The 57671-nt window shown below is 37.5% G+C and carries 46 protein-coding genes and 1 tRNA gene (2 of these 47 cut by a window edge); 18 read left to right on the forward strand and 29 right to left on the reverse strand.

Going from position 1 to position 57671, the window contains the following annotated elements:
• Nucleotides 1-1005, reverse strand: the 5' portion of a protein-coding gene (gene proB / locus CRO54_RS13610) for a glutamate 5-kinase (protein ID WP_097132624.1). 72 nt of this gene lie to the left of the window's left edge; the window shows 1005 of its 1077 coding nt (coding positions 1-1005); the start codon lies at nucleotides 1003-1005; its stop codon lies beyond the left edge, outside the window.
• A 384-nt stretch (nucleotides 1006-1389) separates the two neighbouring features.
• On the opposite strand from proB, the gene CRO54_RS13615 reads away from it, so the two are divergent.
• The 6 genes from CRO54_RS13615 (at nucleotide 1390) to CRO54_RS13635 (ending at nucleotide 8786) form a co-directional block, all read left to right on the forward strand.
• Nucleotides 1390-1740: a PadR family transcriptional regulator gene (locus CRO54_RS13615; RefSeq protein ID WP_097132625.1), complete on the forward strand. Its 351-nt coding sequence runs from the start codon at nucleotides 1390-1392 to the stop codon at nucleotides 1738-1740.
• A 38-nt stretch (nucleotides 1741-1778) separates the two neighbouring features.
• A complete protein-coding gene (locus tag CRO54_RS13620) occupies nucleotides 1779-3395 on the forward strand; it encodes a PspC domain-containing protein (protein ID WP_097132626.1) in 1617 nt (538 codons plus the stop codon).
• 206 nt (nucleotides 3396-3601) lie between these two features.
• On the forward strand, nucleotides 3602-6052 hold the full coding sequence (locus CRO54_RS13625; RefSeq protein WP_097132627.1) for a TonB-dependent receptor domain-containing protein: 2451 nt from the start codon (nucleotides 3602-3604) through the stop codon (nucleotides 6050-6052).
• Nucleotides 6053-6430: 378 nt separating this feature from the next.
• A complete protein-coding gene (locus CRO54_RS13630; protein ID WP_097132628.1) occupies nucleotides 6431-8164 on the forward strand; it encodes a DOMON domain-containing protein in 1734 nt (577 codons plus the stop codon).
• 166 nt (nucleotides 8165-8330) lie between these two features.
• Nucleotides 8331-8492, forward strand: coding sequence for a hypothetical protein (locus tag CRO54_RS21230; RefSeq protein ID WP_171047914.1), 162 nt, complete (start codon nucleotides 8331-8333; stop codon nucleotides 8490-8492).
• A 223-nt stretch (nucleotides 8493-8715) separates the two neighbouring features.
• Nucleotides 8716-8786 (forward strand) — tRNA-Cys (locus CRO54_RS13635).
• 65 nt (nucleotides 8787-8851) lie between these two features.
• Here CRO54_RS13635 and CRO54_RS13640 read toward each other — a convergent pair.
• The 3 genes from CRO54_RS13640 to CRO54_RS13650 all read right to left on the reverse strand — a co-directional run bounded on the left by CRO54_RS13640 (nucleotide 8852) and on the right by CRO54_RS13650 (nucleotide 13287).
• Nucleotides 8852-11566 (reverse strand): Ig-like domain-containing protein, encoded by a 2715-nt coding sequence (locus tag CRO54_RS13640; RefSeq protein ID WP_097132629.1) that lies wholly within the window; start codon nucleotides 11564-11566, stop codon nucleotides 8852-8854.
• Between the two features lie 487 nt (nucleotides 11567-12053).
• Nucleotides 12054-12683, reverse strand: coding sequence for an NAD(P)H-dependent oxidoreductase (locus CRO54_RS13645; RefSeq protein ID WP_097132630.1), 630 nt, complete (start codon nucleotides 12681-12683; stop codon nucleotides 12054-12056).
• Nucleotides 12684-12690: 7 nt separating this feature from the next.
• Nucleotides 12691-13287, reverse strand: coding sequence for a TetR/AcrR family transcriptional regulator (locus CRO54_RS13650; protein ID WP_097132631.1), 597 nt, complete (start codon nucleotides 13285-13287; stop codon nucleotides 12691-12693).
• Nucleotides 13288-13543: 256 nt separating this feature from the next.
• Here CRO54_RS13650 and CRO54_RS13655 point away from each other — a divergent pair, with 256 nt between their 5' ends.
• Nucleotides 13544-14500 carry an outer membrane beta-barrel protein gene (locus CRO54_RS13655; protein WP_097132632.1) on the forward strand — a complete coding sequence of 319 codons (957 nt, stop codon included), beginning with the start codon at nucleotides 13544-13546 and terminating at the stop codon, nucleotides 14498-14500.
• 80 nt (nucleotides 14501-14580) lie between these two features.
• Here the strand turns inward: CRO54_RS13655 and CRO54_RS13660 are convergent, their stop codons facing one another.
• Both CRO54_RS13660 and msrA read right to left on the reverse strand, forming a co-directional pair.
• Complete coding sequence (locus tag CRO54_RS13660) at nucleotides 14581-14970, reverse strand: DUF1398 domain-containing protein (protein ID WP_097132633.1); 390 nt, start codon at nucleotides 14968-14970, stop codon at nucleotides 14581-14583.
• A 68-nt stretch (nucleotides 14971-15038) separates the two neighbouring features.
• Complete coding sequence (gene msrA / locus CRO54_RS13665) at nucleotides 15039-15635, reverse strand: peptide-methionine (S)-S-oxide reductase MsrA (RefSeq protein ID WP_097132634.1); 597 nt, start codon at nucleotides 15633-15635, stop codon at nucleotides 15039-15041.
• A 460-nt stretch (nucleotides 15636-16095) separates the two neighbouring features.
• Here msrA and CRO54_RS13670 point away from each other — a divergent pair, with 460 nt between their 5' ends.
• A complete protein-coding gene (locus CRO54_RS13670) occupies nucleotides 16096-17058 on the forward strand; it encodes an isopenicillin N synthase family dioxygenase (protein WP_097132635.1) in 963 nt (320 codons plus the stop codon).
• 58 nt (nucleotides 17059-17116) lie between these two features.
• Here CRO54_RS13670 and CRO54_RS13675 read toward each other — a convergent pair whose 3' ends face one another.
• Nucleotides 17117-19366 (reverse strand): OstA-like protein, encoded by a 2250-nt coding sequence (locus tag CRO54_RS13675; RefSeq protein ID WP_097132636.1) that lies wholly within the window; start codon nucleotides 19364-19366, stop codon nucleotides 17117-17119.
• Nucleotides 19367-19482: 116 nt separating this feature from the next.
• Between CRO54_RS13675 and tilS the strand changes: the two genes are divergently transcribed.
• The 5 genes from tilS (at nucleotide 19483) to CRO54_RS13700 (ending at nucleotide 23774) form a co-directional block, all read left to right on the forward strand.
• Entirely contained in the window at nucleotides 19483-20811 is a 1329-nt protein-coding gene (gene tilS, locus CRO54_RS13680; protein ID WP_097132637.1) for a tRNA lysidine(34) synthetase TilS, read from the forward strand.
• A complete protein-coding gene (locus CRO54_RS13685; protein ID WP_097132638.1) occupies nucleotides 20812-21294 on the forward strand; it encodes a hypothetical protein in 483 nt (160 codons plus the stop codon).
• A 127-nt stretch (nucleotides 21295-21421) separates the two neighbouring features.
• A complete protein-coding gene (locus CRO54_RS13690; RefSeq protein WP_097132639.1) occupies nucleotides 21422-21889 on the forward strand; it encodes a hypothetical protein in 468 nt (155 codons plus the stop codon).
• A 135-nt stretch (nucleotides 21890-22024) separates the two neighbouring features.
• Entirely contained in the window at nucleotides 22025-23155 is a 1131-nt protein-coding gene (bshA, locus tag CRO54_RS13695; RefSeq protein ID WP_097132640.1) for an N-acetyl-alpha-D-glucosaminyl L-malate synthase BshA, read from the forward strand.
• A 172-nt stretch (nucleotides 23156-23327) separates the two neighbouring features.
• On the forward strand, nucleotides 23328-23774 hold the full coding sequence (locus tag CRO54_RS13700) for a KTSC domain-containing protein (RefSeq protein ID WP_097132641.1): 447 nt from the start codon (nucleotides 23328-23330) through the stop codon (nucleotides 23772-23774).
• Nucleotides 23775-23846: 72 nt separating this feature from the next.
• Here CRO54_RS13700 and CRO54_RS13705 read toward each other — a convergent pair whose 3' ends face one another.
• Both CRO54_RS13705 and CRO54_RS13710 read right to left on the reverse strand, forming a co-directional pair.
• Complete coding sequence (locus CRO54_RS13705; RefSeq protein ID WP_097132642.1) at nucleotides 23847-24947, reverse strand: lactonase family protein; 1101 nt, start codon at nucleotides 24945-24947, stop codon at nucleotides 23847-23849.
• A 71-nt stretch (nucleotides 24948-25018) separates the two neighbouring features.
• A complete protein-coding gene (locus CRO54_RS13710) occupies nucleotides 25019-26464 on the reverse strand; it encodes a pseudouridine synthase (protein WP_097132643.1) in 1446 nt (481 codons plus the stop codon).
• Nucleotides 26465-26693: 229 nt separating this feature from the next.
• Here CRO54_RS13710 and CRO54_RS13715 point away from each other — a divergent pair, with 229 nt between their 5' ends.
• Nucleotides 26694-27476 carry a lytic transglycosylase domain-containing protein gene (locus CRO54_RS13715; protein WP_097132644.1) on the forward strand — a complete coding sequence of 261 codons (783 nt, stop codon included), beginning with the start codon at nucleotides 26694-26696 and terminating at the stop codon, nucleotides 27474-27476.
• Between the two features lie 392 nt (nucleotides 27477-27868).
• Nucleotides 27869-28921, forward strand: a complete 1053-nt coding sequence (locus CRO54_RS13720) for a ferredoxin--NADP reductase (RefSeq protein WP_097132645.1) — start codon at nucleotides 27869-27871, stop codon at nucleotides 28919-28921.
• 157 nt (nucleotides 28922-29078) lie between these two features.
• On the opposite strand, the gene CRO54_RS13725 is transcribed toward CRO54_RS13720, so the two are convergent.
• A complete protein-coding gene (locus CRO54_RS13725; RefSeq protein ID WP_097133099.1) occupies nucleotides 29079-29966 on the reverse strand; it encodes a pirin family protein in 888 nt (295 codons plus the stop codon).
• Nucleotides 29967-30261: 295 nt separating this feature from the next.
• Between CRO54_RS13725 and CRO54_RS13730 the strand changes: the two genes are divergently transcribed.
• Nucleotides 30262-31773 (forward strand): SulP family inorganic anion transporter, encoded by a 1512-nt coding sequence (locus CRO54_RS13730; protein WP_097132646.1) that lies wholly within the window; start codon nucleotides 30262-30264, stop codon nucleotides 31771-31773.
• A 181-nt stretch (nucleotides 31774-31954) separates the two neighbouring features.
• Here CRO54_RS13730 and fabV read toward each other — a convergent pair whose 3' ends face one another.
• Nucleotides 31955-33160, reverse strand: a complete 1206-nt coding sequence (gene fabV / locus CRO54_RS13735) for an enoyl-ACP reductase FabV (RefSeq protein WP_097132647.1) — start codon at nucleotides 33158-33160, stop codon at nucleotides 31955-31957.
• A gap of 450 nt (nucleotides 33161-33610) precedes the next feature.
• Nucleotides 33611-34045 (reverse strand): PepSY-like domain-containing protein, encoded by a 435-nt coding sequence (locus CRO54_RS13745; RefSeq protein ID WP_097132649.1) that lies wholly within the window; start codon nucleotides 34043-34045, stop codon nucleotides 33611-33613.
• A 560-nt stretch (nucleotides 34046-34605) separates the two neighbouring features.
• Here CRO54_RS13745 and uvrA point away from each other — a divergent pair.
• Nucleotides 34606-37443: an excinuclease ABC subunit UvrA gene (uvrA, locus tag CRO54_RS13750; RefSeq protein WP_097132650.1), complete on the forward strand. Its 2838-nt coding sequence runs from the start codon at nucleotides 34606-34608 to the stop codon at nucleotides 37441-37443.
• A gap of 226 nt (nucleotides 37444-37669) precedes the next feature.
• Here the strand turns inward: uvrA and yiaA are convergent, their stop codons facing one another.
• Nucleotides 37670-38077, reverse strand: a complete 408-nt coding sequence (yiaA, locus tag CRO54_RS13755; RefSeq protein ID WP_097132651.1) for an inner membrane protein YiaA — start codon at nucleotides 38075-38077, stop codon at nucleotides 37670-37672.
• 129 nt (nucleotides 38078-38206) lie between these two features.
• Here yiaA and CRO54_RS13760 point away from each other — a divergent pair, with 129 nt between their 5' ends.
• The gene (locus tag CRO54_RS13760; protein ID WP_097132652.1) at nucleotides 38207-39706 is read left to right on the forward strand and encodes an NAD(P)H-hydrate dehydratase; all 1500 of its coding nucleotides are present in this window, start codon (nucleotides 38207-38209) and stop codon (nucleotides 39704-39706) included.
• Here the strand turns inward: CRO54_RS13760 and lipA are convergent.
• The 16 genes from lipA to spt all read right to left on the reverse strand — a co-directional run.
• Nucleotides 39703-40596 (reverse strand): lipoyl synthase, encoded by an 894-nt coding sequence (gene lipA / locus CRO54_RS13765; protein ID WP_097132653.1) that lies wholly within the window; start codon nucleotides 40594-40596, stop codon nucleotides 39703-39705. The two genes, CRO54_RS13760 and lipA, sit on opposite strands and share 4 nt — an antisense overlap.
• Before the next feature lie 778 nt (nucleotides 40597-41374).
• Nucleotides 41375-42682, reverse strand: a complete 1308-nt coding sequence (locus tag CRO54_RS13770; RefSeq protein ID WP_097132654.1) for a short-chain dehydrogenase — start codon at nucleotides 42680-42682, stop codon at nucleotides 41375-41377.
• A gap of 130 nt (nucleotides 42683-42812) precedes the next feature.
• Nucleotides 42813-44909: a tetratricopeptide repeat-containing sensor histidine kinase gene (locus CRO54_RS13775; RefSeq protein ID WP_097132655.1), complete on the reverse strand. Its 2097-nt coding sequence runs from the start codon at nucleotides 44907-44909 to the stop codon at nucleotides 42813-42815.
• A 110-nt stretch (nucleotides 44910-45019) separates the two neighbouring features.
• The gene (locus CRO54_RS13780; protein ID WP_171047915.1) at nucleotides 45020-45577 is read right to left on the reverse strand and encodes a DUF4256 domain-containing protein; all 558 of its coding nucleotides are present in this window, start codon (nucleotides 45575-45577) and stop codon (nucleotides 45020-45022) included.
• A gap of 4 nt (nucleotides 45578-45581) precedes the next feature.
• A complete protein-coding gene (locus tag CRO54_RS13785; protein ID WP_097132657.1) occupies nucleotides 45582-46160 on the reverse strand; it encodes a YdeI/OmpD-associated family protein in 579 nt (192 codons plus the stop codon).
• A gap of 63 nt (nucleotides 46161-46223) precedes the next feature.
• Complete coding sequence (locus tag CRO54_RS13790; RefSeq protein WP_097132658.1) at nucleotides 46224-46658, reverse strand: GNAT family N-acetyltransferase; 435 nt, start codon at nucleotides 46656-46658, stop codon at nucleotides 46224-46226.
• Nucleotides 46658-47602, reverse strand: a complete 945-nt coding sequence (locus tag CRO54_RS13795; RefSeq protein WP_097132659.1) for a phosphatase PAP2 family protein — start codon at nucleotides 47600-47602, stop codon at nucleotides 46658-46660. Before CRO54_RS13795 ends, CRO54_RS13790 begins: the two co-directional genes overlap by 1 nt.
• A gap of 162 nt (nucleotides 47603-47764) precedes the next feature.
• The gene (locus CRO54_RS13800) at nucleotides 47765-48388 is read right to left on the reverse strand and encodes a sterol desaturase family protein (protein WP_097132660.1); all 624 of its coding nucleotides are present in this window, start codon (nucleotides 48386-48388) and stop codon (nucleotides 47765-47767) included.
• A gap of 4 nt (nucleotides 48389-48392) precedes the next feature.
• Nucleotides 48393-49673, reverse strand: a complete 1281-nt coding sequence (locus CRO54_RS13805; protein WP_097132661.1) for a DUF4833 domain-containing protein — start codon at nucleotides 49671-49673, stop codon at nucleotides 48393-48395.
• A gap of 52 nt (nucleotides 49674-49725) precedes the next feature.
• Entirely contained in the window at nucleotides 49726-52287 is a 2562-nt protein-coding gene (locus tag CRO54_RS13810) for a DUF5686 and carboxypeptidase-like regulatory domain-containing protein (RefSeq protein ID WP_097132662.1), read from the reverse strand.
• A 2-nt stretch (nucleotides 52288-52289) separates the two neighbouring features.
• Nucleotides 52290-52664 carry a GtrA family protein gene (locus tag CRO54_RS13815; RefSeq protein ID WP_097132663.1) on the reverse strand — a complete coding sequence of 125 codons (375 nt, stop codon included), beginning with the start codon at nucleotides 52662-52664 and terminating at the stop codon, nucleotides 52290-52292.
• A 4-nt stretch (nucleotides 52665-52668) separates the two neighbouring features.
• The gene (locus CRO54_RS13820; RefSeq protein WP_240775109.1) at nucleotides 52669-53124 is read right to left on the reverse strand and encodes a phosphatidylglycerophosphatase A family protein; all 456 of its coding nucleotides are present in this window, start codon (nucleotides 53122-53124) and stop codon (nucleotides 52669-52671) included.
• Between the two features lie 289 nt (nucleotides 53125-53413).
• Nucleotides 53414-54727, reverse strand: a complete 1314-nt coding sequence (locus tag CRO54_RS13825) for an inositol-3-phosphate synthase (protein ID WP_097132665.1) — start codon at nucleotides 54725-54727, stop codon at nucleotides 53414-53416.
• A gap of 121 nt (nucleotides 54728-54848) precedes the next feature.
• Nucleotides 54849-55841, reverse strand: a complete 993-nt coding sequence (locus CRO54_RS13830; RefSeq protein WP_097132666.1) for an NAD-dependent epimerase/dehydratase family protein — start codon at nucleotides 55839-55841, stop codon at nucleotides 54849-54851.
• 6 nt (nucleotides 55842-55847) lie between these two features.
• A complete protein-coding gene (locus tag CRO54_RS13835) occupies nucleotides 55848-56969 on the reverse strand; it encodes a hypothetical protein (RefSeq protein WP_097132667.1) in 1122 nt (373 codons plus the stop codon).
• Nucleotide 56970: 1 nt separating this feature from the next.
• Nucleotides 56971-57671, reverse strand: partial view of a serine palmitoyltransferase gene (gene spt / locus CRO54_RS13840; RefSeq protein ID WP_097132668.1) — the 3' portion only. 505 nt of this gene lie beyond the right edge of the window; the window shows 701 of its 1206 coding nt (coding positions 506-1206); the start codon falls outside the window, past its right edge; the stop codon is at nucleotides 56971-56973.

The raw sequence follows: 57671 nt of genomic DNA on the forward strand, positions 1-57671 counted from the left end.
GTCGGAGCCGTATTTTGCAATGCCTAAACCAACGAGTTTTTCATCTTCGTCTAAAATTTTAATAATGTCTCCTTTCAGAAAATCAGCTTTGATAGCAATAATGCCAACAGGTAAAAGGCTAGTGGCTTTGCCTGAAGTAAGTACCAGTTTTGCGCCATTGTTTAATTGAACGATACCAGTTGCTGCGGTTTCTGCATGTGCAATCCATTTCTTCTGCCCCGATTTAATTTTATCGGCAATGAAGTGCGTATGTACTACTTTATTCGCTAACAGATCAGTGAGTATACTATCGGTTTTACCATTGGTGATATGTACATTGATACCCAGTTTCGCCGTTTTTTGTGCAATGGTAGATTTTGTAATCATGCCCCCTCTGCCAAATTGAGATTTACCAGTACTCACAAAATTGCTCAAATCGGTTAATGCTCCAGTTACTTTTTCAATTACTTTGGAAGTTTCCAGTTTGGGGTCGCCATCGTAAATACCGTTTACGTTAGAGAGGATAAATAGCGCATCTGCATTCATCATCGATGCAATTAACCCAGCTAATTCATCATTATCGGTAAACATGAGTTCGGTAACCGAAACCACATCATTCTCATTTACTACTGGAATAACGTCATTCTGAAGCATAATTTGCATACAGTTTTTCATATTTAAGTAGTGCACACGGTCTCTAAAATCTTCTTTAGTGACCAATACTTGCGCACATTGAATTTGATGTTTGTCGAAATAACCTGCGTAAGTATTAATCAGTTTCACTTGACCAATAGCAGCCAATAATTGACGTGTAGCCACAGCATCTTGCTTTTCGGAAACTTTAATTAAGCTGCGTCCAGAAGCAACGGCTCCAGATGAAACTAAAATAACCTCAATGCCTTTCTGTTTGATTGCTGCCAGCTGATTAACCAAATGCTCAATCCGCTGATTGTCTGGTAAACCGTTAGCTTGTGTAATTACGTTAGAACCTATCTTAACAACTATTTTTTTATACTGTAGTGCCATTTTTTCGTTTGGAAATGCTAATCTACCAAATAAGTAGTGTTTTTCATAAAAATGGTTGGTTAGTTGTTTGGGTTTTTGGAATAGGGAATGTTAAGTTGACGCTATCCTGTGTCACGCTGAGCCTGTCGAAGCGTTCTTCCACAGAGATCCTTCGACAAGCTCAGGATGACAAATAGTACAAAAGATTGCAACAACAGCGGGACTAAATTAACACAAGAACTACTGTGTTTGCTTTTCAAAAAATCAAAATTTACGTCTTTTCTAATTTCAGTAAAATTTAACTTAAAATTAAATTAATTGATTATCAGTGGTTTAAAAAATAATTCATTATTTTTATAGTACTATGTATTGCATAGTACATTATTAAACATATATCTTTGCATTATGATAGCAGAGAATACGCAAACCCAAATGCGCAAGGGCATACTAGAATATTGTGTGCTTTTAATCATCTCCCGTGGAGAGATTTACGCGTCTGATATAATCGCTGAATTAAAGCGAGCAAAACTACTGGTAGTAGAGGGTACTTTATATCCGCTGCTTACCCGTTTAAAGAATAATGGATTGTTGAGTTACAACTGGGTAGAATCTACCTCGGGACCGCCACGTAAATATTATGTGTTGACACCGGAAGGTCGCCAGATTTTATCACAACTAGATACCACTTGGAGTGAATTGGTTTACGCCATCACTACCGCGCAACAAGGAGCAAACCAAACAACAGAAGAAAAATAAATTAACGCAGTGGCTTAGCTACTGAAAAAAATACTGACATGAATAAGACGATTATCATTAATATAGGCAATTCTATTATCCACATTGAGGAGGAGGCTTACGAAATACTAATGGCATACCTTAACGAGATTAAACAACATTTCGCTAAAAATGCCGATGATTTCGAGATTGTAAAAGATATTGAAAACCGTATTGCCGAAATGTTTGCGGAGATTTTGCAAAAAGGGCAAAAACAAGTAATTGATGTTGCCGATGTACAGGGCGTAATTGCTCAAATGGGTAGCGTTGAGGATTTTGTTGACGATGAGGAGGAAGTAAGTTCGCAAAACTTTTATGCCAATTATAACGGCATTAAGAAGTTGTATCGCGATACCGATGATGGTGTAATTGCAGGTGTGTGTGCTGGTTTGGGTCACTACCTAAATGTAGAAGCACGTTGGTTACGCTTGGCATTTTTCTTACTTACTTTATTGGCTGGAACAAGTATTTTGGTTTACCTGATTTTGTGGGTTGCGATTCCAAGAGCTGCCACACGTTCTGAACGAATGGAAATGAAAGGCGAAGCAACCAATTTGTACGGTTACAAAAAAAGCTTTGAAGATGAGCTTGCAGCATTTAAAGCTAACATGAAATCGGCTAACGACCACTTAGCGCCTGCAATGAAAAAATCTGGTAATTTTATTGCCGAAACTTTGAAAATGTTTGGTCGTTTTATTAGGTCGGTATTTAGAGTTTTTGGAAAGACTATTGCCATTGCTTTTATTGTATTTGGTTTCGGAACAATGATTTTCTTAATCGTTTTTCTTGGTATGTTAGTTGGTTTCTGGGACGAAAGCACTTACCAAACTTTCCCTTTAAATGTAATCAATACGCCGTTTAGGGATGGTTTAATCTTTCACGCATTTCTTGCCTTTTTTATACCTGTTTTGGCACTAGTACTTTATGCTCTTAAAGTAATTAACAATAGAATTGAAATTAGTAAATATGTTTGGTTCGGTTTGCTGATTGTTTGGATGGTTGGTGTTGGCACATCTGGTTATTACACCGCAAAAATTTTAGCAGAGTTTAAGGAAGAAGCACAATTAGTGCAAAAAACTGAGTTGAAAAAAATGCCTCTCTACGTTATTGATGTCGATAAAAGCATGGTTTTTAACAGACAGGATAGTATCAACTACCACCTAGAAGAAATGAATATTGGCAATAAGGTAATTGTAGATAATTATAATGATGGTCCTTTCGGTAATCCTAGAAATGTAAGTTTTGAGATAGAGAAAAGTCTAGATGATAAAGCCTCAATTACTACCACTTTTGGTTCGCAAGGTAAAGATTTTCAAACAGCTTTAAAAAATGTACAAAATATTGACTACAAGTTTGTACAAAGAGACTCCGCTTTGGTGTTTAGTCCGAGCATTAAATTTAAGCAGCATGGTGCTTGGCGAGGTCAAAGTGTGCATGTTGCTTTAAAAATACCCGTTGGCGCTCGTGTACTGATTAATGAAAACGCGAACAGATATTGGAGCTTTTATCAATATTACGATTGCCGAATAGATAGAAGGTCTGAAGATAACCCTTACCGCGAATCTATCATGACCGAGGAAGGTTTGAAATGTATGTACGATTTAGAAAATCCAGAAGAAGATAAAAGTAGTCAGTAATTAGTGGTCAGGTATCAGTCATTGTTTGATAGGCTGATACCTGATTAAGATCCAAATACATTTAATATAAATTTTAAACCTCAGCAATGAGGATGGTTATTGTATTGTCTAAAAATTAGGTGTCAGTAGAAAGGTTTCAGTAGTCAGTTACGGGTTAATTACCTAAACTGATCCCTGACGACTGATCCCTATCAACTTTAAAAAACATGAAAAAAATATTACTACTAATGACATGCCTTTTGGCGTGGGGGACTTCCTTTGCCCAGAAAAAAGGAAATATCAGCGGAAAAATACTTGCTGAAAATAATGAAGCTTTGCCTTATAGCTTGGTTAAATTGATCAATTTAACAGATACTTCAAATATCAAAGAAGTTTCTGCGAATCTGGATGGTGTCTATCGGTTTCAGAATGTGGCGGAAGGCCAATATCAAATCAGAGTGAAAATGGTTGGCTATCAAAACTATGCTTCGGCTAAAATCACATTTAATGGAAGCGATTTACAAGTTCCATCTGTAAAAATGCAGACTATTAGTAAACAATTAAGTGAAGTAAGCGTGGTTGGTCAAAAACCGTTTGTAGAGCGCAAGGCAGATAAAACAGTGTTGAATGTTGAAAGTAACGTAACTGCGGCGGGCAATAGTGTTTTGGAACTGTTGGAGAAAGCACCAGGCGTAACCATCGACAGGCAAACTGAGCAAATCAAACTGAATAATAAAGCGGGCATCACCATTATGGTGGATGGAAAAACGAACTTCCTCTCTGGCGCAGATATTACCACTTTGTTGAGTAACATGACCAGTGACCAAGTAGCAACCATCGAGTTGATTACCAATCCATCTTCAAAATATGATGCCGCCGGAAATGCAGGTATCATCAATATCAAATTAAAGAGAAACAAAAACTTTGGGACTAATGGTAGCATTGCCGCCAATACGGGTAGAGGAACCGTTAAAAATGGACCAACCGATTTGTACCGTCATAGCGCCAACCTCAATTTAAACCACAGGATTGAGGACTGGAATATTTTCGGAAACGCAACTTATAATACACGCACCAATTTTAATCAAACTTTGTTGAACAGAAATGCCATTACTACAGGTATGCAAACTACGTTCGCTCAAGATTTTAATCGTAGACAAAAGGGCTCTGGTTACTCGGGTAAAATTGGTGCAGATTACTATGCCTCTAAGAAAACGGTAATTGGTGTAATGGTTGATGTGGTGACCAACGACAATAATTTAGTAGGTTTTAGTACAGCCAACATTAATGAGTATCAGCAAAATACACAGACGTTAAGTTATATCCGCCAAAACAGCGGTAACCAAGCCAAGTTTAATAGCATTACTTCAAACTTTAATATTAAACATGATTTAGCAAAAGCCGATGCCAATATCACTTTCGATGTAGATTATGCTGGTTACGGTATGGATAGGAATGACAGTTTTGATGCACTTTATTTAGATGCATCGCAAGTGCAAACTAATAGCTCTAATTTGCGAAATATTGTGGATGCAAAAATTGATGTATTAGCTGCGAAGACAGATTTTACTTGGCCATTCTCTAAAACTTTAAAATTCGAATCTGGCTTAAAAAGTAGCATCGTAACTACGAATAACGATTTCATTTCCGAGCAATTGACTAACGGCCAGTGGTCTGATGTGTTGGGTAGGTCTAACTTATTTGTCTACAAAGAGAATATCAACGCCGCTTATGCAAATTTATCCCAAAATTGGAAAAAATGGCAAGTGCAATTGGGCTTGCGGGCAGAACACACGCATAGCAAAGGAGAATCTGTTACGGCAAATAAAGTGGTAGATAGAGATTATATCTCGTTATTTCCGTCCGTATTTATCAAGCAAGAGCTGAATAAAAACCATAGCTTAAATTATTCTTACAGCAGAAGGGTAGACAGACCGAATTATCAACAACTAAATCCGTTTGTGCAATATCTGGATCCATATACCATTGATAGCGGGAACCCGTACTTAAACGCACAATTTACCGATAATTTTGAAGTAGGCTATAGTTTCAAAGAAATCTCGTTGTCGCTTAATTACGCTAATGTAAAGGGAATGATTACGCAGGTGAGCAGACAGAATGATGCTACTCGTCAAATAGAAGTACAACGCCAAAATTTTGGTCAGGCAGATTTGTACAACGCCAATTTATATGTGCCAATTAAAGTAACCAAGGCATGGAGTATGCAGAATAATTTCTCCACCGCTTATCAGGATTATAGAGATGCTACGTTGGTTGGGGCAGCTTATCAACGGTCTAAAGTGTCTTTCAATTTCAATACTTCGCAGTCTATTGCTTTCACCAAAACCTTTAGAGCGGAAGTTAGCTTTTGGTACGACTCGCCAGGAATACGCGGGGTAGAAGAAACTACTATTGCTCAATATGCACTTAACTTAGGCTTACAAAAAACACTAATGCAAAACAAGTTGAAGCTACGTTTAAGTGTAGACGATATTTTAGCGACTAACTATTGGGAAGGACAAATGAAATATCAGAATGTAGATATGTACATCACAAACTATTACAACAGTCGCAGGGCATCGTTTAGTGTGAACTACAGTTTTGGTAACCAACAGGTGAAATCCGTAAGGAATAGAAAAACTGCGCTAGACGATATTAGAGGTAGAACTGGTGGGTAGAATCAAGAGTCGCTTGTAGTCAAGGATGATTAGAAATGAGTTTTAAAATGAAACTCCCTTTTTGCACAAGATAGTTTGTTGCTGAACACAGAGATTGGCAGGTAAAGAAGTTAAATTAGTTAATGGAGCAATCTTTTACTTGAGGTACAACACTAGAAAAATGCAGATAGAAATGTTACTAGATAAAAATAATTTAAACGGTCGTCAGTTTTTCGATGAAATGACAAATGAGTGCCTTGAATAGCGACTTTTTTAATCTGTTAAACATAAGTTTTAATCGATAATTTAATAAAACTGGAACTAGCAATATCCTTACAATTGGGTATTGCGCTCTAAGTTAATTACTTGGAATTTTATCGAAATTAATTTATAATGATAATGGAAAGGAAATTTGTAAAGTTTAGTCTGCTGCTTTTGATCGTAGCATTTGTTGTGAGTTGTAAGAAAAATAAGGATGAGATTAGTGGCGAAAAAGACAAAGAGCATGTGTCGATAAAACTAGAAGCTAATGCAGAAGGATTTAAACCTTTAGCATTGGTACAGGTGAAACTAACCGATATTTTGGTAGATAAGTTTGATACTAATGGCACTTTGTTGGATAAATCAGTAAAGATAGCGGTTATAAATAATACTGCCAATTTCTTAGTTCCAGAAGTACAAGCAGGAAGCTACGATTTAAATTTCACTGTGAAAGATCAAAAATATGTACTGAATCTAAAAGTGATAGCATCGGGAAGTGTTTCTGAAGCAACTGTTTATGCAGATCAGATAGCTAGTGGAGTAGAGAAATCTATAACCGAGCTAAAAGCCCAATCAAATAACGACCAATTGCCTGCTACTGTAAAAGCTAGTGCATTGGCAGATGCTGAAAAATATAAAGCCCTTTTTGAAGAATATGGCAACGAATATAACCAGCTCAATGCTGCTGAAAAAATGGTGTTTGCTAAAGTTATTGCAGCAAATATGGATTGGATTCAGGAAATTAAGTCTTCATTAGCGAGTATTAATAAAAGTGCTCAAGGGTTGAAATCTAGTCGATCTGTTAGTAATACTGGTGTACAAGATTACGAGCAACAGCAAAGTGACCTTATTGAACAGTGGCTTCGATCTACTTACTCCCTAACCAGAAACATCGCTAAGTTAACTGCTGTCATTCTTGTTATGCCAGTTACTGGTGCCATTCCGCTGATCGGCACAATTGGTACAGGTGTAGCATTAGCCTACATGGCTACAGCTGTATTATCGTCTTTAAGTCAAAACCTAGCTATATTGGGTCAACTTATGGAGGTAACCTTCGCTCCCTACCAAAATTTAACATTTGGAGATTTTTCTACTGAGGTATACAATAATGCACAAGCTAAAGTGTACACAGCCAGCGCCAGCTTTAGAAAATTAATGACTAACGACGAAACTAACGCTGAACTTGGAGCCACACTAAAAGGTTTATTAAGTACTTACAATGCTTTCAAGACTGAAATAGGTGATTTGTTAAATAAATTACCGGCTAAATTTAAACCTAACATTTCAATTGCAGGTTTGAAATCTAGCATTCAGTCGGCGGTTAGAGGTATCCACAACAAGTATATTAGCGTAACTAATATTAGCAATTCAAGGGTTCAATTAGCTGTTGATAAACAAGCTGATGGTACGGTTAAGTTAACGGCAAGTACTACGGCTACTACAGATCAAACGTTCACTTATGACATCAGCTATGCAAATACCTCCGTTAGTAGCAATAGCATGAAAAAGACAATTACCGCAACAGTTAAGGCGGAAGTAGATTCTACACAAATTTATGTAAATGCTGTGGTTGGGAATTGGCGGGTTACCAATGTGGATACTGCAACACCCTATACTTACGACTTGGTAATTAACGCTGGAGGAACAGGTTACTACACTGCTGGTACTAGTAAATACGCGATTACTTGGAGTATTATCAAAAGAGAGAAGAAGTACTATTTGTTTGAATCTGGTTTTTGGCATCCTGGTTTCAATCAGTTTAGGGTTTATGGTAAAGGATTTTCAGATGAAGGCTTAACTTACCCAGTGACAGGATTTAAACATTACTCTGGAGGAAATTCTATTGTTTCTCTAGTATACCAAAAAAATTAGGTGTAATTTTTCTGGTATACTTTATGCCTATCGGTTCTGACAACTGAGTAATTTAAGAGACATAAATAAAAATAAAAGACTACTAATTTGGTAGTCTTTTATTTTTTATATACATTTGTTCCAGTTCAGCAATTAACAAAAGTGTTTAACCATTAATTATTTTGATATGTCAATCTATTTAGAATTTCCTCTGATAGCAGAATATCCTATATATGGTAGTCCGTTTAAAAATGATGAACAGCAATTTTTCTCAGAGGAAGAGAGCCTTAGAGAAGTGAAAGAGGAAAATGAAATATTGCAAGATTTTCTGTTGCTAAAAACAGTTTAAAAACATTTGGCCAGTTGACCGATTGGGAGGTGGAAGTTTTATATATAAATGTTATAAAGGTCATATAGAATAGCGATGCTATGTTATCTTTAGAAACAACGCTATTTCATAAACTTCTGATGATGGTTCGAATCCATTGCTAGGCCGCTACGCTTATTAACTAACTAAACCTAAAGCCGAGGTGCATGCATGCATCTCGGTTTATTAAGCATTATTAACACATAGTCATGTGGCCGAGTGGTTAGGTACAGGTCTGCAAAACCTTTTACGGCGGTTCGAATCCGCCCTTGACGTCTAAAACAAAAAAGGAAAAGCCGTTTTAACTTTTCCTTTTTTGTTTGTTCAATTCCGAACCAGAATTATTTTACTGTATACTTCAATACGGTACGACCAACATTTCCGTCCTTGTCAATGCCTTCCACTACTGCTTTGTAATTTCCTTTGCCGTCGGCGTTGTTAAATTCAAAACTAATGTTGCCTTTCTCGTCAGTAATTAACTTCGGATTCCAGTAAATGGTAGTTCTCAAATCGTTACTAGTTACAGGTGCGTTTGGCGCATATTTAGGAGAGTAGAATTCTCTTTCTTTACTGTAGCCCATTGGCGAATACTTCACCTCATACTTTTTAGGAATCATATCCAAGAATTCTTGCTTAGATATTTTTTCTCCTTTAGGAATTTTTTTGGTATTGATTACAATTACACCTTTTGTTCCATGCATTCTATCTACGGTACCAAGTGGGTCGTTTAAGAAAATTTCTATAGACTCAACATCGTTAGCGGCAACAGTATTAATTGCATTTGCATCAACAAACATTCCGTTCAAGAAAATAGCGGCAGGAGTGCGTGCACCTTGATTGTAATCTCTTGTAATGTAGAATTTTTGTTCGTTAAATTCGTAAGTAAAGCTTGGTGCTTGCACTTTTAAACATTCCAAAAGCATGTTACAGCCTTCTAAATTTTTGCCATCTATAAACCTATCTGGAATTTGGCTTAACCCCGATAAAGCAGCATGGTCTGAATGACTAGGTTTTTTAATGGCGGCTCCTTTAATTTCCACAGTTTTTAAGGTGCGCATAAAGCGATATTGCTTTTGACTGTTAGTTAAATACGATGATAAGGCAGTATCAATATTTTCGATTTCATCTGCAGCATGAATATTTGTTCCTTTTCCAGCGCTCGGAGTACCGTCTAACATAATCATCAAGTTGTTATAGTTAGGATTAGAGCGAGCAGAAATAACTACCTGCGACGAATCTGGAAAAACTAAATCCTTGAAGTTAAAAACACCTACATTGCTGGTCTGGATTTCCCTAGATATTGGCTTTCCAGTTACCATCATTCTCATCATTCCCTTTCTTATTGGCATACCCGTTAAATCTCTCAACGTGCCCGAAATGCTAATTCCCTGCTCTGGCAATAAAAAAACTTTAGGATAACGTCCTGCTAAAATTTCCTTGTAAGCAAATCTTCTGTAACCTTGTGTCAATAGTAAGCGGTCTAAATCTCCAAGTTTTTTCTCATCAGTTTTGGTGAAATAATAGTTAGGTTTTTCTACGTAACCTTTCAAATCTGAAGTAAGCAGCAAAGAACTCAAAATAGTAGTTTCGTTGTTTTCATCTACTGGAACTTTGGTCTCGTCAGTAACCGTTACAGAGAAATCACCTGCTATTGGCTGACCTTTACTTTTGGCATCCAAGGTAAGTTTAACCTTTTGACGAGGTTTGTAAGTTGGTAAATCTGCCTTTAAAGCTAGGTTCATTGCATCAGCATGTAAAACAAAAACCAAACGTTCGCTAATAGGTTCGCTTTTTTCATCAAATAAAGTGATTTGTGTTATGCCTGAAGGAAAATTTTGTTTCGGTATTTTAGCTGTAATTACTTGATTTTTTAAGTTTAGTTTAGCCGCGTAACCGATGGTATTGCTATTCTGTCCAACTAAAAAGAAAGATTTTTCTTTGTTGGCTTCAAAGAAGGCGTTACTTGCGATAATGCGCAAGTTAATTACATCAGCAACAGCTGGATTGCTTGCCTGTAAGGTAATGCCCTCTACAGCTTTAGGTAAATCGAAGGTTGTAGAAACCCCACCTGTGGTATATTTTAATTTGTAATTTTTACCTGCTTCTGGAGAAAGGAAAAAGCTGCCGATACCTGCAAATGAAGAAGTAAAGGTTCCAACTTCGGTGTTTTGTTCGTCTACAATGCTTCCTTTTACATCGCTACCCAAACCATTAGCTTTAACTGCTTTAAAACCAACCTGATTAGGTATGCCTACAATCAGTTGCCCTCCTTCTGGAAATACCTGAAAATCTATGGCGTTGTCATTTTGTCTAATATTGAAACTGGCACTTGCCAATTCTTTATCAGCAATACTTACATCGGCTACTAAAGTTCCTTTTTTAATTGGATCGCCAGCTTTACTTGTAACCGTTATGGTAAGATAACCGTTGGCGTCAGTTGTGCCGCGGCCTCTGGCAAAAACATCATAATTATGGAAAACCCGCCAATTGACTGTTTTATTGGCCAATGGTTTTTTACTGGTGTCTTTAAATTGGATACGAGCCGTAGTTTTTATGGCTTTGTCTGCTACGCTATTTGTAAGATTAGCATTCGTAATCAACTGTTTATCTATGGCTTCGCCAATTAAAATGTTTTTAGAGAAAAAATAATCTGGGTCGAAATTCAACATCCATAATGTGTAAGCTCTGATGTAATAATTGCCTTGCTTAAAGGTGTTCATTGATAGCGGCATATTGCCATAAGCCACGCTGTTTTTTACGGGTAGCTTTACAGTTTGCACTAATGAATCTACTGCGTTGTACATTTCTACATAAACTATTTTGCTTAATGGCGATGGAATGTTGTTTTGTGTAGTAACGTAGGCCTTAAACCAGACTGTATCTGCAACGGCGTAGTAAGGTTTGTCGAAGTGTAGATATACTTTTTCTAAGGGTTGCTCGTCTGAAAGGCGCTTAGTTTTAGTAAGAATATTATTTAAGGTAACGCTGTCTTGTTGGGCATAGGCCGATGTTAGGGCAAAGCAAAAAAGCAGCAAAAAGATTTTCGTAAATTTCATTTTAATACAAATTCAACATCGTTGTTAGGAATGGAGCAATCCTGTAGGTTGGATGAAATATGATTAAGATTGCTTCGTGCCTCGCAATGACGAGTAAAATGTTAAATATATGGTTTATTGCTTAAGGACGGGCGATTGTATCTAAACTTTAACAAAATTTTACATTAGCAAAGGTTGATTTTATTTGCTGCGATGGGCCTCAATCTCATTCTCTGCCGCTGTTCTAGCTTCATTATAATCTGCATTCGTTTAATTGATGTCTGCTATGGTTTTCATTGCCGTCTGCTTTAGCTGACGGAAAATTAAGGGCAAAGGATTTTGTAAACTACACCTGATGGAAATGGAAACCCCGTACAAGAGCGCAGCGAAGGGGAGGAGTTGTAATGAACAGCAGGGCTACCGGTTGACAGTAGTAGTGGATTTGCTGTTCTAAAAAAAAAATCCGCAGATTTCAAGAATTTAACATTTGAAATCTGCGGGATAAATATTAAAGTTCAATAATGAAATTTTCTTTCGATGAACGAACTTTTTTCAAGCCTGCTAACCAATCATTAGCTTCGTCGCGGTAACCTAAAGGTAAAACGGTAACGCTTTTTAAGCCTTGTTCGCTTAATTTTAAGATTTCATCGTATTTGGCATTGTCGAAACCTTCCATTGGCGTAGCATCAACTTTTAACAAAGCTGCTTCGGCAATAGCGGTACCAAAAGAAATGTAAGCCTGACGAGCTGCATGCTCAAAATTAACTTCAGCTTCTCTTGGTAAATAAATGCTTTTTAAGCGAGCTACGTAATCTGCTGTAGCTTCTGCCGGCACACCACGCTCTGCATTGGTACGGTTAAAAACTTCGTCAATACGTTCTTCGGTATAGTTATCCCAAGCGGCAAAAACCAATACGTGAGACGCATCTACAATTTGAGATTGTGCAAAAGAGTGAGGTAGCAACTCTTGTTTCAAAGCAGGGTCGGTAATTACAATTACTTTGAAAGGTTGCAAGCCCGACGATGAAGGTGCCAAGCGAGCAGCTTCTAAAATTTGATCTACTTTTTCTTGAGGAACAGCTTGGCCGTTCATTTTTTTAGTGGCGTAACGCCAGTTTAATGCTTCAATTAAGCTCATGATTTTTTTAACGATTGATATTTTTAATGAATCCTTGTATGGCATCCAGAAGTATTTGCTGTTGCATTTCGTCGGGAGCCGCGGTTAGGTTAACCATGTTGATGGAAGTTAGTCCGTGGAGGATAGACCAAAGCGTGTGAAACTTGAGAAATTTACGTTGTTCATCTGCATCTTCCATCAAACTACTAATGGTATTGATGAGTATACTACTGAAGTTACATATTTCTTTAATTTCTCTCGCTTTCTGACAGCTTGGAATGCCCAGACCGAACATCATTTTGTAATAGGCAGAATTGCGGAATGCGAAGTCGTAATAGCTTAACGCCATCTGAATAAGCTGTTGCTCTGGTTCCTGAAATTTCTCTTTTGTGCTTTGCATGTCCAATGCAAGCATATTGAAGCCATTTTTCACGAACTCTTCCTGTATAGCATCCTTGCTTTCGAAGTGATTGTACACCACAGGCAAACTATAGCCTATAGCTTCAGCAATTTTTCTCATAGAAACAGCTTGCCAACCTTCTTGCAGCACAATTTCTTCTGCTACCTGTAGAATTGAATTCTTGGTCAGTTCTTTCTGCTTTTGCCTATCGTTTTTAACTAACATTTTATATTAGGTTAACACTGTTAACAAAAGTATAAGTTAACAGTGTTAGCTAAAAATATATTTTACGTTTTGACTAAAAAATGATAGAGTGTTTAGCGAGAGCTAATATTTTTTATTCGTGCATCTGTGGTTAATAAAAATAAACAGACAAACAATTTGATCTTAAATAGGGTTATTTCTTATGCAAGCATAGCTTGGGTGATTGTGATTTTAAGCTGCATGCGAATTGTTTTTATGGATACCAAATTTAAGCAAGATGAAAAAATTGATATTATCAGCAGTACTGGTGGTGGTTGCTACCGCTGGTGCTATGGCGCAAGAAGTTAGAGGTTTTTACCTGAAACCAACAGGTAGTTATTTTATTAAAGTTACTCCGGTGGAGTTTCCAAATGTAGGTGAATTGCAACCTCGAGACCGAGTTTTTAACATCAATCCACTAACTGGGGCACAAACCCTACTTTCTGAAGAGACCATCACAGGCTCTTTTGGGCAAGGCTGGAGAGCAGGCTTAACTGGAGGATTTAGGTTTAGTCCAGTGGTAGCTTTTGAGATGGGAATCAACTATTTCCAAAGTGAAAGACAGACGATGGCTCGTCAAACCGGTTATAATCAGAATAATGGTAACACATTGCTCTCAGTTCATTCTAGCGGACAAGCTAAGGCATTAGATTTAACCCCAACATTGGTCTTCCACGTGCCTACATCCAGCAACTTTAGGCCGTATTTGAAAATTGGAGCAGTATTGCCAGTTTATGGTTATTTGGATATCAAGACAACACTGAATGACCAAACTGGAACTATTGCTAGCGAAATTAACCCTGCTTTGAGAGCTGTTCAGTTAACTAGAGAAGAACGTATTGAACCTAGACCAACTATCGGTTTTTTAGGTGCAGCTGGATTTAGTGTGCCTATTAGTGCTAAAGTTAGCTTTTTTAGTGAAATCGAATACCGTAACGTATCTGTAAGTAGCAAGGAAAAAGAAGTGAAGAAATTTGAAGGTACTGGTACAACGTTGCTAGGAACCCAAGTGCCAATAACCATTAACGATTTGCCAACTGCTCAACGTTACACAGATTACCATAAAAAAATTGATCAAAATTCTAACGTACCTGGTAATGCAAATTATGATCCTAACAAAAGAGGAGATGATTTGAGATCGTATATTAATATTGGTGGTTTAGGTATGAATGTGGGCTTGAAGCTGGCTTTTTAAGAAAGCTTCGAAACATTAAGAAATTAAGATTCATTAAGCCTTAATGAATCTTAATTTCTTAATGTTTTATTTAGATGTTTTTAAGAAGGAATCTGTTCCACTAAAATTTCTTTACCTGCTTTATCATAATAAATGCAGGTCATTTGGCTTAAATCAACAACCCATTTCTCGATTCCGTTTTCAGCACAATCCTTACAGAAAGTGAAATAGTCTGTTTGCCCTTGTTGATGAGCCTTTAATTGCTTTAAAAATTGTTCCTTGTTGGTTTTTTCAGCGATTGCTAAGTTCTCATATTGAGCTTCAGAAGAGGTGCGGAAATTATTAGCCCCTAAATATACTGTATGGCTATCCTTTACCCAAGTCTCGAAGCCTAAAACTCCCATCTCTTTAATTTCCTGAATGTACTTTGGAAAATCTGATCCCGACTTCACTTTGTCATGAGCTTGCTCAATTTGTGCTACTGTAAACATTTCTTCTTTTGGTTGATGTATGGGCGAAACATTTTTCGCCCATACAAGATGCGAAATATTTTTAGCTCTTATTTAATCTTCGCTTTAAATAATTTTTCCAGCTTATCCATTTTTGGTAAAATTACAGCCCTGCAGTAAGGAGCTTGTCCATTTTTAATATAGTAATCTTGATGATAGTTTTCTGCTACATAAAAAGTCTGCGCTTTGTCTATGGCGGTAACTACAGGCTTGCCAAAGGCATTTTCTTTGTTAAGTAGCGTTTTGTATTTCTCGGCGGTAGCTTTTTGCTGCTCGTTATGATAGAAAATAACTGAGCGATATTGCGTACCAACGTCTGCACCTTGTCTGTTCAGTGTAGTTGGGTCGTGTAGCTTCCAGAAAATTTCAAGCAATTCTTCGTAGCTGATTTTTGCAGGGTCATACTGCATTTCAATTACTTCTGCATGGTTGGTGGTGCCTGTGCAAATATCTTCGTAAGTTGGGTTGGCCAAATGGCCACCTTCATAGCCAGAGCGGACATTACTTACTCCATTTAAACGTTGGAATACAGCTTCGGTACACCAAAAACAGCCCATTCCGAAGGTTGCTTTTTCTAGTTTTGGCTTTTGGGCATCTGCACCAAGTATAGAGAAGAGAATTAAAGACGTCATAATTATCCTTTTCATTTTTTGTGTTTATGTAATTATACGTAAAAGCTGTCGCAATAGTTTTGCCCGCCATTAAAAATGACAAGCGGCTTAATATTGAGAAAGATTAGCTAACGATGGAATTAACCGTTAATATTTGAGATGTTGTTGCTGTTTAGCCCCGATAGCAGCGGAAATACTTTTTGTAGCACTTCCTTTAATTTGTCGAAGCATTTTGCAATAACCCTTTCGTTAAATTTAACATTGTAGTACCACAAAAAGATTGCAGCGAATAGCGGGACTACCGAAATATAGATGCGACTAAAACTGCGCTTCAGAATAAAAAGTACTTATGGTTGTGGGTAATAGTTCAGTTTTATCTGTATGTGTTAATAACTTAAGTTATTGTTTTATATGTTTTTATGTTGATATTTTTTGTTTAAATAAGGTTTGTTAACATAACTTTTCTAAATTTAACTTGAACATTAAAATAAACGATATGTCAACACCTTATATTCCGTGTTTAGACTTAAACACTTATGTAAACGGAACTGAAGAGCAGCGCAAGAAATTTTCTGATGAACTTGGTAAAGCTTTTAATGACTCGGGTTTCGTAACGATTACTAATCACGGCGTTAGTCAGGAGCTTATAGATAAACTTTATGCTAACATTAAAGCATTATTTGCTTTGCCGGTTGAAACCAAGCGTAAATATGAAAAAGTAGAATTAGCAGGGCAACGTGGCTACACTAGTGCTGGTAAGGAAACTGCAAAAGGTGCAAAAACTGCTGATTTGAAAGAATTTTGGCAGATTGGTCAGACGGTTACCGATGGCGACCCAATTAAGAATGAATATCCGGAAAATGAAATCGTTGAAGAGATTTCAGATTTTAACCCTGTAACCAGAGAGATTTATCAGAAATTAGAAGAAAATGGTAAACATTTATTAAGAGCTATTGCGACTTATTTAGGCTTGCCGATTGATTATTTTGATAAACACGTACATAATGGAAACTCAATTTTAAGAGGTATCCACTATTTTCCAATTGAAAACCCCGAGACTATTGCTCCCGATGCAGTACGTGCTGGTGCGCATGAGGATATTAACTTAATTACCCTGTTAATTGGTGCGAGTGCTGATGGTCTGGAAGTGTTAACTCGTAGCAACGAATGGTTGCCAATTAAAGCGCATCATACTGATATTGTGGTGAACGTAGGAGATATGTTGCAACGTTTAACGAACAATAAATTACGTTCTACTACACACAGAGTAGTAAATCCACCTCGTGAGTTGATGAAAACTTCGCGTTTTTCGGTGCCTTTCTTCTTGCACCCTCGTAGCAATATGGATTTGACAAGTTTAGAATCTTGCATTGATGCGGAACATCCAAAAGCATACAGCGACATGACTGCGGGTGAATACTTAGATGAACGTTTAAGAGAAATTGGATTGAAGATGTAAATCTGCAATTTAGCAGGATAAATGAGAAAGGCAGCTATCAGTTTAGCTGCCTTTTTTATTACTGTTTGATCAAGGTATCTACCTTAACGGTATCAACTATCTTTGGTGGCAATTTTAGCATTTCCACTGGTTTAGCTAAAGTTTTCTTTACGTCTTTAGCAGTTTCTTTAATTGGCGCTTTAGCAGGCATCGACTTATTAATGGCAGTTTTTCCTTTAGGATTACTTGTAGCTGGTGACTTTGCTGGTGTTTTTGCTTTAGGCTTTGCCTTGGTTGCTATCCCCTTAATAATATCTGCCTTGCTGGTTGGTCTTAATTCTGGCTTCCAAATGAAGCCTGTTAATAAGGCTTCTTTAGCAAGTTTGTCTATTGGATCTACCGCACCTTCAACTTCACGAATGGTAACAATGTGAGTCAGTTCTTTCTCCAAAAACTTGAACCTTAACCGACTGCTCACCGTTTGGTTTACATTATCGTATTCGCCTTTGTTGTTTTTGCTATAATAAATACTTTCTGCATTGCCGTCTACATACATATTTCGAAGTTCGCCTTCTACAAAAAAGCCAGTGATAATTTTTCCTTTTACCTGGTTAAACTTGGTAGAATCGCCCTCTACGTTAACGATAAATCCATTTTGCAAAACTTGGAAATTATGAATCTTGCTTTCCTTGAAGAATACATTTATTGTGTCTCCAGTTTGTTGGGTTCCGTTAGACCACAGGATAGGATTTTTATACCAACGTAATGTAGAATCGGCCGAAGTGTAAAATAATGAATCTGCTTTGGCCTGCATGTTAGCTTTATAAACTCTCACATTGTGGAAAGCCTTAATTATCCTTGCCCTAACCGTATCTGCCGGATTGGTAATGATTGTGTCTTTTAGTAAAGGTTTGATGACTTTGTTAGCTGTGCTCGCATTAACAATAGCATTCTTGCCATCAACAGCTTCTTTAGTTTTTCCTTTCACTGTCGCTGCTTTCTGAATTTTATTTTTAGCAGAATCCAGCTTAACTAATGGAATAGCTTCTTTCAATTTTAAGAGACTATCAGTAACAATACTATCTCGTTGTAGTTTCAGTTTGTTGATAGTTAAACTATCTACAGGAGGCGGTGGTGGGTCATCTGTTGGCACTTTTCCTCCATTTTTTTCCAATTCCCTACGCTCTTTCCTACTTAGCTTTTTACCTTGATTCGATTCCTTTTTTTTCTCTTCTTTTATCGCATCACCTTGTTGCTTTAATAGTTTTCTTGCTTCTGCTTTTTCCTTGTCTTTTTCTGCTTTTTCTTTTTCGTCCTCGGTACCAATCTCATTGTCTTTTTTTACAACTGGGCGGTTTAACAACTTCAAATCCTTTACAAAAGAACGTTGGCTTTCTAAGGTATCTGCGCCTAACCAAAGCGTATCAGGTATTTTTTTATCCTTCACCATGATGCTGTCTTTTGTGCCGAAGGCTACATAAGCTTTTTCGGTGGCTACTATCCTTTCCTCAGCTCTGTAATATTCACCTAGCTGTCCCCAAAGTGTGGTTTGGTCTTTCGTATCTCTAAATGTAATATTCTTAACCGCTTTGCCATAACCTTGCTTGCCATAATAGTATAAACTATCACCTTTTAAAGAGCGGCTACCATTGGTGTACAAGTTATTTTTACCGAAATAAGCATTCTCACTTTTGGTATTATAAGCGCCATTTTCGGTGTAAAGTTTGTCTTCTTTACTTTTGATATTGGTTGGCCCGTAGAAATAAGTCCAATTAGTACCTGTGTTATATCTTAGGTCGTCAGAAGTAATAGTTGCCTTTTCTGCCGTTACTACCAATACATTGTATTTGAAATAGGCATCTCGGTCTTTAGAAAAGTAAAACCCTTCTCTACTAGTTATGGTCGCATCTTTATTCACTAATTTTCCACCAGTGGTGTATTTGCCAATTTTAGCCACCATGTCGTAATCTAGGATGTTAGAAGTAAGTGTATTTTCTCTATCTACTAATTTTACATTTTTATCCAAATGAGCTTTTTTGCCATTTCCATCGTAATTCAGGAAATCTGAATAGATATTTAAAGTATCGCCCTGGTTGATATGAACATTACCAAAAGCCTCGAAAAAGTTCCTTTCGGTATAAAGTACAGCGCTGTCGCATTTTAAGATTGCACCTTCATGGCTAAATGTAGGTTTTTTAAGATGAGTGATATTGGCTTTAGGACTTCCATCAGCCCTTTCAGCAGTCTCCAGCTTTATCTGTGTACGGGTTTGCGCCAATAGCACAAATGGACAAATGAGGAATAAAAATAAGAGGTGTAACTTTTGCACGTACAAATTTACAATTTTAGATTCAGTTTATTTTGTCGGTTATTGGCAGACAATCTTCAATTAACCAATTTTAACAATTAGCCAAATAAGCAATTAAGTTTTCTATTTTTGAAATCATGTTACCAGTACAGCAATTCATCGATTACATTTCGCAGCACAAGCTTTTTGATAAAGCCGACCATTTATTGTTGGCTGTAAGCGGAGGTAAAGATTCTGTATTAATGGCACAGCTATTTAAACTTGCAGGCTATAATTTTAGTATCGCACATTGCAATTTTAATTTACGTGCCAATGAAGCCCAACGGGATGAGGCCTTTGTGAAGTTGTTGGCAGATGAGCTGGGAGTGCCTTTTCATGTAACACATTTTGATACGAAAGCTTTTGCCGAACAGCACAAAATGTCTACTCAAATGGCGGCAAGGCAACTCCGTTACGATTGGTTTGAAGAAATTAGGCTACAGTACGACTATCAATATATTGCGGTGGCTCATCATCAAAATGATGCGATAGAAACGGTATTGCTCAATTTAGTAAGAGGGACAGGAATTAGTGGTATGCATGGCATATTGCAAAAACGAGGTAGGTTGGTAAGGCCTTTGTTGTTTTTATCCAGACAAGAAATCGATGAGCTTATCGATGCCAGCGGGCTTTCTTTTGTAGAGGATAGTTCTAACCAAAGCAGTAAATATGCCCGTAACAAAATTAGACTCAATGTTATTCCGCACCTGCGGGAAATTAATCCCAACCTGGAAGAAACTTTTGTACAGAATATCCATCGCTTTGCGGAAACCGAAGCTTTGCTACAAAAAGTGGTAATGGAAACTAGCGAGCGCTTATTTGTTGAGGAAAGTGGAAATATCCAAATAGAAATCGCAGAAGTGATGAACCTGCAGCCTCAAAAATTGCTGTTTTTTGAACTTTTAAAACCATTTCATTTTACGGCTTCAGTGGTCGATGAGATCTTATCGTCACTAAATAAACAAAGTGGGACTTCATTTTATAGCGCTACACATCGCCTTACTATTGATAGGGCACAGCTTATCATTTCTCCATTGACAGATACCAAAGAGGAGTTACTTTATTTTCATAGAGAAGAAAGCTTGCGTATATCGGATAAAAATTTGTCTTTGCATGTTTCGGAAAATATCAACTTTCAAGCGGATAAAAATTTTGCTTATGTAGATGCCGATTTGTTGATTTTTCCGTTAGTGATAAGATATAGGCAGGATGGAGACCGATTTAAACCGCTTGGCATGAAATCTTTTAAGAAATTGAGTGATTTTTTTGTGGATGAAAAAGTGCCTCTGCCGCAGAAAGATAAAATTCCATTACTGATTAATGGCAACGGTCAACTCATATGGGTTGTAGGAATGCGGCAAGATGAAAGATATAAAGTAAGTGCAACAACGAAAAAAGTTGCTATATTCGAATTGTCAAATTTATAAATGGACGGTAGATACACCTATATTGAGAAACAGTACATCGGTCGCGATTACATTCGTATTTGTATACGTCTAGTGATGGCTGCTTTCTGTTTTGCGGTATATGTTTACGAAAGAGATAGAGACAACACCGTCGATTTATTTTTGGTAGTAGGCTTTGGTATTATTGCCGTATCTATTATTCTATTGTTTATGGTGCAGTACAAAACCACTATAGAAAACAAAAAAGTAGTTATAGATGGCTTATGGACTGCTAAAAAAGTAGTCATCGATTTAAACAACATTAAAGAAATACGTAAGGAAACTTACAGCAGATATTTCTTCAACAATCCCGTATATAATCTTCATAAAAATGGTACTGTCCGTTTTTTCTCTTCAGGAAGAGATGCTGTGGTATTAACCGATAGGGATGGACTACAATATTACATTGGTACGCAAAGGCCTAATGAAATGTACCTAGTGCTACAAAATGAAATGAAGGCGTAGTGTGCTTCATTGTGAAGAACATTCCCCATTTTTTCTTATTGTTTTAGCATAAATATCTTCGTCTAGCAATATTTACACAACATTTGGCTAGGGCATTATAGTTGTTATCTCTAAGAAAACAATTACTATGAAAAAGTACATTTATTTATCAATTGTAGCCGCTGGTTTAGGTATTTCTACAGCGAGTGCACAAGTTTACGTTGCCAAAGTTTCTAAAGATTCTGTTGGCGTTTTAACAGGTAGATTGGAAGCCTTAAAAATCAGTCAGAAAATTCAGGAGCTTAAAATTGATGAAGCAAAAGAAGAAGCCGAGGTTGAAAAGTTAAGGGTTAAATTGCTTGAGGCGAATGATAAGGCTAAAGAGTCTGCAGCTAAAAGTAGCGGTCACATATCTAAAACCGGTAGCAGTGATATTAATATCAAAGAAACTGAGAAACTCGCAAAAAAAGCCAAAAATGACATGGAAGATTCTCAAAAAGCACTAGACCGATTTAACAAACAAATAAGAGCGGTAGAGAAAGTAAGAGCGGAAATACAAACCGAGGAACGAAAAGCAGGTTATAAAAAGCCACTATTAAGTTTTAACTATCAATAAAAAAAAAGGTGCGCTAAGCACCTTTTTTTATGGAAATAAACCTAATCATTTTATTACTCGCAGATAACAATTTTTAAATAAGATATCCTTTACATTTGCCATTGTAAATCTTTAGGTTTACCTCACAACCAGCTAATGAAAATAGGAATAGTTTGTTACCCTACCTTTGGAGGTAGTGGAGTAGTAGCTACAGAGCTTGGAAAGGCTTTGGCTAATCAAGGCCATCAAGTGCATTTTATCACATACAGTCAGCCGGCAAGGCTCGATTTTTTCTCTGCTAATTTGTTTTATCATGAGGTTGCAGTAAGGGATTATCCACTTTTTGATTATGCTCCTTACGAATCTGCGCTGGCTAGCAAGCTGGTAGATGTGGTACGTTTTGAGCAGTTGGATATCCTGCATGTTCACTACGCTATTCCGCATGCGTCTGCTGCATTTATGGCAAAGCAGATCTTGGCGACTTACGGTATCAATATCCCTTTTGTAACTACTTTGCACGGTACAGATATCACCTTGGTAGGTAAAGATGCAACTTATAAGCCGGTAGTAACATTTTCTATTAACCAAAGTGATGGTGTAACTACGGTCTCGGAAGATTTGAAAGAAGATACTTATCGCCATTTTGAAATTACGAAGGACATTAAGGTGATCCCTAATTTTATAGATTTTAACCGCTTTAGCCTACAGCCGAAAGACCATTTCAAAAAGGCGATTGCACCAAATAACGAGCGTATCTTAATTCATACTTCTAATTTCAGGAAAGTGAAACGTACAGAAGATGTGATCAAGATGTTCCATAAAGTTTTACAGAAAATTCCGTCTAAGTTGTTGATGGTAGGCGATGGGCCAGAACGTTCGGCAAACGAGCAGCTGTGCAGAGAGCTTGATATTAGCGACCATGTGCGTTTTCTAGGTAAACAAGATGCAGTAGAAGAGATTCTGTCAGTTTCTGATTTGTTTATCATTCCATCAGAGAATGAAAGCTTTGGTTTGGCTGCATTAGAGGCAATGGCCTGCAAGGTGCCTGTGATTTCTTCAAATGCTGGTGGATTGCCAGAGCTTAATATTGACGATTTCTGTGGTTACATGTGCAATGTTGGAGATATAGACGATATGGCAAACAAGGCTATCACGATACTGAGTAACGAAGAAAACCTAAATTACTTTAAAGAAAATGCGTTAACCAGAGCTAAAGATTTTGACCTCAAAAAAATACTTCCACAATATATAACGTATTACGAAGAAGTGATAGCGGGGAAGAAGTAAAAGCCACTTTTCCACAATTACATATAAAGGTATACTAGCTCGTCGATATTTTTATTTGATGTTGTGCTAATGTTTTCTCAAAGTAGAAGAGATATTAGTCGTATCTTTGCGCCGCTGAAATTACGGCTACGGTTAAGTAGCATAAGCTGATTTTGGGTAAAAAAAATATTTAATGAAAAAAATAGCCGACTACAGAAAACTTTTGAGTGTAGATAAAAATGCAGAATTAAAAGACCTTAAATCCGTTTATCGCACCTTGATGAAAGATTTTCATCCGGATAAATTTCAAGAGGAAGAAGATAGGTTGAACGCCGAAGCCAAAAGTAAAGAGATTATTGAGGCTTATCATTTTTTGGTGAGCATTGCTTCAGAAACACGTGATAAAAATCTTGAAACATACACGCAAACTACCACTTTGTCTAATATTCAAGATTTTGAGTACAAGCAACAAGTACTAATTATTCATTTTTATGATGGAAGTTCATACGAATATTTCGACGTTCCTAGAGCAGTTTATATCAAACTAGTAAACGCTGATTCTCCAGGTCGCTTTGCTCGTCGTCATATCTTTAATGAATATCCTTACCGTAACGTGGCTAAGGTTGCCGAAACTGCATAAAGATATTGTGTAAAGAAAAAAGACTTACCTAAACGGTAAGTCTTTTTTGTATAGCATAGTTGCAAAGTTAGATTACTTCCCAAAAATTACGCAAACAGGTGTGCCTACATTGATGCGCTTGCTGCTGTCTGTTAGTTTTCCAGTTTTTGTATTTCTATTAAAAATAACTACATCGTTGGTATATTGGTGTGCCACTAATAAAAAGTTGCCGCTTGGGTCTATACTGAAATTACGAGGACCTTTGCCTAAAGTGCTTACTGTTTCTACCGATTTCAATTTACCACCTTTTTGTACTGCAAAAACACTGATGTTATTCGCATCGCCGCGGTTGCTTTCATACAAAAATTTGCCATCAGCTGAAATATGAATATCGGCAGCATCTATGTTCCCTTTGAAATCTTTTGCCACCGTTTCTACTTCTTGTAGCAGAGTAAGGCTGCCATCCTTATAGCTAAATGCACTGATTTTGCCATTAAACTCGTGTGCTAAGTAAGCATATTTTCCATCTGGGCTAAAAGTTAAGTGGCGGGGCCCAGAACCCGAGTTGGTTTTTACGCTAGATTTGAATTTAAGCGGTTGCTCTGCATTAGCATCATAATGGTAGATGTATACTTTGTCTTCTCCCAAATCATTAGAAATAACATATTTCTTGTCGGGAGAAAATAATACTTGGTGAACGTGTGCTTTTTCTTGACGTCTATCTGGACCTTTTCCTGTATGTTGTATGTTTTGTTTGATGCTGGAAAGGGAACCATCCGGCTTAATACCGAAAATGCTGATGCTACCACCACTGTAATTCGCAGTAATTACGTTTTTTCCATCAGTTAAAATGAAACAAGGGTTTTGTCCGTTGGTAGCCTCTTTGTTTAAGAAGCTAGCTGCGCCAGTTAGTGCATTAAATTTAAAAGCGCTGGCGGCACTATTTGTACCATCTTCGTACACACTGTAAAGAAAATCGTTGTTTTTGCTTAAAGCTAGATAGCTGGGGTTAGAAACATTTTTGATGACATTCAATTGTTTTGTCGCAGCAGTTTTACTGTCGAAATCATAGACGTAAATACCTTCGCTATTGCCTTTATTGGTGTAGGTGCCTACAATTAATTTATGGTTTTGTGCTAGAGCAAATAAAGAACTCGCACTAAGAGAAGCGATCAACAAAAGTTTTCTAAACATAATATTCGATTTTGTGGAAAGTTAGCAATAAATAAAAAATGCGCAAAAGTTAATTCTGCGCATTTTAAGTTTTATTTGATCAGATGTTTAATCTGGATAATTTCGTGTTCATCCAAGAAACGCCATTTTCCTCTAGGCAAATCTTTCTTGGTTAAATTGCCATAAACCACACGGTCTAGCTTTACAACGTCATATCCCAAATGTTCAAAAATACGGCGAACAATTCTGTTTTTACCGCTGTGTATTTGAATACCTACTTCGTTTTTAGCTGCACCAGCTACATAAGAAATATTATCTGGCTTAATTAAGCCATCTTCTAATTCTAAACCAAATTGGATTTTATTGAAATCGCCCTGCGAAAGGTTCTTATTAAGTTCTACTTGATAAATTTTAGTAATACCATGACGAGGGTGAGATAATTTGTCTGCTAAATCACCATCATTGGTCATTAATAGTAAGCCTGTTGTATTTCTGTCTAAACGACCTACCGGATAAATACGCTCACGACTAGCTTTCTCTACTAAATGCATTACCGTTTTACGCTCCTGAGGGTCTTCAGTAGTTGTGATGTAATCTTTAGGTTTGTTTAAAAGCACGTAAACTCTTTTTTCGCGTTTCAACAACTCACCGTTGTATCTTACCTCGTCTTTGTAAGGGTTTACTTTGTGGCCTAGCTCAGTAACTGGTACTCCATTTACAGAAACTACGCCTGCTTCAATCAGTTCATCGGCTTTACGACGAGAACATATACCTGAATTGGCAATGTAGCGGTTCAAACGAATTAAATCGTCGTCTTCTTTCGGAGCATTTTTTCTACTTCTTAAGGTAGGAGCCACTCTCTCGCCTTTATCTTCTTTTTTATTTTTGAAATTACCGTCTTCTCTTTTCCTAAAAGGACGATTATCTCCGTAGCGGTTGCCGCTGTCTTTTCTGTCTGAAAATTTAGAAGCTGCACCGTCTTTGGCGTAGCTATCTTTTTTTACATAGCTTCTTCTCTCGCCCGAGTTTTCCTCGCGGCTGCCATTTCCTTTAGCAGAAAAAGGTCTATCTTGTTTTTCCCAAGGCTTGCTGTCTCTTCTATCTGATGAGTTTTCGTCACGTTTACCTCTTCCGGCAAAAGGTTTGTCAGACTTTTCCCAAGGTTTGTTATCTCTCTTATCAAATGATTTTTTAAAGCCTGATGTTTCGTTTGAATCTCTTCTAGGTCTTTCAGAACGAGATTGGAAATCTCCACCTTTAGAATAGCTGCCTTTGTTATCTCTTTTATCGAAAGATTTTTTGAAACCTGATGTTTCATCTGAATCATTTCGTGATCTTGATGAGCGAGGTTTAGCATCATCGCTCTTGTTATATTTAGAATCTCTTCTGTCATTGGTGCCGAAACTTCTGCTTTTGTTTTCGTCTTTGGCACTAAATCTTGGCTTGTCACTATCTGTCTGTGCGGTTCTTCTTCCGGTTGTGCTTCTGCCTGGTTTGGACTTGTCATCCCGACTTTTCCCTTTGTTACTATTTGTCATGATACGCTTTTAATCGCATAAAATAATGCGGCTACAAAGTTAGCAAATTTACATGGATAAACAATTTGGAAATATACTGATTTTTCTAAAAAATACGCCATGTAAAATCTAGGCTCACAGTATTTTAAAGCTTGATTTTTGCGCTTATTTATGTAAGTGCTTGATAATTAAATAAATAAAATGTACCTTTGCCGCACAAGTATTAAGTGTTAACTAAAAAAGGAGGAAGATGTTAAAGAAACACCTCATTCCATTAACAGTAATTCTAGGATTATTGGTGATGGCAAATGTGTTTGCTTATAAGCTACCAACCAAAGTAGAAAATCTTAAGAAAGATAACTATACCAACATTACAAAAGAAACCGAAGAGCCGGTATTTTCAATAGCTCAATTAGAGTTTGCCGAAGAAACATTGCCAGTTGGCGATACTCGGATAACTCAAAAAATGAAGAGAACTTTGGCTTCATTTTCTTATGGAAATTTGCAAACAAATCGTTTGCATTTAAAAGCAGCGGAATGGTTTCCTATCGTAGAGCCAATTTTGGCAGCCTATGGTATACCTAATGATTTTAAGTATCTGCCTCTAGTAGAGTCTGGCTTAAGAGGTGGGGTATCACCTAAAGGTGCGGCAGGTTACTGGCAGTTTATGCCTAGTACCGCCCGTATGTATGGATTAAAGGTGAATAAAAGAGTAGACGAGCGCTACAACCTTAGAAAATCTACCATCGCGGCAGCAAAATATATTAAAGAACTTTATGGAGTCTTTGATAGCTGGACTTTAGTGGCAGCAGCTTACAATGTTGGCGATGGCCACATGCGTAAGCAAATTAACCGCCAAGGGCAGGATAATTATTTCAAAATGAAACTGAATAGAGAAACAGGGGCTTATGTCTACAAACTGATCTCGATGAAAGAAATTCTAGAAAATCCGAGCCGTAATGGTTATAAAAATCAGAAAGCGTTAATCGCATATAAACAAGTAGAAGACGTAAGTGCTACTACTGTAGAGTAAAAATTAAATTGGTATAGCTTTTTTATAAGCATTTTAGAAGGCTGTTTCTCTTTTCCAGGGGAAGCAGTCTTTTTGTTTTTAAACTTTTTAGCCAAAGATGTGCGGATAGTTGTAGTTCGCATAGATGTTTTTCGGCTTGTCGTCATTTTGACCGCAGCGGAGCGAAGTCTCGTACGTACGGGAGAGAATCTTTCAATTTGTATTATAGCGCCAAAGATTTAGCTAAGCTTTCTTTCAGTTCTCCGCTACGATCGAAATGACGGAGTTCGATAGTGTTAGAAACGTAATTACTGCCTATTCCGATTTATCGGAAAGCTTAGCATGACATTGAACTCAGCAACAAAACTGCTTTGCTTTCGATTTTTAACTTTTAACTTTCTACTTTTGAAACTATGTCTTTACAGCAGTTAAAAGTTACCCGAGTTCAGCAAGAAGTTAACGAAGTAATTACGATTATTCTTGAACCTTTAGCTGGCGAAAAGCCTGTTTTTAAAGCAGGACAGTTTTTAACTTTAGCATTTCACTTGGGAAATAAAGAGTTGAGAAGGTCTTACTCGGCCTATAGTTCTCCTTTGGTAGACGAGCCCTTAGCTATTGCAGTAAAGTTGGTAGAAAATGGAGAGATCTCAAGGTTTTTACATCATTCGCTTAGGCAAGGCGATGTTGTTGAAGTAACTGAACCAAACGGAATGTTCTATTATGACCCCGAAACGGACAAAGAAAGAACTGTTTTCCTTTTTGGTGCTGGAGTAGGAATTACACCCTTATATTCGATTCTGAAAACTGCACTGGTAGGAGAGCAAAAGTCAAAAATGGTATTGATTTACAGTAGTCGTTCTGCCGATGAAACTTTATTTCTAGAAGAATTAAAAGAATGGCAAAACATTTATCCCGATAGGTTTAAGTTAATTAACCTTTTCAGTAATTCTAAAAACTTACTACGGGCTAGGTTAAATGGTTTTCTGGTTCACGAATTGATTAGAGAACAACTGTCTTTTAACAAAGAAGATGCACTTTTTTATACTTGTGGCCCAGTTGATTACATGGATGTTTGCCGTATTTCTATTTTGGGAGCTGGATATAAGCCTCATCAAGTAAAAAGAGAGACTTTTGTATTGCCAGAAGACGAGATAGATGAAGATGATGCTACGGAAAAAGTAGTGGATAAAAGCACCTACTCTATCAATTTAATATTTCAGGGAGAAACGCATCACTTACAAGTGCCTTGGCCTAAAAGAATTTTGGATGTAGCGCTAGAACACAAGATCAAAATACCTTACAGCTGTAGTGGTGGCGTATGTAGTACTTGTGCAGCCACTTGTATTTCTGGCGGTGTACGCATGGATTACAATGAGGTACTAACCGACGACGAAATTGCAAAAGGTAGAGTGTTGGTTTGCACTGGGCATCCTACAGAGAACGAAACGACGATAACTTGGGGGTGAGTTGCAGGTTATGAGTTAAGTGTTACGGGTTTTAGGAAGATACATTCATAAATGCTTTTCTCTCCCTTTTAGGGAGAGATGCCGAAGGTAGAGAGGGTCTTATTAATTAAACCTCTCCCTAGCCCTCTCCTTGAAAAGGAGAGGGAAAAAGTTTCTGCTACTTCACATTCTTGCTCTGCGGCGGCAACGGCACAAAATCAGATTCTCCTGGCACTTGCCCAAACTCTTGGTTCAGCCATCTTTGTTTGGCTTCTTCAATTAGTTCCCTGCTGCTGGCCACAAAATTCCAATAGATAAAACGTTCTTCAGGAAAAGCTTCGCCACCAAAAATATAAACCGTACTATTTGGTGCTAAAGTAAATTCACAAAGCTTGCTGTCTTTGGCTACTAAAAAGTTCTTCGGACCAAAAGTATTACCTTCACTACTCACACTGCCATCCAAAATATATAAACCGCTTTCGCCAAAAAGTGAATCACCAATTTTCAATGTTTTTTCTTCCGTGTTTTTAATTTCAATAAAATACAAAGGGCTGTAAACTGGAATAGGAGATTTTCTGCCAAATGCTTCTCCTGCAATTAATTTAAAGTCCACACCGTCTTCCTGCCAAGTTGGAATATCATCACCATCTGCATGGAAAAACTCCGGTTCCATTTGTTCTAAGTGTTTTGGTAGAGCTACCCAAATCTGCAAACCATGTAGAAACTTATCGCTGTTTCTTAAGCGTTCAGGAGTGCGTTCAGAATGAGCAATGCCTTTTCCGGCAGTCATCCAGTTCACTTGGCCCGGATTAATTTCTATTTCAGTACCTAAAGCATCGCGATGCATCATGCTGCCTTCGAAAAGATAGGTTAACGTAGATAAACCAATATGTGGGTGTGGCGCAATGTCAATATTTTGATGTTCATTCATCGCCGCCGGCCCCATATGATCAATGAAACAAAACGGACCTACCAGTCTTTTTTCCCTAAAAGGAAGTAAACGGCCTACCAAAAAATTACCAATATCACTTGGTCTTTCTTCTATAATGAGTTGGATATTTGACATGATATAAAGATAGGGTTTTTGTTTTTTTGATTTAGCCACAGACGCACAGATTTTGTTTTGCATTTACGCTAAATAGTACGTCATTCTCAACTTGATTGAGAATCTTAATGCGGATAGTTAATCAATCATTTTATTGCGCATTACGATTAGCTTCGCTGAGCACTTTGTGGTTCCCGCCGACGCGGGAATGAAGACCGAGTAAAGATAGAAGTATACGAGCGGAAAAACTATCTGTGTATCTGTGGCAAACGAAACGATAGATAAATGTATTTTTGTGCCAACAAAACCAACATACATGCCCCTTTTCGATTTCAAACAGAAAATCAATTATAAAAACGAAATACTTGCCGGATTAACCGTTGCGATGACGATGATTCCAGAATCGCTTTCATTCGCCATCTTGGCAGGATTTCCTCCACTAACAGGTTTGTATGCAGCGTTTATCATGGGTTTGGTCACGGCGGTTTTAGGCGGTAGACCTGGCTTGGTTTCTGGTGGAGCAGGGGCTACGGTAATTACCTTAATTGCACTAATGAAACTTCACGGTTTAGAATATGTGTTTGCTGCGGTGGTAGTAGCTGGTGTAATTCAGATAGCAGTGGGTTTATTTAAATTAGGTAAATTCATCCGGCTGGTGCCACAATCCGTAATGTATGGTTTTGTAAATGGACTGGCGATTGTGATTTTCATGTCGCAGCTAACACAGTTCAAAGTACAAGGCAGCGAAGAATGGTTAAGTGGGAGACCTTTATATACGATGTTAGGTCTGGTAGCATTAACCATTTTTACAGTATGGCTTTGGCCTAAAATCACGAAGGCAGTTCCGGCATCATTAGTGGCGATAATAGTAGTTTTTGCAGCGGTGCTCATTTTTGGCATCCAAACCAAAACCGTAAGTGATATCGCTTCTGTAGCTGGCGGATTTCCACCATTTCATATTCCAGAAGTACCCTTTACCTTCGAAACTTTAAAAATTGTCTTTCCTTTTGGGTTGATTATGGCGATGGTAGGTTTAACCGAAGGCTTGCTCACACTGAATTTAGTGGATGAAATTGTTGGGAACAAAGGCAATGGTAATAGAGAAAGTATGGCGCAAGGAACTGCAAATATCCTTAATGGTTTCTTCTTTGGTATGGGCGGTTGCCCGATGATTGCACAAACTTTAGTCAATCTTTCTGCTGGTGCAAGAGCTAGATTGTCAGCAATTATCGGCTCGTTAACTATTCTGCTGATTATTTTAGTCGGTGCCCCAGTGATTGGCAAATTACCGATGGCAGCACTAACAGGTGTAATGATGATGGTAGCCATTGGGACTTTTGAGTGGAGCAGTTTCCGTATCATTAAAAAAATGCCCAAAGCAGATATCCTGATTGGTGTAATTGTAGCTGCTATTACGGTGTTTATGCACAATTTAGCTTTAGCGGTGTTAATCGGTGTAATTATGTCGGCCTTGGTGTTTGCTTGGGAAAGTGCCAGAAGAATTAGAGCGAGAAAGTATATCGATGAAGATGGCGTGAAACACTACGAAATCTTTGGTCCGTTGTTTTTTGGCTCTACCACTGCATTCCTAGAAAAATTCGATGTACAGGAAGATCCAGAAAATGTAGTGATTGATTTCAAAGAAAGTCGTATTGCAGATATGAGTGCTATTGATGCGGTACATAAAATTACCGACCGTTACCGAAAACTTAATAAGTCAGTTACTTTAAAGCACCTAAGTGCAGATAGTAGAAAGTTGCTGAGAAATGCCGCTGGGGCAATTGAGGTAAATATAGATGATCCTGTTTACGCAGTGGCGGATAGATAATGTGAGGATTGGTTGATGTGATGATTAGCTAATGAGGTCGCAGTGGCGTAAAAAAAAACCGTCATTTCGATGAGAAAGAACGACGAAGTAATCTTTCATTTTGAGTTAAAAACGTGCTCAACAAAGCGAGGGGAAAAACTAGCTAATTAGCACATTCACTAATTAGCTAATTCAAAAATATCTATGCTTCAGGGGCTTTTTGCAAACCAGGTATCTCTACCATTTCATTTGCATCAGCAGCGTAATCTACACCAGCCACATCAAAACCAAAAAGGTTTAAGAAGTCTTTTTTGTAGCCAGCTAAATCGCCAGTTGATGGCAAAGTATCAGTATCAGCAGTTTTCCAAAGTTCGGCAACTGCAGCCTGTACATCATCTTGCATTTCCCAATCGTCAATTCTGATACGACCTTTCTCATCCACAGGAACATCGCCGCCAGTATATAATCTTTCGCTGAACAAGCGCTCAATTTGCTCAATACAACCTTCGTGTAAACCTTTTTCTTTCATGGTTTTGTACAAGAAAGAAATATATAAAGGAATAACAGGAATAGCCGAACTTGCTTGCGTTACCAAAGCCTTGTTTACAGAAACATAAGCTTTTCCGTTCAAGCCAGCTAATTTATCGGTGATGGTAAAAGCTGTAGCCTCTAAATGGTCTTTCGCTCTACCTATGGTTCCTTTACGGTAAACCGCTTCAGTAACAGCAGGGCCAATGTACGAGTAAGCAACCGTAGTAAAGCCTTCAGCCAATACGCCAGCAGCTTTCAAATCGTCAATCCACATTTCCCAATCTTCGCCGCCCATTACGGCAACTGTATTTTCAATTTCTTCTTCGTTAGCAGGCTCAATTGTTACTGTAGAAACAACACCCGTGTGGAAATCAACCGTTTTATCACTGAAAGTACCGCCAATTGGCTTTAAAGTAGAACGATGCGTAACACCAGTTTTTGGGTTAGTTCTTACAGGTGAAGCCAAGCTGTAGATGATCAAATCCACCTGACCTAAGTCAGCTTTGATTAAATCGATAGTTTGTTGCTTAACCTCGTTAGAGAAAGCGTCACCGTTAATGCTTTTTGCATATAAACCGTCTGCTTGTGCTTGTTTCTCGAAAGCGGCAGTGTTGTACCAACCTGGCGAAGCCGTTTTGCCTTCTTTAGGTTCTTTCTCGAAATAAACACCAATTGTAGAAGCACCAGAGCCATAAGCCGCGGTAATTCTCGATGCCAAGCCAAAGCCTGTAGAAGCGCCAATTACCAAAACTCTTTTCGGTCCGTTGTTAGCACCCTTAGATTTTACATATTCAATTTGGTTTTTCACGTTCTGTGCAGCACCATCTGGATGAGCCGTTAAACAGATAAAACCACGCATTCTAGGTTCAATAATCATAATATTGTTTTGTTATAAAGCCAGCCTCGGCCAGCAATCCTTTGTCAAAGCTACCTATTTTTTTGTGGTCTGCAAATTTCGTAAAGACAGAAGATCTTCTGTCTCTAAACGATACTGAATAATTGCCTTCATCTTTAATAATTATTCTTTTGAAAAGCAAAGCTTGTATTTCATTGGCGAATGTAGTCCTTTGCTTTGTTCTAATGCTTCATTGCCCTGCGCTCCATTTTGCATAGCCACTTCGCCAAGGTTTATTTTACGAAGGCTGTGGCACTTGGCTGGTTTGAATAGTAAAGTTATTCGTTCAATAGCCCAGATTGAAGCGAACACGTAGTTGGCAAACCTATGTGTTTGCCAACGAAGTAAAGCGAAAAGCGGGACGAACGATGCAGGGAGCATTGTCTCTGTGCTTCAAAATTCAAAACATTAAAGAGTTAACAAAAGTTAAGATTATCTTTCAATTTTGATAAAAGAGCCATCCATATTGAACTCAAGATTTAATCCGTTGTTCAATTCAATTTGTTGATGATTCGATTCTAGCTCCCAGTCGGTAATGAATTGGTTAGGGTAATTGGCGGTTACATAGGTTAAAATAGCAGGCGGTATTACAGAGTTTGGTAATCTGGTGTTGCCTTCAATGCTAGTAATGCCGAAGTTTTCGTCAAATTCCAGTTCGAAATTTCCTTCTAAACTAATGTCGTAACTTTCCTTGTTGTTGTCATTATTCTTCACTGCCTTAATGATGGCATTGTTTGGGAAATGTGCTGAAACAAACACGCCAATCGGTAAAGGAACTTTGTCTCCAGAAAGCATAGTGTCGTCTTTATCGCATGAGGCAAAAAATAGAATCATAGCAACGGCAAATAATTTGGTAAATAATTTCATTCTAAATGGTGTTTATGATAAAAAGTTAAATCCTTAAAAGCTAGCTATTTTTATAGTTAGCCATTTTATTAAAAAATAACGTGAAATCCTTCGTGTTATTCTCTAACTCAACCCTGTGTGCTACATTTTTGTTTTTGATTATTCCTTTAAACTATCAAAGTAGCAGTTGAAATGATTGTCTGTTGGTGAAAATAAAATCTCAAAATAAGAGGTATTGCTGTGTGTATGTTGCTAATGAGGAGTTTGTTTTGGCAATGTAAACGCTACCGGTCCGTCATTCGAATTAGGAGAATTTGACATTTAGGACTGCTGTTAATAGTTCTAATTGGTGCTTATTTTGTTGGGTATAGTATAACAAGTTAAGTGAATGTAAATACTTGTTGTTTATCAATTTCTTAACAGTTTTAAGTATTTGTATCCGTAGCTTTTGTGCTTAAAATTCGTTAATTTTGCAAGCTATTTTTTATCACATAGGCTTATATGATTTTATGCATTGTTAAAAGCTATGTTTCTATGTGTTTAAACAAATAAAGTATATTTAAAACGGAGCGAATTAACATATGGCGAAGAACCACGTAGATTTGGGCGAGCAAAAAGAGGTTGAAGTTTATGGTGCGAGAGTGCACAATCTAAAGAACATAGACGTTAGTTTTCCACGCAATAAAATGGTGGTCATTACTGGTCTAAGTGGTAGTGGCAAGTCTTCGTTGGCGTTTGATACGATTTATGCCGAAGGACAGCGTCGTTATATGGAAACGTTTAGTGCTTACTCACGTCAGTTTATGGGTGGTATGGAACGTCCCGATGTAGACAAGGTTTCGGGGTTAAGCCCGGTGATTGCCATTGAGCAAAAAACCACGAGTAAAAACCCTCGTTCGACGGTAGGTACCATTACCGAAATTTACGATTTTATGCGTTTGCTGTATGCCCGTGTGGGCGATGCGTTTTCGTACAATACGGGCGAAAAAATGGAACGCATGAGCGAAGACCAGATTTTGCAGAACATTTACAAAAAGTTCGAGAAATCGGCAGTGAACATTTTAGCTCCAGTGGTAAAAGGTCGTAAAGGGCATTACCGCGAATTGTTTGAGCAAATTCGTAAGCAAGGTTATGTAAAGGTGCGTGTTGATGGCGAAATCCAAGACATTGCTCCGAAAATGCAGGTGGACCGTTACAAAATCCACGATATTGAAATTGTAGTAGACCGTTTGATTATAGACCCGAAAGACCATAAGCGTTTGTTGGACAGCATTCAAACTGCGATGCGTTTGGGTAAGGGCATCATTAAAATCAGCGATAAAGAAAATAACGTAGCACACTTCAGTAAATTTTTGATGTGCCCAACTACAGGTATTTCTTACGACGAACCTCAACCAAATAGTTTTTCGTTTAACTCGCCTTATGGCGCTTGCGAAACTTGCGATGGTTTAGGCTATATTTTCGTGGTAGATAAAAAATCTATCATGCCTAATATGAAGCTGAGCATCTTGAACGGTGGTTTGGCTCCTCTTGGTGAGTATCGTGATATTTGGGTTTTCCAAGTGTTAAAGGCATTGGGTAAAAAGTATAATTTCTCTTTATCTACTCCTTTAGAAAAACTGGGTGACGAAGCGATTGATTTGATTTTAAAAGGTGCACCAGATTTGATTTCGGTGGAAGTAGCTTACAACAAATGGAACGTACAGAACTACCAAGTTACTTTCGATGGTATCATTAAATTATTAGAAGAGCAACAGGAGAAAAGGGGAGAAGGTGGTTCGGATGATATGGAAGCTTTCCGTAGATTGGAAACTTGTCCGGATTGTCATGGTGCCCGTTTGAAAAAAGAAAGCCTGCATTTCAAAGTAGATGGCAAGAATATTTCTGAGCTGGCTACTATGGATGTGGCTACTTTGCATCAATGGTTTGATGGTGTTGAGGATAGATTAAACGAGCGTCAGAACACGATTGCTAGAGAAATACTGAAAGAAATTAGAGCTCGTATTGGTTTCTTGCTAGATGTGGGTTTAAACTACCTTACTTTAGACCGTACGTCGCGTACACTTTCTGGTGGCGAGGCGCAACGTATTCGTTTGGCTACACAAATTGGTTCGCAACTGATGAATGTAATGTACATTTTGGATGAGCCAAGTATTGGTTTGCACCAACGTGATAACGAACGTTTAATTACCGCATTAAAAAACTTACGTGATTTAGGAAACACCGTTTTGGTCGTAGAACATGATAAGGATATGATTTTAGAAGCCGACCATGTAATTGACGTTGGTCCGGCGGCGGGTGTACACGGCGGACAGATTGTTGCGCAGGGAACGCCAGCACAAATTTTAAAATCGGGTACTTTAACTGCTTCTTATTTGAACGGCAAAAAAGGAATCGAAGTTCCGAAGAAACGTAGGGAAGGTAATGGTCATCATTTAGGAATTATCAAAGCTACTGGTCACAACCTAAAAGAGGTATCGGTAGATTTTCCTTTGGGTAAATTTATTGCCGTAACTGGTGTTTCTGGTAGTGGTAAATCGAGTTTAATTACGGAAACCTTATACCCAATTTTAAATCATCACTTCTTTAGAGCAAAGAAAAAACCTTTGGCTTATGAGAAAGTGACTGGCTTAAAGGAAATTGATAAGGTAATTGAGATTGATCAAGCGCCAATTGGTCGTACGCCACGTTCTAATCCTTCTACTTATACCGGTGTTTTTTCTGATATCAGGAATTTGTTTGTGGCTTTGCCAGAGGCGAAGATTAGAGGCTACAAGCCTGGTCGTTTTTCTTTCAACGTAAAAGGTGGAAGATGTGAAACTTGTCAGGGAGCGGGAATGAAGGTAATTGAGATGAATTTCTTACCAGATGTTTCAGTGCCGTGTGAGGAGTGTGGTGGTAGAAGATACAACCGCGAAACTTTAGAGGTTCGCTACAAAGGCAAATCGATTAGCGATGTGTTGGATATGAGTATCGAGGATGCTTGCCACTTCTTTGAGCACATGCCTTCGATCTACCGTAAAATCAAAACCTTAAATGATGTTGGTTTAGGGTACATCCGTTTGGGACAGGCTTCTACCACTTTATCGGGTGGTGAAGCACAAAGAGTGAAATTAGCTACCGAGCTTTCGAAAAAAGATACTGGTAAAACCTTCTATATTTTGGATGAACCCACAACGGGTCTGCATTTTGAAGATATTGCGGTGTTGTTAGGCGTATTGAATTCATTAGTTGAAAAAGGAAATACCGTTTTGGTCATCGAGCATAATTTAGATGTGGTTAAAGTAGCCGATTGGGTAATTGATTTGGGTGAAGAAGGCGGTGCAGGTGGTGGCAGAATTATTTTCGAAGGCACACCAGAGGGATTAATCGAAAACCCGATTAGTTTAACGGGCAAATTTTTGAAGAAAGAAATGTAACGGTAGGGGCGAAATATCTTTCGCCCTTAATAAAAGCGGATTATAAATCCGTAGATAAGCATTTGGGATTACAAATCCCGAATAGCAATTAAATATTTGCCTGATAAAAAAAATACAAGGGCGAAAGATGTTTCGCCCGTACGGAGTAAATATTTTCGGTAATGCGAAAAACAAAAAAGCGCTGCAAGTAGATTACCTGCAGCGCTTCCATTTAATTTCGATTTTCTTAATTCAATGGATGTTTTCCCCTAGCAATTTGACCATCACGAGTGTTCTTTTGCACAGTGATAGCGCCAAAAATAGCGAGCAGAAAAGCGAAGGCATAAAAGCCTTTCTCGCTGGGCAACAAATCTGCATTCCAAAGCCCGATGATAAGCAGGGCAATAGTTAGAAGCGTTGCGAACCAGCTAATGCCATAGTAAAGTTCTGTTACCGGAATGCTCTCCAATTTGTCTCTCACTGCTTTTTGTAGCGAGATTACAGCAAACAATCCAAACATTAATACGGCAAAATAATAACCTTTTTCGTTGAGCAGCATGTCCGAGCGCCACAGACCAATAATAAAGCCAATCATGCCAACACCCAAGGCAATCCATGAGGCTGCAACAAAGGCATTTGAAGGTTTTTGATTCATTGTTTTAAATTTAGGTTAATCATTAACAATTGCACTAAAGACTTTCGATATCAATAAATGTTACGAAATCAGGATTTAATTTTTGTTAGATAAAGGCTAACTTTATATAGTTACTTCTGTTATATCATCATGCAAAATCTGCTTGTTTCTTCCCAAATCAAAGATGTTGATACTTATACTATTCAACATGAACCTATAGTTTCCATTGAATTAATGGAGCGAGCTGCCTTGGCATTTGTAAATGCTTTTATTAACAGATTTGGTGATGAGGAAGCCACGATTTGGGTGTGCTGCGGCCAAGGAAATAACGGTGGCGATGGTTTAGCAATAGCGAGATTGCTTAGGAAAAATGGTTATACAAAGGTCAAAGTTTTCTTAGCAAATTACGCACAGAAAACCTCTCCAGATTATCTGAGAAATTTAGAAAGATTAAAGCAAGAAAAATCTGAAATTCCAATATTAGAAGACTTGCAAGCATTAAAACTACGGCAGAATGATATCGTAATTGATGCAATTTTAGGTTCTGGATTAAATAAGCCTTTGAGTGGAAAGTACGAAAAACTGGCAGTGCTCATCAATACTTCTAAATCTAAAGTGGTAGCGGTAGATGTACCGACTGGATTTAAAAGTGAAGGCGAATTAGATGCGATATACAACGGAGTAAAGGCAGACTTCGTGATTTCATTTCAAGTTCCAAAAATCAATTTCTTCTTTCCCGAGAGCATAAAAGCAATAAGAGAATTTGAAGTAGTATCTATTGGACTAGACGAACCTTACATTGAAAGTCTGCCGAGCCAATGGAAGTTGGTAACCGAACAGTTCATCAATAAAACCATCAAGCCAAGAGCACGATTTTCGCACAAAGGTACTTACGGACATGCCTTAATTGTTGCTGGCGATACAGAAACAATGGGCGCTGCTTTGTTAAGTGTCAATGCTTGTTTGCAGGCTGGCGTAGGTTTGGTTTCTGCTTGTATTCCACAAAGTGGATTGACCGCTTTAAATGTAAGTCTGCCAGAGGCAATGTATTTCAACAGGGAAAACCTTAGCAACACAGATTTGCAAAAATACCAAGCTATTGCCATTGGTTCAGGTTTAGGTATTGGAGAAACTCAAGAGCAACTACTAGAACAGTTACTTAGTAAAAATAAGCCCTTATTAATAGATGCCGATGCTCTAAATATCCTTTCGGAGAACAAAGAGTTGCTAAAAGAAATTCCTGCTCAAAGTGTGCTTACCCCACACATGAAAGAGTTTGATAGATTGTTTGGACATCACGACAATTGGTGGAACCGAGTAGAAATGGCGAAAAAGAAAGCAATAGAACTGGAATTAATCATCGTCCTTAAAAATCAGTACACGTTTATTTGTTTGCCAACTGGCGATATTTGCGTCAATCCAACAGGCAATCCGGCAATGGCTCAAGGCGGTATGGGCGATGTACTGACCGGAATAATAACAAGCTTTTTGGCGCAAGGATATAACTCATCACAAGCGGTTATCTTAGGCGTTTACCTACATGGCAAAGCAGGAGATATTTTAGCCGAAAATCGTGAAATCGTCACTGCATCAGCCTTAGCTAAATCGCTACCTAAAGTTTTAAAGAACATTAATTCAGAAAAGAGTTAAACAATTCCTTCGATATCAAAAAGGTGTTTTTCTGCGTGGTAAGAAGAACGAACTAAAGGTCCACTTTCTACATATTTCAAGCCTTTTGCCTCGCCAACTTCTTTGTATTTTGCAAATTGGTCTGGATGAATCCAATCTACCACTGGATGGTGAGCCTTTGTCGGTTGTAAATACTGGCCTAAAGTTAAGATATGAACACCATTTGCTACTAAATCATCCATTGCTTCGAAAACATCTTCTTCAGTTTCGCCCAAACCTAGCATAATACCAGTTTTAGTACGTAAACCAAATTCCGAAATTCTCTTCAAACACTCTAAACTTCTATCGTATTTAGCTTGGATACGTACTTGGCGAGTTAAACGGCGCACTGTTTCCATATTGTGCGAAACCACTTCTGGTCTTTCTTCCAAAACACGGTATAAATTATCCCATTGACCTTTAAAATCAGGGATTAAAGTTTCTAAAGTTGTAATTGGACTTTCTCTTCTGATAGCCTGTAAAGTTTCTGCCCAGATGATAGAACCACCATCTTTTAAATCATCGCGGTCTACCGAAGTAATTACGCAATGTTTAACACCCATTAACTTTACCGAGTTAGCCACACGATTAGGTTCATCGGTATCAACTGCCAAAGGACGACCTGTTGCCACCGCACAAAAAGAACAAGAACGGGTACAAATATTACCCAAAATCATGAAAGTTGCCGTCCCTGCACCCCAACATTCGCCCATATTAGGGCAATTACCGCTTTCACAAATGGTGTGCAGCTTATGTTCGTCAACCAAACTTCTTACTTGTGCGTATTCTTTACCCACAGGTAATTTTACCCTTAACCAATCGGGTTTACGAGCTTTTTCGGTAACTGGCGCAACAACAGGAAGTTCAATCATGCTACAAAGTTAAGCAATCTTGCTGAAATGTTATAAGATTGAAATGTTGGAAAGTTGTAATGTTTTGGATTAGTTGTTTGGGTGGTTAGGATTGCATAAAACTCTAGTCTGGATTTGCAGTTCCATATTTTTAGCGTACTTAGTAGAAATCCCAACTGATTTTTGGATTTGAAAAGCAGGTTTCCAGCTGCGGTTAATGTTAGCCCTTCTTTCCGCTGTAGTCCCGAGTAACCTCGGGAGCTGCCGCTTCAATAAGGTTTAAAATGCAAAGCCTGTGCAAGTAACTCAAAAAGCCTGTGCAAAATAACATGAGGCATCAGCATTGTAAGTAATTTCAAGCCCTAGCAGTTCACCCTCATTTACCTTAAATCCAACCTTGGCTGGTACGGAATGTATTAAATGGTAAAGCTACTTCTAGCAGAAATGGCTACACATCATATACATCTATGAAGTTTAAATCCGTAGGATTTTAATGATTATAGCATAATGAATTTTTTTATGCGACCCCGATGTGGTCGAACTTTATCCGACAATCTTGCTATAAATATTTAACCTCTACGAGGTTCTCAGTAAATAAATAGGTATAATAACAGACGTAGTATTTGTTGATGATATGCAACTATTTTAAAGAATTATCTCCATATGTTTGGCAGGCGCTAAAAAAAAAATATGTCATAGCCTTCCGCTTTGCTACAGGTCAGGGTGGTAAATAGTAATCCCGTCATGCTGAATTTATTTCAGCATCAGTTAGTTTTAAAAGTTATTCCGGTGGGTAACTTTAATTCAACAAACTTTTTGCTCCATCCAAAAGGTCGCTTCCTTTCTTCTTCAGTTCATTCTTTCCTTTTTCTATCGAAGTTTCACTAGTATACGAACTTACCGCATTAGACATATGCTGAACCTTGCGCACAGTTGCAAAAATTTCATCTGTATGCGGTACATTGTTAGCTTTCAGTACCTTTTGCCAATCTATTTTAACTAACACAGAAATCATGTATTTAGTGGCTATTTTGCTCAAAAACACTTTGTCGTAAACACCATTTAATGCTTTTCCTGCTTCACGATCATTAACATAAACAATAGTTTTCGCTATCGCTTCTTTCTCACTATTAGAAAGCAACGGACTTTTTTGCAATTTAGATAATGCAGCAACTGCCTTTTCTTTGTCTTCTCGTTTAAGGTACAAGTAGCTTTCAACGGCTAAAGTTAGTTCCGTTTCTAAGCCAAGTTTTTTCGTGTCTTCCAAAAATTTTTCGAAATCGTCCAAACCTCTTTCTTCATCAACCTTTCTTTCCATCCTTAATCTATCAAAGCCTCTAAACAAATAATTTAGACCATGGAAAGCGGTATGAGTTTGGCTGTCACTCAAGTTTCTCCATCCAAAAAATGCTTTGGTATAAGGCAATGGAACGTTTTCATTCCTATCAAGCCATTTGATATTTCTGCTAAGCCCATCTTCCGACAGGTAAAATAAATTATTGCTGAAAAATAAGAAGCCACGCACAAACTCTAACAAGGTTTTAGTTTCGTGGTCTGGCAAAAGTTCGGGTTGAGTTTTAGAACATTCATAAAGTGCAAAAGGCTGCCCCAAATCTCTAGTCGCCAAAACCACCATGCTTAATATAGCGTGCTCAATATTTTGGGCTTCTGTCTTCTTTTCGTTAACCAATAACGGAAATGCTTTACCTCCATTACCGTAAATTTTATTGAAGCCTTCAACCAAAGTCGGAAAAATATCTTCATCCGTTTCTTTTACAAATCCTTTAACGGCACGGTAGTCTTTGTACAATAACAATGCTTCCATTGGAGAAATGCTCTTTCCCGAATCTGTATTTACATTACTTAAGGAGTTTAAAACAGTATTTAAGTGTTTGCTGAATTTTTGATATTCTGGTTTTGTCGTGTCCTGTACAGCAGATGACCTTACCGCAATTTTTGCAAACTTGTAGAAAGTGATTTTGTCATATGCTAGGTTCTCCGTCAGCTTTTCTTTATCCAATGCCAAAAGCTCTTCGTCTGTATCTGGATTTGAACAACCAGCCGCTAAAAAAAAGAAAAGTAGTAAAATCGAGTGCTTATATTTCATGTTATTTTAAACTAATGTAGTTATTAGAAAGCATTTTAGGTAATTGTTCCCAACTTCAAAAGTATCCTAATTTACTAAAGAAAAAAAAAGCCCACAATAGAATATGCTGTGAAGAAGTAGGTTATTTGTACTAACCTTGCGATGGCAATGTAATGTAAAAAGTAGTGCCTTCGCCTAATTTACTTTCAACTCGAAGATGACCATTGTTCTGCAAAACCATATCTCTACAAAGAATTAAGCCAATATGATGTCCCTTTTCACCAGAAGTTCCTGTGCCTGGTTGATGGGTGAGGTTGAAAAGATTTTCTTTATCCAAATCACTAATGCCAGGGCCAGTATCTTTAATGGAGCACACCACTTGGTTTTGCTCTATTTTGGCATCAAAGGTAATTTCATCTCCTTTGCTACAGAATTTGATAGCGTTGGATAGCAAGTTCCTAATCACCACATGAACCATGTTTAAATCCGTAAATACGGTTAAATCAGTAGCTACATTGTTTTCAACTCTAATTGATTTTAGCTTAATCGGAGCCTCCATTAATTTGATGTTATGCGTAATCACTTCGTTTAACTTTACATCTATAGGTTTTGCCACCATACCACCAAGCTGACTTTTCGACCATTCGAGCAAATTATCTAGAAAAGACGCAGTATTATAAACGGTATCTTCTAATCTTTCGAGTAAATCGCCTAATTCATCTTCATTCAAAATACCACTTCTATACATGCCAAATAGTGCTTTTAACGAATGTATCGGGCCTCGTAAATCATGTGAAACAATAGAGAAAAACTTATTTTTTACGCCGTTCAGTTTTTCTAGCTCTGTATTTTGAGAAGAAACAATCTCCATCTGTGTCTTCAGTTCCTCATTTAAAGCACTTAGCTCTTCATTTACTTCTGCAATTTGATGTTTTTGTTGTTGAAGTAGTTTATTGGTAGCATTTTTTTCTAAGTTCCTCTTGTAATACATCACCAAAAGCACAATTAAAACAATCAGCAACACTGTAATGATGATAATGGCAGTAGTGTAATCTGTAATTTTAGCGTTGATGGTCTCGTTGCGCTTTTCGAGGTTTTTGTTGTCGGTATTTACACGGTGTAAATCATTTAATATAACTTCTTTGGTTGTTTTAGAGGTCTCTAAACTATCATTTATGGCGATATACTGAGATTTGAAGTTTAAAGCACTTTCATATTCGTTTTTTTCTGCTTTTACTTTAGAAAGATTATCTAGTGCCAAAGCGATTGGTATTTTCGAGTTCGTTTCTTTGGCTTTTGTTAGGGCTAGCGTAGCGGCTTTATCAGCTTTTTCGTAGTCTTTTAATCCTAAATGTGCTTCTGTTAAGGTAATAAGCATGGCACAGTCTTGGTAAGCATTTTTGAGTTTAGCATTATTGGCGAGAGCTATATCCAAATAACCTAAGGCTCTTTTGTAGTCCTTTTTTTCGACGTATAGTTGGCTAATTCCCCAGTTACTTAAAGCAATTCCGTTTAAATCTCCAATTTTTTCTCTAATTGCTAAGCTCTTTTGATAGTAATCCATCGATTTGCTAAACTCTTTTAACCTCCTTTTAGAGCCTCCCAAAGAAAAAAGCGCATTGCCCATGCTTAATTCGTCGCTTGGATTTAGTTTCAAGTTGTCTAAAACCTGTTGGAAATAATTGTCGGCACTTTTATATTCTTTTAAATCGAAATAAATGGCACCAAGGTTGGTGATACACTGATTAATGCCCTTGCCGTAATTAAGCCTTCTAAAGATTTTCAATGCATCTTCATAGCAATGTACAGCTAATTGTTTTTTATCAGAGCGATCGTAAACAAAACCAATATTTACCAAGCTGCGAGCTAATCCGTTTTGATAGCCACTTGCTTTTGCCTTTTGCTGGCCTATTTTAAAATAATAAAGTGCACTGTCTAAATTACTTCTAACTCCATAAGAAATGCCCATGTCTAGGTAAGCATTTGCTATGTTAGAATCTATGTTGTTTTTTTCGGCAAGTAGCCTATATTGGTTAGCGTAGTAGAATTTTTTAATAGGGTCAACAGAAGTGTAAGCCGCAGAAAGTTTTCTTAATACTTTAATTTGAATGGTATCTGGGTCGGTTGATTTGAGCTGGGTTAACAATACTTCAACTTTGGAAGTTTGGGCAGTTGCCGAAATTCCAAACAGGAGTAAACACAGGCAAAGTAATGCCTGCTTTGGTAGAAGTTTTAAAGCACAGTGCATATAGCCTGATTTTGAGGTTCGTTTGGGCAATATTGCAGTTAAATATAGCTAATAGTTTTAATATTATTCCTACTACTTTTTCGAATAAATATTATTCCTCTCTGCTGAATCTAAACTCTTAACGAACCACGGAAAGCTCTTGCTCCGTAATAGGATTGAGCCCCATTGTGATATACGAAAACAGTATTGTAACGACGATCACAAAATAATGCGCCGTCAAGCTTGCGAATTTGCTCTGGAGTTTGTACCCAGCTTGAGGTCTTAAGGTCGAACTCTCCTAATTGTTGTAAGCTTCTATATTCTTCTTCCGTTAAAAGCTCAATGCCCATTTCTGTAGCCATGTTTATGGCGCTATCGTTAGGTTTGTGCTCTTTTCTTGCTTCTAATGCTTCGTGGTCAAAGCAAACACTTCGTCTTCCCTTTGGACTTTCTGTAGCACAATCGTAAAAAATAAACTCTCCAGTTTTTTCGTCGTAGCCAACTACATCTGGTTCGCCGCCTGTAATGTCCATTTCATTTAAGGACCATAACTTTTCGGGTTTGGCATTTAGTTTTTCTTCTACTTTGCCCCAATCTAAACCTTCGTGACGCTTCATGTTTTTATCGAAGCGGATTTTCAAGATGCTTAATAACTCTTCGCTTTGTTGTGATGATAATTTTTTGCTCATGATATTAATCGTTTATGCCTTTGCCGCTAAGAATTTGCGGAATATACTTCTCAACTCTGGCGCTTCGTGTTTTAGATTGTTTTGCTTCCGAAAAATGGAACAAATAAGCCCTTTGTCTACCTGGGGTTAATGCTTCAAATGCAATTCGCAAAGCAGGAAGAGCCTTTAGCTTTTGTTGAAATTCTTCTGCAACTTCAAAGTCTGAGGTTTTTTTCATCTCTACTTTTAAGCCTGCCTTCTCTACTTCAATAGCTTCGAAGATGTAATTTTTGATTTCCTGTTTTACCGTCCAAATTTCTTTAGCGTCGGTAAATCGTATTTGACGTGCTGATTGTACATGACCTGTTTGTTGAATCAGCAAACCATCAGCATTGCTTAATAAAGCTCCTTTGAAAAACAATAAGGCACAGTATTCTTTAAAGCCCTGTATGATAGCGATATTGCTTTTGTTAAAGCTGTAGCAAGGTTGACCCCATTTTAGTTCTTCAGTTAATCCGCATTCTAGCACAATGGTTCTTAATGCTTCAAATTCTTCCCGCCATTTGTCTGACTTGCTTAAAAATATATCGACTTTGGGGTTCATCTTCAATTATTTGGTTTTTGAAGACTAAAGTTAGGGAATTTTTGAAGGCAAATGAATTATCAATTATAGAGACAGTTCAAAAACCTTTTGCTCTTTGCTGCTAGAGAAACCCAAAGCTTTATAGAACTTATGGCTTTCGGTGCGTAACACATTACAACGAATGCGCATAATTGAAATATCTCGGTCTTGGCTCCAAGATTTACTGGCTTCAATCAGTTTTTTGCCAATTTGCTTGCCTCTTACATTTTCATCTACCACCAATCCTGTTACTTCAACAAATAACGGACTTTCTACACGCATGCAAACTAAACAATGAAGCCAGCCAACAATTTTATCATCAGCTTTGGCTACAAAAATTGTATGGTCTTTTAGTGTGATGATTTCCTTTAACCTGCCTAATAATGAATCAAAATCATTTGCATAACCCAATTGATTGGATAAAGAATGAATTTCTAGGGCTTCAGTTTCTGTAATACTTTTGAGCTGGATAATCTCCATTAAGAAATCAATTTTAGCATACTTTGTATAAAGTTAGCTAAAGGTTTTCTTTCTTTTAACCAGTTGAATGAAAATATTCCGATGATTGCTGTAGTGATACCTGCCAATACATCGGCCAAATAATGGTGGCTCGTGTAAACTGCAGCAAACCAAATTCCAACCATTACAGTAATGAAAAAGATATTCGCTTTACGGAATTTACCTTTTGCTCCGTAATACACCACAATTAGGGGATAGGCAGAGTGTAAAGAAGGCATTGCAGCAAATACATTTGAACCTTTGCTGTAAATAGATTTAAAAAGTTCGATACCAAAGAAATTGTCGAAACGCACTAAACCAGCGGTATTTCCAGGCGTACCTGCAATAAATTCAAAGCCGTGCTGTTGTACATACCAAGGCGGTGCGGCAGGGTAGAGGTAATAAACCACGAAGCCTAATAGGTTTACCCAAACAAAAGTAAGCAGGAAGTTTAAGAAGTTTCTTCTTTCGTTATTAAAGAAAAGGAAAGCTGCAAATGCCAGTGGCACTGGTACCCACATTAAATAAAAGAAGCCCGTAAGTACATCTAAAAAAGAGTTGGTATGTAGTAACCAGTATTCGTTTGGTGTAAGTAATTTACCTGCTTGTTCTATCCCGAAAACGCTCTTTTCGAAGTTGTAAAGGTCTTCGATATGTACAATGTTGTAATTGTAATTCGGAAAAGCCTTCATGTAATCATAGATAATCCAGTATACGATGAAGATGGAAAAGCCTATGATGAACTTTCTGGTAATGGCAGATACATAATAAAGCAGGTTAAATATGCTTATTAGTACCAGTTGGTCTGTTTTATAGCCTACCAAAAAATAAGAAAGAACTAAGTAGCATGCGGAGATACCAAGCGTTAATGGTAAATCTTTTTTAAGGTTTCTTTTTCTATCCTCAGCGGGGATTTCTGATGTCATTTATTTTTATTTGTTGGGACGAAAAATAATTCGCCCGTACGAGTAATTTTATTTACCCTCTCTGGCTACGCCATCTCTCCCAGAGGGAGAGAAATACAAGGTTTTATAAGCATAATGCTACTCTCTCCCTCTGGGAGAGATGCCCAACGGGCAGAGAGGGTTTTATTTATTTTTATCAAATCCTGACCTAAATATCCCATCCCAAAACATCCAGCTTACGCCGAAACCTTTAGATGCATCTTGGTAATGGTGTAACATGTGATGATGTTTCAACCTTTTCCATAATCCACTTTTAAAATTGGCATGATGAAGTGCATAGTGCACCATGTCGTAAAATAAATATCCGCCAATAAAGCCTATAAAAAACGAATAGATTTTCGTCTCTGGTAAAAGCCAATCGAATAGAAACCAAAAAGCTAAAGCCAAGGGAATACTGGCCGATGGTGGCATTACCAAACGATTTGCATCATTAGGATAATCGTGGTGTACGCCATGAAAAATAAAATGAATACGTTTTGCCCAGCCAGCTGTAGGGTAAAAATGGAAAACCCAACGATGCATAATGTACTCTGTGATCGTCCAGATAAAAAGACCAAAAGCTAACCATCCAAAAAACTCTAAAATTGGAGTTTGTATATCAAAAATGGCTTTCCACACTAAGAAAGCTATAAGTGGAAGGAATATAATTAGGGGTACGTAATATTTTACTTTAGAAAGTGGTTCTAGCAAGTCGCTTTTGAACATCCTTGTAGACTCGCTAGAATTTGAGATAAAATTCTTTGCCATGATATTATACTTTTATTCTTTCGGTTATTGCTTTTGTTGGATTGCCAGCCTCGTAACCTTTTATTTCTACATATTTAACATTGGGCACCCAAAATGTACCACCTTCTATTCTCAAGAAAATCCTGTCCAACAATATCTTTTTGTTGTTTGCAGTTGCATAAACATGATATTTTTTATCTGTTGTAGATTTGGTTAATAATAGAGGGAATTTTTTGTACGAAACGAAACGCAGTTCGTAGTTGCCGTTTCCAATATCCTTGGTTTGAATTCCGTAAGCAAACTTACGTTGGATATAGTTCAAATCTTTTTTGCCTTCTTTATCAGCATAACGCATCCAAAATACATTCACCGGATGTTCCTTTATCAAATTACCATCTTCATCAACATTTAATTGGCAAATAATGGTATTGATATTAGGGTCCCGCTGCACGTAAAATAACTGATTACTGATGTTTTTAGGCGTAGGGAAAGTCAAAGGAGATGGGTCATCGCCTGTTTGAGCTTTTAAAGTTGTCGAATTTGAAAACCCTAAGCCAGCAAATAGCACTAAGCCAACAATTACAGCTGCTTTGTTGCTCGTTTTAGGAAACTCCTTAGCGTCTAAAGCTTTTTTCGCTTCTCTCAATCTGTTTACTGCCGTGATATTGGTCATAATTGCCATTAAAGTAATTGGCAAAGTGAAAATGCTCATGGTTTCGAAAACATGAAACTTAATTCCTGGTATGAAGATCTTGTAATCGGCACCTAAGAAATTATAAGCCACACCGCAAGCAATGGCAAAAACACCAATAGTTACAACTCGCTCTGGACGTTGCATTAAACCACCTTTACATTCTACGCCTAAACCTTCGGCACGAGCACGAGTATAGCTTACCATCATTGAGCCGATTAGCGCAATAAACGCAAATAACGAACTTAAGAAATAATGGTGCGCTACCAAATAATAGCAGATACCTAAAAACATTACCATTTCGCTGTAACGGTCTAGTACAGAATCGTACATGGCGCCAAACTTAGAGCTCATATTTCCCAATCGTGCTACCTGACCATCGAGCATGTCGAAAAGTCCGGCAAATAATACCAGTGCACCAGCCCAACCTACGTATTCTAATTCGCCACGGTTAGATTTTTCTGCACCAATAACAAAAATTACAGCTACACCAATGTTCAATAGTAAACCAATAGTGGTTACCATGTTTGGGGTCAGCCCAATTTTAATCAATCCCTTAACAAAAGGGTTAATTACTTTATAAATACCTTGTTGAAGGTTATCTCTTAACTTCATCTGTTTTGTTTATTCTTTTTATTTGTCAGATGGAAACTTTGACGAGTTATTTTTAAAAATCTAGTTTAACCCTAGCTCTAATGCCCCATTCACTAACTTCTGGGTTATCGAGATAGTTAAATCTCTTTACCAAATCTACTCTCAAAACTTTGAAAATATTTCCCAAACCAACACTACCTTCCATGTAAGGCTCTTTGCTTAACGAGTAAGTTCTTTGCAAGCCATTTTCGTAGGTCGGCATCTTGTAAACACCATCGTTTGTTTTCTCTGGGTTATTCTCGTCTCTCAATCCACCATAAATTGCTTTGAAAGAAACAATTTCTCTTAATTTCAATTTATTTAACAAAGGTATCTTATTTAAAAAGAATCCGTTAAAATTATGGTCGATATTTATTGCGGCATATCTATCGCTGACAAACTCTAAGAAGTTCATCAAGTTGTATGAATTGAGCTGATAAGCATAAGTTTGGTTGGCACGATGTACCGCCAATAAAGGGAAAGGCAGTTTTCCTATGATATATCCACCTTCTACTCTTACGTCACTAAAGCCTAACTGCGATAAATAAAAGCGTTTATCTACACTTGCCATGATATTGTGGTAATTGTATTCGCCACCAAAGAAACCTTTAATACCAGCCGTATACCTTAAGTTATAGATAGGGTATCTATCGATGATAGGTGTGCGGTAAATCTTACCTTGGTAGAATTTTTCATTCTTTGCATACCTTAAACCGACACTAAGCTCTGTTGTATTAAGACGTGTGATGTCGGTATTTGTAGCTGCATTGGTATATATCAATCCACCAGCTGGAGTTTGAGCCCATTTTTTAAAGCCTACGGTGTAAGAAAAACGATTTTCGAACTCTTTTACGTAATCTAAGCGATAAAAATCATTGTACAACAACATGTCGTTTACACCACGTTTAAATGACAGCAAGAAGTTGTCTTCCTGTACAAACTGTAGTTCTTGTCCTGGTATTTTGGTATCTCTTTGGAAACTAGCTCTAATATAATTTTGCGGGAATTTATAGATCGATTTATTATTCAAAGAATAAGTTCCCGATAAAAAGAACTTCCATTTCTCATCTTTAAATCCATAGGCAGCATAATTCTCGAAATAAAAGCGTTTGCTTAGCGCTGGCGTTGTTCTACCGCCTATACGTAAACGGAAACCTTCTACATTATTAAAACTATAGAATGTATTGGTAGGTCCAACCTCATAAGGCCCGAAATCCCAATAACCAGCTAATGCAAAAGTTACCAATTTTACCGTTCTTCTGAAAGATGGTAGTTTCTGCAATGTATCAATGTTGCTGTAGATTTTCAGTTGTTGTGCAGGGATAGAATCCAAGCGGTTTTGAGACCAAAAAGTATCTGATCTTTTGGTCGCTCCAGCTAGTACTTCTAATTTTTTACCAGAAAATACAGTGTCAGGAATTTCTACGTTTGTCTTATACTGATCGTAGCTTACGCTACGCTCACCCGTAAAACCTATTCCTTTGTTTTTGCTAATTCCGAAATCGGCAATTAAATTACTTTTACTTAGATAATACCTGCTGTCAGTATTTTTCTCGAAATCCAATGCAATTTCCATTCCCCTAACGAAGTTGAGGTTAATGTGTTTGTTTACTCCAAAATTTGCCTTTTGTACAGCATAATTGCCATCCATGGTGATGTAAATCTTTCCTTCGAACAACATATCACCTTTGGTACGTGGCGTAAATGAAAGCTCAATGATATTGCCAGCTTCACTTTTAACAGTATCGGTAATAAAAAACTTGTAAAAAGTAGGGGCAGAGTTTGCTATCGGACTTAAAAAGTCGTTGCTCATTACAGAGATATTATTATCGTAGATGTTGATGTTTTGGTACATCCTATCGAAATAAGCTTTCATCCCTTGGTTATCGATGAATCTATTATCAAATTCTACTTGCTTTTCTGCTAAAACAACCGTCTTGCTTTTATCAGGTGAGAAACTTAAGTACTGGTCGGCAAGTTTTTCTTGGATGTAAATTGGCAATAAGTTTTTTCCACCTATTTTAGTCGAATCCTGTTCTTGAAATAAGAATTGATAGTTTCTGAAAATACGCTTGCTTTTGAATTTTTCGGAAACGTTGCTCATAGAGAACAACATTTTTTCGTATTCTTTATATTGTACCGTTTCGTAAGCTTTAGGCTGATTTTTATCCTTGTTCTCGATGACCTGTCTAATCAGTTCTACTGCTGGATTGTTCTTGTTAGAATACCTAACTTTTTTGCCTGCTATAATAGTAACCTCGTTTAAAGATTGTGCATTTGATTTCAGCAAGACATCTAATTTTTGGGTTTGCCCAACCATTATTGTCTTGTATAAAACATCGTAGCCAACGTAATTAAACTTCAGTTTGTTGTAATCTTCATTAGTGCTGATTTTGAAATTTCCGTCTAAATCTGATTGAGTTCCCAAGCGGGTATCATTAAAGAAAATAGATACATAAGGGAGTGTTTCTTTAGTTACAGCGTCTCTAACTGTTCCTGTAATAACGGTTTTTTGGGCAAATGCCGATGATATACCTATTACAGTGGCACTAAAAAATGTTAGTGCATATATTATTGTTTTATATGTATGTTTCATTTTTACTGTGTGAAAATGAATTGCTTCTGCATGAAGTAATTATAAATAGTTCCAATCAATCCAGAAACTAGAATTTTCGAAAGCAAATAGTTAATGCCGAAAAAATGAGTGAGTATGTAAACTCCAGTAGTTACAATCAAAAGATTGCCGCACCAGACCAAAATGTACTTTAAAATTTGAAGCTTAATGTCTTTTTCTCTTGAATTGAAGACCCAATTACGCCCCATATAAAAGTTTACACAGCCACCAACAACTGTTCCTGTTACACTTCCTGCAACATACCAGATACCCAAAAAGCTCACACAAAACCATGTGACTAAGTAATCGACCAACGTTGCCGTTAGTGACGAAGCTTGTGCTTTTATAAAGGTTAACATCTTCTTAAAATATGTTGAAGAAAATTATTATTTGCAAAACGATATTGGCATAAATCCCTGCCAAAACATCATCTGCCATTACGCCCCATCCGCCGGGCCACTTTTCCAATCTGCGTATGCCTAGTGGTTTCAATATGTCAAAAAATCTAAACAACACTAACCCTGCTATTACATATTTTGGCTCTACTGGCACAAAAAGTAAGGTAATGCACATCCCTGCAACTTCATCTATTACAACTCGCTGGTGGTCTTTGCCCCAAAGTACTTCTACTTCGTTTGCACTTCGCACGCCCTGCAGGGTAATTAGCAAGGTTATTAGTATTGGCGCAAGTTTTGGCTCATAACCGTTGGGCTGTAAATAATACCATAACACACAAGTGAAGATAGAAGCATAAGTGCCAGCTCCTTTACCTATGTAGCCTATGCCTAATGTAGTTGATATGATTTTGTGAAATATCACTGTTTCAATTTCTTTTACAAAGCAATTTATTTCTATTTTTTAATGGCTCAAAACTATGGAAACTTTTTTTAATTCTAAAGTTTCCAGTGGTTTGTTTTCCTACTTTTGGGCGCAAATTACATTCGCAAGACAAATGACTGGAAACGTTTTGGGGTGACTTAAAATAGGTGAGAAAGCTTTGACTTTCTTTATGGTATAATGCTAGTAACTATTCAAAAGGCAGTGTTTGAAACGGTGTCCAAACACTGCCGATTGAGTTTTGTATTCTAATCAGATTTATAAATTCTGATTAGTTTTCATCGTAATAATCAAGCCCTAAGTGAGTGATCAATTCTTCACCCATGAAATAGCGCAAGGTATTATGTAATTTCTCCAATTGCTTGAAGATATCGTTCTCTGGACGTAATCCTTCTTTAGTTTGAGGAGATTTCAAGTAGAACGATAACCACTCTTGAATACCGCTCATTCCAGCACGTTTAGCTAAGTCCGAGAATAAAGCTAAGTCTAAAACAATAGGAGCAGCTAAGATTGAGTCACGGCACAAGAAGTTAATCTTGATTTGCATTTTGTAGCCCATCCATCCGAAGATATCGATGTTATCCCAGCTCTCTTTGTTATCACCGTGAGGAGGATAGTAGTTGATGCGGATTTTGTGGTACATATCACCATACAAATCAGGGTTTTGCTCCGGTTTGAAGATATCTTCCAATACACCTAGCTTAGAAACTTCTTTAGTTTTGAAGTTATCAGGGTCATCCAATACTAAACCATCGCGGTTACCTAAAATGTTGTCAGAGAACCAACCACGTACACCTAATGAACGAGCCATTAAGCCTGGTGCCAATACAGTTTTCATCAAAGTTTGACCAGTTTTGAAATCTTTACCAGCAACTGGAGTTTGAGTTTCTTTTGCCAACTCTAACATTGCAGGGATATCTACCGTTAAGTTTGGAGCTCCGTTTGCATAAGCATAGCCTAATTTCAACGCTGCATAAGCATAAATCATACTTGGTGCAATTAAAGCGTCATTATCTTTTAAGCCTTGCTCAAATGCAGCTAAAGTTTGGTGAACAGCACTTGGCTCTAAGTAGATCTCAGTAGAACCACACCATACCAATACGATACGCTCACAGTTGTTTTTAGCTTTAAAGTCTTTGATGTCTTCAATTACTTGTTGTGCCAATTCCCATTTTGTAGCAGCCTCTTTAACGTAAGTTCCGTCTAAGTTTTTAACGTAGTTCTTGTCGAATGCAGCTTTATAAGGTTTAATTGCTTCTAATTCGTCTTTGATGTCATATAAAAGATGACCATCAATTACCTTAGCTTTCATTGCAGCATCGTACACATTATCTTCATACACATCCCAACCACCAAATGCTAAGTCTTCTAATTTTGCTAATGGAACGAAATCCTTAATTAAAGGCTCGTTGTTGTCTGTTCTTTTACCTACACGAATGGTGCCCATTTGTGTTAAAGAACCAATAGGTTTAGATAGACCTCTTCTAGCGGCAACTACACCAGCAATCATGGTGGTAGCTACAGCACCTAGGCCAGGCATCATGATACCTAATTTTCCATTGGCTCCTTCTACTTGCTTTTTCATCTGTTAATTATTGTTTATTATTATTATGTGTTTATCCTATTAATATTTGTTTTAAGTTGTACGTTATAAGTTTTAAGTACTGGTTAAGCGTTTTAGTAACTTAAAACGTATTACTTACAACCTATTTCAGCCAGTTATTCACTTTATACCATTTTACGGTTTCTTCTAAGCCGCGTTCTAAATTGTATTGAGGTTCAAACTGTAAATCTTTCTTTAAATTCTCTATGTTACAGGCCCAATTTGGTGCCGTTAACTCTTTTATTTTTTCTTTGTTTAGCGTTGGTGTTTTGGTGCTTTTCGCATAAATCGTATCCATTAAACCTGCTAAACCTTTTATAATTCCCAAAGGGATGTGCATTTTCAGTGTTTTCTTCTGCAATGCTTTTTTCAAACCATCTGCTAAAGCATATCTATCGTAAGTTAGTCCGTCAGAAATGTTGTAGGTCCTGTGTTCAATTTCCGATGTTAAAAAGCGGATAATAATTGCTGCCAAATCCTTCACATAAATGAAGCTCAACTGTTGGTTAAACCTCCCAATGTAAGGCTCTAAACCTTGGTTGATGGTCTTAAAGAGGATGAAAATATCTTTCTCTCTTGGTCCATAAACTGCGGTTGGTCTAACCGTAACCAACGGAAGATTTTCGATTTTATTCAAATACTCTTCTGCCAATTTTTTGCTCAATCCGTAAAAAGTTATGGGCTGTGCAATTGCATTATCGTTAATAGCGGCAGTAAAATCTGCGATAGGTCCAATAGCCGCTAAACTACTTACGAATACAAATTTTTCTAACTTATAGCTAACCAGCGATGCAGCCAGTGCTAAATTTCTGCTGAACTCTGCATTTACCTTGTTGTATTCTTGCAAGGTTTTTGCTTTGGTTGTGCCAGCAGCATGTATAATATAAGCATACTGTTTTTCTTCCAGTTCCGCTTTTAGTTCATCAACAGCGCTAAAATTTAAATTAACATAGTTGATGTTTAAGTCTTTCAAATGTGAGATATCGCTATTGGGACGAACCGCTGCGTAAACTTCTAAGCCATTTTCAATTGCAGTTACAATTAAATGATAACCTACAAATCCACTAGCGCCCGTAATTAGTACCTTTTTGCTCACAATTTTCTATATCGATTTTTCCAGTATTCGATATTCTCTATATAACTTTCCTCCAATATTTTCAATTGGACGATTAACCATGTCGTTGTCTTCTAGCGTCCAGCTTGCTTCGGCATATTGAAAATTCCTAGCTTTAAAAGCTTTGATAATTCTACCGTACAAACAAGCTTCGATACCCATTTTTCTATATCCATCAATTACACCTAACAGCATAATGCGGATACCATTTATTTTCTTTTTGCCTAGTAATAATTTGATTAAACCAGTAGGGAAAAGCCTTCCTCGCTTAATTTTAATTAGTATTTGGTTAATATCTGGAATAGCTAAGGCAAAGGCTACAATTTTACCTTCCTGTTCTGCGATGTAGCAAAAATCAGTATCTAAAACTAATTTTAAATCGTTGGCAGTGTAGTCAAATTCTCTATCGGTCATAGGTACAAACCCTAGGTTTTGATCCCAAGCTTTATTGTAAACCTCTCTCAACGCAGCAGCTTCTTCCTTAAACTTTTTCAAGTTTATTTTTCTGATGATGATGTTGCTTCTTTTCAGTCTATTTTCTAGGCCGTCTATCAAACCAACCGACCTATCATCGTAATTGCCTGTAGTGTATCTGTAAGCTCTTAAATCTACTTTTTTGGTAAAACCGAAATCCTCCAATAAGTCTAAGTAATATGGTGCATTATAAGGCATCATTGCCACTGGCGGCCCATCAAAACCTTTGACTAGCAAGCCACAAATATCATTAGTAGAGAAATTCACTGGCCCCATTACTGAAGTCTGTCCGTTTTCCTTTAACCAATTTTGAGCTGCGTTTAGCAACAAGCTGCTCACTGCTTTGTCATTGATGGTATCGAAGAAGCCGAAGAAACCTTCTGTTACACCTTTGGTAGCGTTATGATTGCCATTAATAATCGCAGCAATTCTGCCAACTATTTGCTCGCCCTCAACAGCTAAAAACAATTGTAACTTAGCATGGTCGTGAAAAGGATGTTTGCCTGGAGTTAACATATCGCGTTGTGCAATATGTAATTCGGGTACGTAAAATGGGTCGTTCTTATAAAGCTCGTGAGGAAAATCAACGAACTTTGCTAATAACTTCTTGCCAGTTACGGCTACAATTTGTGCCATTTTATAATGAGGCCTTAACTAAGTCTACACTTGCTTCCTTAAATGCTTGCTTCAATTTGTCGATAGCTCTTTCTATCTGCTCAAATGTATGTGTGGCCATTAACGAGAACCTAATTAACGATGCATCTGAAGGAACTGCTGGAGAAACCACAGGATTTACAAAAATTCCATTTTTCTGTAAGATATTAGTAATGATGAACGTTTTTGCATTATCTCTAATGTAAATCGGCAAAATTGGACTTTCTGGGTGTCCGATTTCAAAACCAGCTTCTAATAATAATTTCTTCGCATAATTAGTGTTTGCCCACAATTTGTCGATACGTTCTGGCTCAGCCTCGATGATGTCTAAAGCAGCAAGAACGCTGGCGACAGAAGCAGGCGTCATACTTGCACTAAACATTAATGAGCGTGCTCTGTGCTTAATAAATTCGATGGTATCTTCATCTGCAGCAATAAATCCGCCTAAAGAAGCTAATGATTTACTGAAAGTACTCATAATCAAATCAACCTCTTTAGTTAGGTTAAAGTGAGAAGCGGTACCCGCACCGTTAAAGCCAATAACGCCTAAACTGTGTGCATCATCCATCATGATATTTGCGCCAAACTCATCGGCAATTTTTACCATTTCTGGTAAGTTTACCATATCGCCTTCCATACTGAAAATGCCATCCGAAACGATAAGTTTCGCAGCATCTTCTGGTA

It is taken from the genome of Pedobacter xixiisoli (assembly GCF_900215335.1).
In the GTDB taxonomy this organism is placed as follows: Bacteria; Bacteroidota; Bacteroidia; order Sphingobacteriales; family Sphingobacteriaceae; genus Pedobacter; species Pedobacter xixiisoli.

Excerpts from the sequence above, each read along its gene's own strand:
- CRO54_RS13615 (WP_097132625.1), top strand. The coding sequence starts at position 1,390 with ATGATAGCAGAGAATACGCAAACCCAAATGCGCAAGGGCATACTAGAA.
- CRO54_RS13620 (WP_097132626.1), top strand. The coding sequence starts at position 1,779 with ATGAATAAGACGATTATCATTAATATAGGCAATTCTATTATCCACATT.
- CRO54_RS13625 (WP_097132627.1), top strand. The coding sequence starts at position 3,602 with ATGAAAAAAATATTACTACTAATGACATGCCTTTTGGCGTGGGGGACT.
- CRO54_RS13630 (WP_097132628.1), top strand. The coding sequence starts at position 6,431 with ATGGAAAGGAAATTTGTAAAGTTTAGTCTGCTGCTTTTGATCGTAGCA.
- CRO54_RS21230 (WP_171047914.1), top strand. The coding sequence starts at position 8,331 with ATGTCAATCTATTTAGAATTTCCTCTGATAGCAGAATATCCTATATAT.
- CRO54_RS13640 (WP_097132629.1), bottom strand. The coding sequence starts at position 11,566 with ATGAAATTTACGAAAATCTTTTTGCTGCTTTTTTGCTTTGCCCTAACA.
- CRO54_RS13645 (WP_097132630.1), bottom strand. The coding sequence starts at position 12,683 with ATGAGCTTAATTGAAGCATTAAACTGGCGTTACGCCACTAAAAAAATG.
- CRO54_RS13650 (WP_097132631.1), bottom strand. The coding sequence starts at position 13,287 with ATGTTAGTTAAAAACGATAGGCAAAAGCAGAAAGAACTGACCAAGAAT.
- CRO54_RS13655 (WP_097132632.1), top strand. The coding sequence starts at position 13,544 with ATGAAAAAATTGATATTATCAGCAGTACTGGTGGTGGTTGCTACCGCT.
- CRO54_RS13660 (WP_097132633.1), bottom strand. The coding sequence starts at position 14,970 with ATGTTTACAGTAGCACAAATTGAGCAAGCTCATGACAAAGTGAAGTCG.
- msrA (WP_097132634.1), bottom strand. The coding sequence starts at position 15,635 with ATGAAAAGGATAATTATGACGTCTTTAATTCTCTTCTCTATACTTGGT.
- CRO54_RS13670 (WP_097132635.1), top strand. The coding sequence starts at position 16,096 with ATGTCAACACCTTATATTCCGTGTTTAGACTTAAACACTTATGTAAAC.
- tilS (WP_097132637.1), top strand. The coding sequence starts at position 19,483 with ATGTTACCAGTACAGCAATTCATCGATTACATTTCGCAGCACAAGCTT.
- CRO54_RS13685 (WP_097132638.1), top strand. The coding sequence starts at position 20,812 with ATGGACGGTAGATACACCTATATTGAGAAACAGTACATCGGTCGCGAT.
- CRO54_RS13690 (WP_097132639.1), top strand. The coding sequence starts at position 21,422 with ATGAAAAAGTACATTTATTTATCAATTGTAGCCGCTGGTTTAGGTATT.
- bshA (WP_097132640.1), top strand. The coding sequence starts at position 22,025 with ATGAAAATAGGAATAGTTTGTTACCCTACCTTTGGAGGTAGTGGAGTA.
- CRO54_RS13700 (WP_097132641.1), top strand. The coding sequence starts at position 23,328 with ATGAAAAAAATAGCCGACTACAGAAAACTTTTGAGTGTAGATAAAAAT.
- CRO54_RS13705 (WP_097132642.1), bottom strand. The coding sequence starts at position 24,947 with ATGTTTAGAAAACTTTTGTTGATCGCTTCTCTTAGTGCGAGTTCTTTA.
- CRO54_RS13710 (WP_097132643.1), bottom strand. The coding sequence starts at position 26,464 with ATGACAAATAGTAACAAAGGGAAAAGTCGGGATGACAAGTCCAAACCA.
- CRO54_RS13715 (WP_097132644.1), top strand. The coding sequence starts at position 26,694 with ATGTTAAAGAAACACCTCATTCCATTAACAGTAATTCTAGGATTATTG.
- CRO54_RS13720 (WP_097132645.1), top strand. The coding sequence starts at position 27,869 with ATGTCTTTACAGCAGTTAAAAGTTACCCGAGTTCAGCAAGAAGTTAAC.
- CRO54_RS13725 (WP_097133099.1), bottom strand. The coding sequence starts at position 29,966 with ATGTCAAATATCCAACTCATTATAGAAGAAAGACCAAGTGATATTGGT.
- CRO54_RS13730 (WP_097132646.1), top strand. The coding sequence starts at position 30,262 with ATGCCCCTTTTCGATTTCAAACAGAAAATCAATTATAAAAACGAAATA.
- fabV (WP_097132647.1), bottom strand. The coding sequence starts at position 33,160 with ATGATTATTGAACCTAGAATGCGTGGTTTTATCTGTTTAACGGCTCAT.
- CRO54_RS13745 (WP_097132649.1), bottom strand. The coding sequence starts at position 34,045 with ATGAAATTATTTACCAAATTATTTGCCGTTGCTATGATTCTATTTTTT.
- uvrA (WP_097132650.1), top strand. The coding sequence starts at position 34,606 with ATGGCGAAGAACCACGTAGATTTGGGCGAGCAAAAAGAGGTTGAAGTT.
- yiaA (WP_097132651.1), bottom strand. The coding sequence starts at position 38,077 with ATGAATCAAAAACCTTCAAATGCCTTTGTTGCAGCCTCATGGATTGCC.
- CRO54_RS13760 (WP_097132652.1), top strand. The coding sequence starts at position 38,207 with ATGCAAAATCTGCTTGTTTCTTCCCAAATCAAAGATGTTGATACTTAT.
- lipA (WP_097132653.1), bottom strand. The coding sequence starts at position 40,596 with ATGATTGAACTTCCTGTTGTTGCGCCAGTTACCGAAAAAGCTCGTAAA.
- CRO54_RS13770 (WP_097132654.1), bottom strand. The coding sequence starts at position 42,682 with ATGAAATATAAGCACTCGATTTTACTACTTTTCTTTTTTTTAGCGGCT.
- CRO54_RS13775 (WP_097132655.1), bottom strand. The coding sequence starts at position 44,909 with ATGCACTGTGCTTTAAAACTTCTACCAAAGCAGGCATTACTTTGCCTG.
- CRO54_RS13780 (WP_171047915.1), bottom strand. The coding sequence starts at position 45,577 with ATGAGCAAAAAATTATCATCACAACAAAGCGAAGAGTTATTAAGCATC.
- CRO54_RS13785 (WP_097132657.1), bottom strand. The coding sequence starts at position 46,160 with ATGAACCCCAAAGTCGATATATTTTTAAGCAAGTCAGACAAATGGCGG.
- CRO54_RS13790 (WP_097132658.1), bottom strand. The coding sequence starts at position 46,658 with ATGGAGATTATCCAGCTCAAAAGTATTACAGAAACTGAAGCCCTAGAA.
- CRO54_RS13795 (WP_097132659.1), bottom strand. The coding sequence starts at position 47,602 with ATGACATCAGAAATCCCCGCTGAGGATAGAAAAAGAAACCTTAAAAAA.
- CRO54_RS13800 (WP_097132660.1), bottom strand. The coding sequence starts at position 48,388 with ATGGCAAAGAATTTTATCTCAAATTCTAGCGAGTCTACAAGGATGTTC.
- CRO54_RS13805 (WP_097132661.1), bottom strand. The coding sequence starts at position 49,673 with ATGAAGTTAAGAGATAACCTTCAACAAGGTATTTATAAAGTAATTAAC.
- CRO54_RS13810 (WP_097132662.1), bottom strand. The coding sequence starts at position 52,287 with ATGAAACATACATATAAAACAATAATATATGCACTAACATTTTTTAGT.
- CRO54_RS13815 (WP_097132663.1), bottom strand. The coding sequence starts at position 52,664 with ATGTTAACCTTTATAAAAGCACAAGCTTCGTCACTAACGGCAACGTTG.
- CRO54_RS13825 (WP_097132665.1), bottom strand. The coding sequence starts at position 54,727 with ATGAAAAAGCAAGTAGAAGGAGCCAATGGAAAATTAGGTATCATGATG.
- CRO54_RS13835 (WP_097132667.1), bottom strand. The coding sequence starts at position 56,969 with ATGGCACAAATTGTAGCCGTAACTGGCAAGAAGTTATTAGCAAAGTTC.